This window comes from Neorhizobium sp. T25_27, from assembly GCF_002968565.1.
Lineage (GTDB): Bacteria > Pseudomonadota > Alphaproteobacteria > Rhizobiales > Rhizobiaceae > Neorhizobium > Neorhizobium tomejilense.
The window spans coordinates 57,672-107,994 of sequence record NZ_PVBJ01000016.1; the positions used below are offsets into that span (position 1 = coordinate 57,672).

44 protein-coding genes and 1 tRNA gene (1 of these 45 running past the window's edge) are annotated in these 50,323 nt (G+C 62.7%); 27 read left to right on the forward strand and 18 right to left on the reverse strand.

Annotation, left to right across the window (positions count from 1 at the left end; genetic code table 11):
* The 3 genes in view from C5J24_RS29360 to C5J24_RS29370 are tightly spaced (at most 1 nt apart) and all read left to right on the forward strand, a layout consistent with a single transcriptional unit that may run on beyond the window.
* Positions 1 to 118, forward strand: partial view of an ABC transporter permease gene (locus C5J24_RS29360; RefSeq protein ID WP_105403771.1) — the end only. It extends 758 nt beyond the left edge of the window; the window shows 118 of its 876 coding nt (coding positions 759–876); the start codon falls outside the window, past its left edge; the stop codon is at positions 116 to 118.
* Position 119: 1 nt separating this feature from the next.
* Positions 120 to 1,997, forward strand: coding sequence for an ABC transporter ATP-binding protein (locus tag C5J24_RS29365; RefSeq protein WP_105423104.1), 1,878 nt, complete (start codon positions 120 to 122; stop codon positions 1,995 to 1,997).
* Positions 1,997 to 3,172 (forward strand): alpha-hydroxy acid oxidase, encoded by a 1,176-nt coding sequence (locus tag C5J24_RS29370; protein ID WP_105423106.1) that lies wholly within the window; start codon positions 1,997 to 1,999, stop codon positions 3,170 to 3,172. The genes C5J24_RS29365 and C5J24_RS29370 overlap by 1 nt, the downstream gene beginning before the upstream one ends.
* A gap of 16 nt (positions 3,173 to 3,188) precedes the next feature.
* Here the strand turns inward: C5J24_RS29370 and C5J24_RS29375 are convergent, their stop codons facing one another.
* Positions 3,189 to 3,893, reverse strand: coding sequence for a hypothetical protein (locus tag C5J24_RS29375; protein WP_105423108.1), 705 nt, complete (start codon positions 3,891 to 3,893; stop codon positions 3,189 to 3,191).
* Between the two features lie 373 nt (positions 3,894 to 4,266).
* On the opposite strand from C5J24_RS29375, the gene C5J24_RS29380 reads away from it, so the two are divergent.
* Both C5J24_RS29380 and C5J24_RS29385 read left to right on the forward strand, forming a co-directional pair.
* Positions 4,267 to 5,064 carry an ABC transporter substrate-binding protein gene (locus C5J24_RS29380; RefSeq protein WP_105423175.1) on the forward strand — a complete coding sequence of 266 codons (798 nt, stop codon included), beginning with the start codon at positions 4,267 to 4,269 and terminating at the stop codon, positions 5,062 to 5,064.
* 77 nt (positions 5,065 to 5,141) lie between these two features.
* Positions 5,142 to 5,816, forward strand: a complete 675-nt coding sequence (locus tag C5J24_RS29385; RefSeq protein ID WP_046665284.1) for an amino acid ABC transporter permease — start codon at positions 5,142 to 5,144, stop codon at positions 5,814 to 5,816.
* Positions 5,817 to 5,834: 18 nt separating this feature from the next.
* Here C5J24_RS29385 and C5J24_RS29390 read toward each other — a convergent pair whose 3' ends face one another.
* Positions 5,835 to 6,350 (reverse strand): MarR family winged helix-turn-helix transcriptional regulator, encoded by a 516-nt coding sequence (locus C5J24_RS29390; protein WP_105423110.1) that lies wholly within the window; start codon positions 6,348 to 6,350, stop codon positions 5,835 to 5,837.
* A 459-nt stretch (positions 6,351 to 6,809) separates the two neighbouring features.
* On the opposite strand from C5J24_RS29390, the gene C5J24_RS29395 reads away from it, so the two are divergent.
* The 3 genes from C5J24_RS29395 (at position 6,810) to C5J24_RS29405 (ending at position 9,785) form a co-directional block, all read left to right on the forward strand.
* Positions 6,810 to 7,592, forward strand: a complete 783-nt coding sequence (locus C5J24_RS29395) for a cyclase family protein (RefSeq protein ID WP_105423112.1) — start codon at positions 6,810 to 6,812, stop codon at positions 7,590 to 7,592.
* 64 nt (positions 7,593 to 7,656) lie between these two features.
* Positions 7,657 to 9,246 (forward strand): NAD(P)/FAD-dependent oxidoreductase, encoded by a 1,590-nt coding sequence (locus tag C5J24_RS29400; RefSeq protein ID WP_105423114.1) that lies wholly within the window; start codon positions 7,657 to 7,659, stop codon positions 9,244 to 9,246.
* Between the two features lie 29 nt (positions 9,247 to 9,275).
* Positions 9,276 to 9,785, forward strand: coding sequence for a MarR family winged helix-turn-helix transcriptional regulator (locus C5J24_RS29405; protein ID WP_038549831.1), 510 nt, complete (start codon positions 9,276 to 9,278; stop codon positions 9,783 to 9,785).
* A gap of 5 nt (positions 9,786 to 9,790) precedes the next feature.
* Here C5J24_RS29405 and C5J24_RS29410 read toward each other — a convergent pair whose 3' ends face one another.
* The 4 genes from C5J24_RS29410 to C5J24_RS29425 form a co-directional block, all read right to left on the reverse strand.
* Positions 9,791 to 11,161: a virulence factor family protein gene (locus tag C5J24_RS29410; protein ID WP_105423116.1), complete on the reverse strand. Its 1,371-nt coding sequence runs from the start codon at positions 11,159 to 11,161 to the stop codon at positions 9,791 to 9,793.
* Positions 11,158 to 13,740 (reverse strand): bifunctional lysylphosphatidylglycerol flippase/synthetase MprF, encoded by a 2,583-nt coding sequence (gene mprF / locus C5J24_RS29415; protein ID WP_105423117.1) that lies wholly within the window; start codon positions 13,738 to 13,740, stop codon positions 11,158 to 11,160. The genes C5J24_RS29410 and mprF overlap by 4 nt, the downstream gene beginning before the upstream one ends.
* 100 nt (positions 13,741 to 13,840) lie before the next feature.
* Positions 13,841 to 15,388, reverse strand: coding sequence for an indolepyruvate oxidoreductase subunit beta family protein (locus C5J24_RS29420; RefSeq protein WP_105423119.1), 1,548 nt, complete (start codon positions 15,386 to 15,388; stop codon positions 13,841 to 13,843).
* A gap of 3 nt (positions 15,389 to 15,391) precedes the next feature.
* On the reverse strand, positions 15,392 to 17,548 hold the full coding sequence (locus tag C5J24_RS29425) for an indolepyruvate ferredoxin oxidoreductase subunit alpha (RefSeq protein ID WP_105423121.1): 2,157 nt from the start codon (positions 17,546 to 17,548) through the stop codon (positions 15,392 to 15,394).
* Positions 17,549 to 17,845: 297 nt separating this feature from the next.
* Here C5J24_RS29425 and C5J24_RS29430 point away from each other — a divergent pair, with 297 nt between their 5' ends.
* The 15 genes from C5J24_RS29430 (at position 17,846) to C5J24_RS29500 (ending at position 34,761) form a co-directional block, all read left to right on the forward strand.
* Positions 17,846 to 20,191, forward strand: a complete 2,346-nt coding sequence (locus tag C5J24_RS29430) for a bifunctional salicylyl-CoA 5-hydroxylase/oxidoreductase (protein WP_105423123.1) — start codon at positions 17,846 to 17,848, stop codon at positions 20,189 to 20,191.
* A gap of 10 nt (positions 20,192 to 20,201) precedes the next feature.
* A complete protein-coding gene (locus tag C5J24_RS29435; protein ID WP_105423125.1) occupies positions 20,202 to 21,014 on the forward strand; it encodes an SDR family NAD(P)-dependent oxidoreductase in 813 nt (270 codons plus the stop codon).
* Positions 21,015 to 21,057: 43 nt separating this feature from the next.
* On the forward strand, positions 21,058 to 21,504 hold the full coding sequence (locus C5J24_RS29440) for a cupin domain-containing protein (protein WP_105423127.1): 447 nt from the start codon (positions 21,058 to 21,060) through the stop codon (positions 21,502 to 21,504).
* A gap of 58 nt (positions 21,505 to 21,562) precedes the next feature.
* A complete protein-coding gene (locus tag C5J24_RS29445) occupies positions 21,563 to 22,405 on the forward strand; it encodes an enoyl-CoA hydratase family protein (protein WP_105423129.1) in 843 nt (280 codons plus the stop codon).
* Positions 22,405 to 23,580, forward strand: a complete 1,176-nt coding sequence (locus C5J24_RS29450) for an acyl-CoA dehydrogenase family protein (protein ID WP_105423131.1) — start codon at positions 22,405 to 22,407, stop codon at positions 23,578 to 23,580. The genes C5J24_RS29445 and C5J24_RS29450 overlap by 1 nt, the downstream gene beginning before the upstream one ends.
* A gap of 8 nt (positions 23,581 to 23,588) precedes the next feature.
* Entirely contained in the window at positions 23,589 to 24,020 is a 432-nt protein-coding gene (locus C5J24_RS29455) for a thioesterase family protein (protein ID WP_105423133.1), read from the forward strand.
* Positions 23,998 to 24,393: a RidA family protein gene (locus C5J24_RS29460; protein WP_046637978.1), complete on the forward strand. Its 396-nt coding sequence runs from the start codon at positions 23,998 to 24,000 to the stop codon at positions 24,391 to 24,393. Before C5J24_RS29455 ends, C5J24_RS29460 begins: the two co-directional genes overlap by 23 nt.
* A gap of 7 nt (positions 24,394 to 24,400) precedes the next feature.
* Complete coding sequence (locus C5J24_RS29465; RefSeq protein ID WP_105423135.1) at positions 24,401 to 26,362, forward strand: 3-hydroxyacyl-CoA dehydrogenase NAD-binding domain-containing protein; 1,962 nt, start codon at positions 24,401 to 24,403, stop codon at positions 26,360 to 26,362.
* A gap of 356 nt (positions 26,363 to 26,718) precedes the next feature.
* Positions 26,719 to 28,290, forward strand: a complete 1,572-nt coding sequence (locus tag C5J24_RS29470) for an ABC transporter substrate-binding protein (protein WP_172724182.1) — start codon at positions 26,719 to 26,721, stop codon at positions 28,288 to 28,290.
* On the forward strand, positions 28,290 to 29,444 hold the full coding sequence (argE, locus tag C5J24_RS29475; protein ID WP_105423139.1) for an acetylornithine deacetylase: 1,155 nt from the start codon (positions 28,290 to 28,292) through the stop codon (positions 29,442 to 29,444). The genes C5J24_RS29470 and argE overlap by 1 nt, the downstream gene beginning before the upstream one ends.
* 10 nt (positions 29,445 to 29,454) lie before the next feature.
* Positions 29,455 to 30,426, forward strand: a complete 972-nt coding sequence (locus C5J24_RS29480; RefSeq protein ID WP_046637975.1) for an ABC transporter permease — start codon at positions 29,455 to 29,457, stop codon at positions 30,424 to 30,426.
* Positions 30,423 to 31,367 (forward strand): ABC transporter permease, encoded by a 945-nt coding sequence (locus C5J24_RS29485; protein WP_105405347.1) that lies wholly within the window; start codon positions 30,423 to 30,425, stop codon positions 31,365 to 31,367. The genes C5J24_RS29480 and C5J24_RS29485 overlap by 4 nt, the downstream gene beginning before the upstream one ends.
* Positions 31,364 to 32,353 carry an ABC transporter ATP-binding protein gene (locus C5J24_RS29490; RefSeq protein ID WP_105405346.1) on the forward strand — a complete coding sequence of 330 codons (990 nt, stop codon included), beginning with the start codon at positions 31,364 to 31,366 and terminating at the stop codon, positions 32,351 to 32,353. The genes C5J24_RS29485 and C5J24_RS29490 overlap by 4 nt, the downstream gene beginning before the upstream one ends.
* The gene (locus C5J24_RS29495; RefSeq protein WP_105423141.1) at positions 32,350 to 33,357 is read left to right on the forward strand and encodes an ABC transporter ATP-binding protein; all 1,008 of its coding nucleotides are present in this window, start codon (positions 32,350 to 32,352) and stop codon (positions 33,355 to 33,357) included. Before C5J24_RS29490 ends, C5J24_RS29495 begins: the two co-directional genes overlap by 4 nt.
* Positions 33,358 to 33,372: 15 nt before the next feature.
* Entirely contained in the window at positions 33,373 to 34,761 is a 1,389-nt protein-coding gene (locus tag C5J24_RS29500; protein ID WP_105423143.1) for a M20 family metallopeptidase, read from the forward strand.
* 15 nt (positions 34,762 to 34,776) lie between these two features.
* Here the strand turns inward: C5J24_RS29500 and C5J24_RS29505 are convergent, their stop codons facing one another.
* The 4 genes from C5J24_RS29505 to C5J24_RS29520 form a co-directional block, all read right to left on the reverse strand.
* A complete protein-coding gene (locus C5J24_RS29505) occupies positions 34,777 to 35,493 on the reverse strand; it encodes an anti-sigma factor domain-containing protein (protein WP_105423145.1) in 717 nt (238 codons plus the stop codon).
* Positions 35,490 to 36,032 carry a sigma-70 family RNA polymerase sigma factor gene (locus C5J24_RS29510; protein ID WP_105405342.1) on the reverse strand — a complete coding sequence of 181 codons (543 nt, stop codon included), beginning with the start codon at positions 36,030 to 36,032 and terminating at the stop codon, positions 35,490 to 35,492. The genes C5J24_RS29505 and C5J24_RS29510 overlap by 4 nt, the downstream gene beginning before the upstream one ends.
* Before the next feature lie 155 nt (positions 36,033 to 36,187).
* A complete protein-coding gene (locus C5J24_RS29515) occupies positions 36,188 to 37,411 on the reverse strand; it encodes an MFS transporter (RefSeq protein WP_105423147.1) in 1,224 nt (407 codons plus the stop codon).
* 162 nt (positions 37,412 to 37,573) lie between these two features.
* On the reverse strand, positions 37,574 to 38,272 hold the full coding sequence (locus C5J24_RS29520) for a thioredoxin family protein (protein ID WP_105423149.1): 699 nt from the start codon (positions 38,270 to 38,272) through the stop codon (positions 37,574 to 37,576).
* Between the two features lie 96 nt (positions 38,273 to 38,368).
* Here C5J24_RS29520 and C5J24_RS29525 point away from each other — a divergent pair, with 96 nt between their 5' ends.
* Together C5J24_RS29525 and C5J24_RS29530 are read left to right on the forward strand one after the other, a co-directional pair.
* Entirely contained in the window at positions 38,369 to 39,589 is a 1,221-nt protein-coding gene (locus C5J24_RS29525; protein ID WP_105423151.1) for a helix-turn-helix domain-containing protein, read from the forward strand.
* A 9-nt stretch (positions 39,590 to 39,598) separates the two neighbouring features.
* On the forward strand, positions 39,599 to 40,231 hold the full coding sequence (locus C5J24_RS29530; protein ID WP_105423153.1) for a PQQ-binding-like beta-propeller repeat protein: 633 nt from the start codon (positions 39,599 to 39,601) through the stop codon (positions 40,229 to 40,231).
* A 59-nt stretch (positions 40,232 to 40,290) separates the two neighbouring features.
* Here the strand turns inward: C5J24_RS29530 and C5J24_RS29535 are convergent, their stop codons facing one another.
* From C5J24_RS29535 to C5J24_RS29565, 7 genes are all read right to left on the reverse strand, one after another.
* A complete protein-coding gene (locus C5J24_RS29535; RefSeq protein ID WP_105423155.1) occupies positions 40,291 to 41,259 on the reverse strand; it encodes an ABC transporter ATP-binding protein in 969 nt (322 codons plus the stop codon).
* Between the two features lie 3 nt (positions 41,260 to 41,262).
* Complete coding sequence (locus C5J24_RS29540; protein ID WP_105423157.1) at positions 41,263 to 42,273, reverse strand: ABC transporter ATP-binding protein; 1,011 nt, start codon at positions 42,271 to 42,273, stop codon at positions 41,263 to 41,265.
* Between the two features lie 2 nt (positions 42,274 to 42,275).
* Entirely contained in the window at positions 42,276 to 43,193 is a 918-nt protein-coding gene (locus C5J24_RS29545) for a dihydrodipicolinate synthase family protein (RefSeq protein ID WP_105423159.1), read from the reverse strand.
* 10 nt (positions 43,194 to 43,203) lie between these two features.
* Positions 43,204 to 44,115, reverse strand: coding sequence for an ABC transporter permease (locus tag C5J24_RS29550; protein ID WP_205836988.1), 912 nt, complete (start codon positions 44,113 to 44,115; stop codon positions 43,204 to 43,206).
* Positions 44,081 to 45,040: an ABC transporter permease gene (locus tag C5J24_RS29555; RefSeq protein WP_105405333.1), complete on the reverse strand. Its 960-nt coding sequence runs from the start codon at positions 45,038 to 45,040 to the stop codon at positions 44,081 to 44,083. Before C5J24_RS29555 ends, C5J24_RS29550 begins: the two co-directional genes overlap by 35 nt.
* A 73-nt stretch (positions 45,041 to 45,113) precedes the next feature.
* Positions 45,114 to 46,700, reverse strand: a complete 1,587-nt coding sequence (locus C5J24_RS29560; RefSeq protein WP_371674852.1) for an ABC transporter substrate-binding protein — start codon at positions 46,698 to 46,700, stop codon at positions 45,114 to 45,116.
* A 31-nt stretch (positions 46,701 to 46,731) separates the two neighbouring features.
* Positions 46,732 to 47,454 carry a FadR/GntR family transcriptional regulator gene (locus C5J24_RS29565; RefSeq protein WP_040125455.1) on the reverse strand — a complete coding sequence of 241 codons (723 nt, stop codon included), beginning with the start codon at positions 47,452 to 47,454 and terminating at the stop codon, positions 46,732 to 46,734.
* Positions 47,455 to 47,641: 187 nt separating this feature from the next.
* On the opposite strand from C5J24_RS29565, the gene C5J24_RS29570 reads away from it, so the two are divergent.
* Together C5J24_RS29570 and C5J24_RS29575 are read left to right on the forward strand one after the other, a co-directional pair.
* A complete protein-coding gene (locus tag C5J24_RS29570) occupies positions 47,642 to 48,550 on the forward strand; it encodes a dihydrodipicolinate synthase family protein (RefSeq protein WP_105423179.1) in 909 nt (302 codons plus the stop codon).
* Positions 48,551 to 48,567: 17 nt separating this feature from the next.
* Complete coding sequence (locus C5J24_RS29575; RefSeq protein ID WP_172724183.1) at positions 48,568 to 50,031, forward strand: sulfatase; 1,464 nt, start codon at positions 48,568 to 48,570, stop codon at positions 50,029 to 50,031.
* Positions 50,032 to 50,210: 179 nt separating this feature from the next.
* Here the strand turns inward: C5J24_RS29575 and C5J24_RS29580 are convergent.
* Positions 50,211 to 50,287: transfer RNA gene (locus C5J24_RS29580), tRNA-Met, on the reverse strand.
* Between the last annotated feature and the right edge of the window lie 36 nt (positions 50,288 to 50,323).

Sequence of the window (50,323 nt, forward strand, 5' to 3'; positions counted from 1 at the left end):
GTTCAACCTGATCGCGCCGATCTTCGCGATCTTCTTCGCGGTCTTCGGCTTCAATATCCTGGGCGACGGCCTGCGCCGCACCCTCGACACGCGCCTGACCCAGACGGAGCGCACCTGACATGGCCATTCCCTCGCCCAAAAATCCCATTCTTTCCGCGCAAAATCTCTGCGTTGAATCGGTAGGAGCCAAGGAAAATTTCCCGGTCCTGACTGATCTCAACTTCTCGCTGAAGCCCGGCAAGATCCTCGGCCTGGTCGGCGAATCCGGCGCCGGCAAGTCGATGATCGGCCGCACCATCTCGCAATATCTGCCGAAGGGCTTTGCGGTCACCAAGGGCACGCTCGCCTTCGATGGCGAGGACCTGGTGAGCATGTTGCCGGAACGCCGCCGCAGCCTGCTCGGCCGCGATATCGCCTTCATCCCGCAGGAGCCGCTTTCCGGCCTCAACCCGGTGCTGACGGTCGGTCAGCAGATCAAGGAACATCTTCTGCGGATCGGCCTTGGCCCCGGCGAAAACTGGCGCGAACGGGCGCTGAAGGAGTTCGAATCCGTACATCTGCCGCATGGCGCGGCGCTGCTCGAAAAATACCCGCACCAGCTTTCCGGCGGCATGTGCCAGCGCATCCTGATCGCCATGGCCTTTGCCAGCCGCCCGCGTCTCTTGATCGCCGACGAACCGACCACCGCGCTCGACGTGACGATCCAGGCCCGCATCGTCAAGCTGATCGCCGAAATGCAGAAGCGCGACGGCACCGCGGTGATCTTCATCACCCACGACCTGCGCCTCGCCTCGCAGATCAGCGACGAGATCATGGTACTCTATGCCGGCCGGCCGGCCGAGCGCGGTCCGGCAAAGCAGCTTTTTTCATCCCCGGCGCATCCCTATACGCGCTGCCTGCAGCTCGCCAACCCGACGATCACGGGCCCGCGCCGCGGCCTCTTCATCCTGCCCGAACGGATGCCGGGCCTGCGGGTGCTGAAGGAGTTGAAGGGTTGCCGTTTCGCCTCGCGCTGTCCGAACGCGATCGAGGCCTGCACCCGGGCCGAACCGCCGCTGGCCGATATCGGCCCGAATCATATCGCCGCCTGCATCCGCACGGAAAAGACGCCGGACATCGTGCCGCCGCCGCTGGCGCCCGGCCGCGAGATCGCATCGGCCAAGGTTCATCTGAACGGCGAGAAGCTTACCAAGGCCTACACCACCGCCTGGAGCCCGTTCGCCAAGCGCAGCAGCTTCAAGGCGGTCAACAGCGTCGATTTTTCGCTCGGCGAGGGTGAGTTCGTCGGCATCGTCGGCGAAAGCGGCAGCGGCAAGAGTTCGCTCGCCCGCCTCGTGGTCGGCCTCGATACGCCGACCGACGGCAAGATCACGCTCGCCGGCCGCGACGTCACTGCCAACGGCAATGCCGACAGGGCCTATCGCCGCGACTATATCCAGATGGTCTTCCAGGATCCGCAATCGGCGCTCAACCCGCGCCGGCGGATCGGCAGCATCGTCACCCAGGCGAACGAGGCGAGCGGATTGCACAACAGCACCCGCGAGCGCATGGACCGCGCCGCCGAACTGCTGAAAGAAATCGGCCTGCCGCCGGATGCGGCGATGCGCTTCCCCTCGCAGCTTTCTGGCGGTCAGAAACAGCGCGTCAACATTGCCCGCGCGCTCTGCACCCTGCCGAAAATCCTCGTCGCTGACGAAATCGTTTCCGGCCTCGACGTCTCGGTTCAGGCACAGCTTCTCGACCTTCTGCTGAAGCTGCGCGACGAGCACGGATTCTCGATGCTGTTCATCAGCCACGACCTTTCGGTCGTTCGATATCTCTGCGACCGGGTGATGGTCATGTATCGCGGCGAGGTGGTGGAAAGCGGCCGAACGGAAACGGTGTTTGCCGATCCGCAGCACGCCTATACCCGCAGCCTGCTCGCCGCCGTGCCCCCGGACGACGTCAATGCCGAATGGTCGCCGGTGCTGGCGGAAGCCGGCTATCAGGTCGAATAATGGCGATCGTCGGACGGAGATATTATAGCGGCCGGGACGTGAGCCGCGCCGTCACGATCGCCGACCTCCAGGCCATGGCACACAGCCGCCTGCCTGCCTTCGTGCTGGAATATCTCGAGGGCGGCGCCGAGGACGAATGGACGCTTCGCCGCAACCGCGAAGTCTTCTCGGAAATCGAGTTTCGCCCCTCGACACTGACCGGCGTCGGCATACCCGATCTTTCGACGACGATCTTCGGCCGTAAGATGCGGCTTCCTTTCGTCATCGCGCCGACCGGCTTCAATGGCCTGTTCCAATATCAGGGAGATCGGCTGCTCGCGGAAGCCGCCGCCAAGGCGGGCGTGACCTTCACCCAGAGCACCGTCTCCAACATGCGGATCGAGGAGCTTTCCGGCATCCCCAACCTCTCCCACTGTATGCAGCTCTATGTCTTCCGCTCGAAGGCCTTCATGGACGAGTTGGTCGGCCGCGCCGAAAGAGCTGGCTGCCAGGCGCTGATGGTGACGACCGACGCGGCCACATTCGGCAATCGCGAATGGGATCGCCGCAATTATCGCTCCGGCATGGACCCGACCTTCCGCCATAAGCTGGATATACTTTGCCATCCGCGCTGGGCGCTGTCGGTCATGGCGCGTGGTATCCCGCCCTTCGGAAACCTGCTCGATTTCCTGCCCACCGACCAGCAGACCTTCGCCCGCACGGCCATCTGGTCGCGCGAGCAGGTAGAGCCGGACCTTCACTGGAGTCACGTCCGCCACCTGCGGAAAATCTGGAAAAAGCCGTTGATCGTCAAAGGCGTCATGACTTTGCGCGACGCGGAACTAGCCGCGGATGCGGGAGCTGATGGCATCGTCATCAGCAATCACGGCGGTCGCCAGCTTGACGGTGCGCCATCGCCGATCACCATCCTGCCGAAGATCGCCAGCAAGCTGAAGGGCAGGATCACCATCCTCGCCGACAGCGGTTTCCGCCGCGGCACGGATATCGTCAAGGCTTTGGCGCTCAGAGCCGATGCGGTCATGATCGGACGTGCAACACTTTATGGTCTCGCAGCCGGCGGCGAGGCTGGCGCGGCCCGCGCCATCACCATCCTCGAAGAAGAGACCCGCCGTGCCATGGCGCTTCTCGGCTGCCGCTCGGTCACCGATCTCGACCGCGACCATATCAAGCTCTGAACGGCCTCATCGTCCTTCAAGGGACGATAATCTGCGTTTCCATCGGGAAGTGGGAATTGCCGCCTTCGAAGGGCGGGAAGGTCTTGAAGTCCTCGCGCATGACGATGCGCGCCGGCGATTGCAGCGCCGCCTGCAGGGCGGCCGGGCTGTCGAACATCACCCGGTTGCGCTGCATGTGGTTGACCCGCTCCCAGGGAAGGAACCCGCACCAGTCGACCCGCGACAGGACCTCGATCTTGCGGATCCCGGGGAAGGTGCGCATCACCTGCGGGTGATGGCTGACATAGTGGTGCATCCAGACGTTCAGGTCCTCGGCCGGACCGGTATAGTGCACCACGTAGGAACAGGGATTGCCGTTCTTTTCGATATCGAGCTTGGCGTCGTCGACCGGAAAATGCCGCGCATACATGGCCTGCTGCGTGCCCCTGGCGCCGCGAATGCTCGACAGCACGCCAGATGCCGCAAGCTGGTGCAGATGGCCGGCCGGCGCCATCGCATCCTCGAGCTCGGTCAGCTCGTTGAAATAGAGCTGCATGCCGAAGATCGGCGACTGCTCGTCCTTGTTGTACATGTCCCTGGTGACCTCAGGCGTGTAGAGATTGGCGGTGGTCAGTCCCGGCGTCAGCTTGATGATTTCAGCAACGGTCTCGACATCCGCCTTGCTCACGGCGAGCTGACTTCCATCGACATTCTCGAAAAAGGCGAAATAGGCAAAACGCATGGCTCGGCTTCCTGCTTCTATGGGACCGCAACGATTGCGGGCGGCCTCTGTTCCCCGTTGGTGGTCCACTATCGGACCGCCGGCAGCGAAAAACAAGTTTAAACCTAAACTATTTTTCGAGCCTGTTTACCTGCCCAAAACGAACCGTCCGGACATGATTTAAGCTTCAATCTTTCCGCTTGAATCTTGCTGGATTTTCGATCACGATCCGCTCTCACGCGCGTTGAAGAGGATAGAGACGCCGCCGGATAGCTCTTGGGAGAGGGCTCGCGTCACATCGCTCCACCTGCCGGCCATCAAGACAATTTCGCATCCGATCCGGCAGAAAAAAACGCCCGCCGGTCACCAAAACAGAGGGAACGCAATCATGACCATGAGCCTTTTCCGCCGCGCCGTTTTAGGCCTCGCGGGTGCTGCTGCCCTGTCCGTCGCAAGCGCCGGTCTGGCCTCTGCCGCAGCGCTTGCCGTTGGCTCCTATCCGAGCAATCCGCCCTTCGAATACAAGACGGCGACGGGTACTTTCGAGGGTTTCGAAGTCGATATCGTCAACGAAGTCGCCAAGCGCCTCGGCATGACGGTCGAGATTTCCGACCTTGGCTTCCAGGCTCTGTTCGCCGCCACCTCCTCCAAGCGTATCGATGTGGCGATCTCCTCGATCACCATCACCAAGGAGCGTCTCGGCAGCCAGTCCTTCACGCAGGCCTATTATGACGCCGACATGGGCATCGCCACCCGCAAGGAAGCGACCGTGTCCAAGGTCGAAGACTTGAAGGGCAAGGTGGTAGGGGTCCTGGCCGGCTCCACGGGCGACAAGTGGGCCAAGGACAACAAGGAAAAATACGGTATCACCGACATCAAGAGCTACAACGCCCAGCAGGATCTGCTGATGGATCTCTCCTCCGGCCGTGCCGACGTGGCCGTCAGTGACGTCCCGGGCATGGAATACGCCTTCCTCAAGATGAAGGATCTTGCCGTGAAGGTGCGCATCAAGACCGGCGAACAATACGGCCTGATGATGACCAAGGACCATCCGCTGCTGGCCAAGGCGAACGACGCGATCACCGCGATGAAGAAGGATGGCACGCTGGCCGCGATCCACAAGAAGTGGTTCGGCTCCGATCCCGCCGCCGGTTCCGCCTCCGCCGTCGAACAGCCGCTGCCGAAGCCCTGAGCCGGCTACCGATATTGCACCCCAATCATGCCGGCCGGCGACGGCCGGCTTTTTCATGAGCTTAGAGGCACCAGGAAATGACCCTCCTCGATACATTCTTCAACCTCGGAGTTCTCGGCGACGCGTTTCCGGCGCTGCTGCGCGGACTGATCAACACCTTCCTGCTCGGCGTGGCGGGCATCGGCATCGGCATTCCGATCGGCCTGGTGATCGCGCTCCTGCGCCTCTACGGACCGAAGCCGGTACGGTATCTGACGGTTTTCTACATCGACATCTTCCGCGCGGCGCCGATGCTGGTGGTGCTGATCCTGATCTATTACGCGCTGCCCTTCGTCGGCATCCGCCTGTCCTCCTGGACATCCGCGGGCCTTGCCTTCTCGATCGTCATGGCCGCCTATTCGGCTGAAATCTTCCGCTCCGGCATCGAGGGCATTCCTCGCGGTCAGTTCGAGGCGGCGGCGGCCCTTGGCCTGCCTTTCTTCGTCACGCTGCGCAAGGTCGTGCTGCCGCAGGCGATCCGCATCGTCATTCCGCCGATGACCAACAACTGCGTCTCGATGTTCAAGGATACGTCGCTCGCCTCCACAGTCGCGCTGCCGGAACTTCTCAAGGAGGCGACGGACGCGCAGGCGCTCTACGCCAACCCGACACCGCTGATCGGGGCTGCGCTGATCTACATCGCCTTCCTCTGGCCGATGGTGCGGCTGGTTAATCTCCTCGAACAGAGGTTCAACAAGGAAAAGAAGCGCTGACGCCAAAGGCGGTGAGGCCTATTCGAAGGCGGCGCCGGAGAGGTGATTGCTGGCGGAAGCCTTGACCGTGCCGATCTCCGACCAGAGCGCCGCAACAGCATGCGAGTCGATGTCCGCCATCATGTCCTGCAGCCAGCCTTCATGCGCCGCGGCCATCGCCGCAAACAGGGTCGCACCCGCCTCGGTGAGTTTTGCGACCGTCACGCGCCGGTCGCCCTGCGGCGTCACCCGCTGGACGTAGCCGTCCGCTTCCAGCCTTTCGACGAGGCCGGTGACATTGCCGTTGGTGACCATGGTGCGCTTGGAGAGCTCGCCGAGGCGAAGCCCATCCTTCTCCCGATAAAGCTGCGCCATCAGGTCGAATTGCGGCAGCGTCGCGCCGAATTCGGCACGCAGCCGCCGGCGGATTTCCTGGCTGATCAGCTTGGTCGTCGACAGCATCCGCAGCCACAGACGCAGCTCGGGCTTCGACCGCCCGTGGGCGCCCTGGACGATGATCTCCAGATCGACGTCGATCGCTTCCGCTTCTGCCATTCCGAATGTTGCCTCTGTAACCGATCCACCGTCTAGAAGCAGATATTTGAAATGTCAAAGGTTTGCAGGTTGCGATTGCCCCGCTGACGGTGCCGCTCGCAAGCCCTTTATCGCCGCCCCGAAATCACCGCCGCGTCAAAAGGTGTCCTTACCTGCTCCCATTATTCATCCATATGCATATATTTCCTGAAGACAACATCAAAGACGGGTCACTTGTCGGCGGGTGGATCGCCGCTCACACTTACCCTTGACTGTGTCCAAAACGCGCGGCTTCCCATGCAAATGCGCGGTTTTTCGCCAAAGACGCGCCACGGAAATTTGCTCGACGCAGCCGCTCCCGATTGCTTGCATCCTCATATTTTCTGCAATAGGCTCCCTTATCGGTTAGCGGCACCCGGAGAGGAAAACCGGCTGCAGCCCGGCTTAACGAAACCGGTCATTCAAGGGGAACCCGGCACCATGTCTTCCAGCACGCTCACTAGTCTCGCTTCCGCTCTTCTCTCCGGCTCGGTCAAGGTCGTGGACCTGACGGCGCCGCTCGGGCCGGATACCCCCGTTCTCTACCTGCCGCCGCAGTTCGGCAAGAACACGCCCAAGGTCGCCGTCCACACGATCTCCGAATATAACGAGGACGGTCCGTTCTGGGCCTGGAATTGGCTGGAGCTCGGCGAACACACCGGCACTCATTTCGATGCGCCCTGTCATTGGATCACCGGCAAGGACAAACCGAACAACACGACCGACACCATCCCGCCGCAGAATTTCGTGGCGCCGGTCAATGTCATCGACCGTTCCAGGGAAGCCGCCGAAAACCCGGATTATCTGCTCACCGTCGACAGCATCAAGGAATGGGAGGCCGAGCACGGCGCGATCGAGGCCGGCAGTTGGGTGCTGATGCGCTCCGACTGGTACAAGCGCAACGGATCCACCGAAACCTTCCTGAACGCGGACGAGAACGGCCCGCACTCTCCCGGCCCGACCGCCGAAGCGATCCAGTACCTGATTTCGAAGGACATTATCGGCTGGGGCCAGGAAACCATCGGTACCGATGCCGGTTCGGCCGGCGGCATGAACCCGCCTTTCCCGGCCCATAACCTCATGCATGGCGCCGGCAAATATGGCCTCGCATCGCTGTCGAACCTCGATCAGCTGCCGCCGAAGGGCGCCGTGCTGATTGCCGCTCCGCTGAAGCTCGTCAAGGGCACAGGTTCACCGGTCCGCGCCCTTGCGCTGATCTCCTGATCCGATCGAAGGGCCGGACCGGAAGGTTCCGGTCCTTTCCGTATCCAGCAGGAAGACGGGCGGCATGGCGGATTTCGACTACATCATCGTCGGCAGCGGCATCAACGCGCTCGTCGCCGCCGCCATGCTCGGCAAGAAGGGCAAAAAGGTCCTCGTTCTGGAGCGCAGCGACCGCATCGGCGGCTGCCTGCACACCGATGAAATCACCGAGCCCGGCTTCATCCACGACGTGATGGCCACCACCATGGTGCTGTTCCTGACCTCGCCCGCCTACGGCGCGCTCGGCAAGGATCTTGAAGCCCGCGGCCTCGAATTCGCCCATGCCGACCTGCCGACAGGCGTGCTGTGCCCGGACGGCTCCTCCGTCATCTTCTCAAAAGACCGCAAGCGCAATATCGCAACCCTCGAGGCCCTCGCAGCCGGCGACGGCAAGACGTTCGACAAGGAAATGAATGCGCTTGGCACCGATGCGGCCTTCCTGTTCTCTCTGCTCGGCGGCGCACTCTGGTCCGGCACGACGCTGAAAACGGTCGCAAGACAGGGATGGGGCAAGGGCCTGCGCCAACTCGCTGCCTGGTTCGGCGATGCACTGACACCAGCGCGCGGTTATCTCGAAACCACCTACAAGTCGGAAGGCGCTCACGCACTCTGGGCGCCCTGGGTCCTGCATTGCGGCCTGGCGCCGGAAAGCGCCTATTCGGCCGAAATGGTCAAGGTCATCGGTTTTGCTATCGAGCTCGCCGGCTGCCCGATCGTCAAGGGCGGCGCGGCTAACCTCGTCACCGCCTTCGAACGGCTGATCACGGATCAAGGCGGCGCGATCCGCACTGGCGCGGATGTCGAACGTATCCTTCCCGGTCCGGATAACAAGGCTGCCGGCGTGCGGATGGCAGGCGGCGAGACGATCGACGCCGCATCCGGCGTCGTCTGCTCCACGACGCCGAACCAGATCTATGACCGGCTGCTCAAGGACTGGCCACAGCCTGCACCCGCTGAAATCCGGGAAGGCGTCGCCCGCTATCGCTACGGCAAGGGCAACATGCAGATCCACTACGCCCTCTCCGCGCCGCCGCGCTGGAAGGGCGATCCGGACCTCGGCAAGGTGGCGCTGCTGCACCTGACATCCGGTCTCGACGGCGTCTCGCGCGCCACCAACGAATGCGAACGCGGGCTGCTGCCCGCCGAGCCGACCGTCTGCGTCGGCCAGCCCGCCAGCTTCGATCCGTCGCGCGCGCCGGACGGCAAGTCGATACTCTGGCTGCAGCTTCCCGAAGCGGCGCGCGTCATCAAGGGCGATGCGGCCGGTGAGATCGCCGCACCTGCCGACGGCCGCTGGACCGATGGGCTGCGCGAACTTTATGCCGACCGCGTCGAGGCTCTGCTTTCCCGCCACATCGAGAATTTTGCCGAAATCAAGCTCGCCCGACGCGCCTACTCGCCGGCCGACCTGGAGGCGATGAACATGAACCTCGTCGGCGGCGATCCCTATGGCGGCTTCTGCGGGCTCGACCAGTTTTTCCTCTGGCGGCCCTTCAAGTCGTCTGTTAACCACCGCACCCACGTGCCGGGCCTTTATCATATCGGCGCCTCGACCCATCCGGGACCGGGGCTTGCCGGGGGCTCCGGCTTTCTGCTCGCATCGTCGTTGCGTTGAAACGACGTGGTCTAGGAGACATGGATTTCATGGCAGAACGGTTTTCAGGCGTGGTGCTGCGCTGGCATCAGGAGGGCGATCAGGAAAATCGGCCGACCATGGGCGAGATCGGCCTCAACCACTTCGCGCCCTACCTGATGAACCGCATCATCTCCCGCTGGAACTCCAACATGGCGGAGGAACTGCGCGAATACGATCTGTCGACCGCCAAGATGCGCACACTCGCGGTCCTCAGCGTCTCTGCTTCGCTCACCATCAACGAGCTTTCCGTGTTCGCGGTCATCGAACAGTCGACCATGAGCCGCACCCTCGATTCCCTCGAAGACCAGGGTTACATCCGCCGCACGCCGCGCGCCGAGGACATGCGCATCCGCGATGTGACGATCACCGAGGAAGGCCGCGCCGCGTTTGGGCGCTTCTGGCCGACCATGTACGATTCACTGCTGCGGATGTTCGACGGCATCGACGAGGAGGAATACCGCGCTTTCACGGGCACGCTTCACAAGATCCTCCTCAACATCCGCAAGCACGAGATCTGATCGATCTATTTCGTCAGCCGTGTCTGAAGGCTGTCGCGGATGCGCTTGCCCAGCGCCTGGTAATTTTCGTCGAAATGGTGCCCGCCCTCGATCGGCACGACTTCGACGCCCTTGTCCTTCAAGGTCGGGCAGGGATCGTCGTCCTCATCGGTGCCGTAGACGCATTGGATGAGCTTCGGATCGATCTTGACGATATCGGTCATCGGATCGCCGCCCTTGCCGTCGCCCGAGACGCCAAGCCAGCCGGTCACGGAAATCTCGTAGTCCACTTCATGCGACAGGCCGAGCAGCGTGATCTGCTTGACGCGAGCCCGGTCCTCGGCCGGCAAGAGGTTGTAGGTGGCGGGCAGTACATCGGCGCCGAACGAATAACCGACCAGCAACACGTTCTGAACGCCCCATTGCCGGCGATAATGTTCGATGATCTTCGCCAGGTCGTCCGCCGTCGCCTGGGGGCTGCGCTCGGACCAGAAATACCGCAGCGAATCCAGCCCTATCGTCGGGATCCCCTGGGATTGCAGATAGCCCCCCACCTCGCTGTCGAGGTCTCGCCACCCGCCATCGCCGGAAAAGATCACCGCCATCGTGTTCATGGCCGGCTTGGCTTCGAGCACGTTCAGCGGCAGGTCGAGCGGCTGGTTGGTCCGGCCCGCGGCAGCGATGCGAGCGGCAAGCGCCTGGGAGAGCGCCACATCGGAAGTCTCGCTCGAATTGCTGAGTTCGACCTCGGGATGATCCTGTTTCAGGCGAAGGCCATGTGCCTTCCCGGCCGTATCGGCTGTCGCGGTGGAAATGATCGTCACGACGGAGGGCAGGGCGCCGTCGTCGAAACCATAGACCGTGCGATCGCCGACCCTCTGTTTGGAAGCCGGCGTGCAGAGTTGCTTGGCAAGCGGGATGCCGGCCAGCGGATCGACGGCAATCGCCTCCTCGATCGTCGCATTCGGGCTCTGGGAAATCATCGCCAGCGCCAGCGCGCCACCCTCTCCGATGCCGGCAACGATCGGGTGGCGGTATTGGCTATTGCCGATCCGTCGCTGCACCTGCTGGGAGACGTCCTCGATATCGGAAACCATATAGATGCAGTCGCCGTCGTCGGCGGCCAGCGACTTGATGTAGGAGGGGAAATCGATGCCAACCACGGCGGCACCGGCGGCGAGCAGCTTCTGCGCCTCCGTGTCCTCCCGAGCCCCCCAGCCCTGCCCGCCTGAAATCAGGAAGACGATGCCTTCGAGCTCGCTGCCATTGTTCGGCACAAGGATGCGCGGCTGCGGGATAAGGCCCGTATGGTAATCCTGCTGATCCTGGGCAGCCGCCATCGGCACACCGGACAGCAGCGCCGCAAACACGACAGCAAGAAAACGCAGATACATCATTTACCAACCACTCCCCTCAAGCCGCCGCCGATCAGGAGCGTCGCGTCCATCATCACGATGGCGGGGCTGACGCCCCCTGCCACAGCGAGATAACGGGGCTCCCAGGCGGGATGAAACTTCGACTTGAAAGCCTTCAACCCTTTGAAATTGTAGAACCGTTCACCGTGCTCGAAAACAACGCTGCCGATCCTGTCCCAGGCGAGTGCCGCCTCGCGTGTGGACATGCCGGAAAGCGGCGCCATGCCGAGATTGAAATGTCCATAACCTGCATCGCGCAGATATTCCATAATCTTCACGAACAGGAAATCCATGGACCCTTTCGGCGCGTCCGGCATGAAGCGCATCAGATCGACGGTGCCTTCGTGTTTCGTATCGGTGAGCGACAGCGTCGCGAAGGCGACGATGCGACCCTCCTTCTTGAGCACCGCGACCGGCTGGGCACTGACATAGTCATCCCGGAAAGCGCCGAGCGAGAAGGTCTTCTCGCGCGTGTTGTGATCTTCGAGCCAGGCATCCGAAACGCGCCGGAGGTCTTCGATATGCGCCATCACATCCGGCTGCTTGATGACCGAAAACTCCAGCCCCTCGCGCGCACCTTTGTTGACGGCCTGACGAAGCCCGGCCAGCCGGCCGCCCTTGAGGTCGAAGCTGGACAGGTCGACGATCGCCAATTCACCGAGCTTGAAGGCCCTGAGGCCTGCGTCGGCGCAGTGCGAAAGGAGACTGGGCGAAATCTGATAGAGCACGGCGCGGCCGCCTCGAGCCCGGGCTTCCTCGACGAAACGCCAGACCAGATCGGCTGTCTCCTCCGGCGGCCCGACCGGATCGAAAAGCGCGATCCAGGAGCGGCCCTGGATGCCGTACATGATGAAGGCATTGCCGCTCTCGGAGAACATCAGCCGCTTGTCGCCCATCCGGACGAGGTTGGCATCGGCATTGTCCTGGCCCATGACGAGCTGGATCGCCCGATCGAGATCGTCCGCCGTGGACAGAGCCGAACGTCGGGCCGCCGGCCGCAACAGGCTGAACACCGAGATCGTCGCCGCAAAAATCGCAAGGCCGAGGACCGCACGCAATCCGCGCGGCGCTTCCTCGGAAAATTCGAACTGCCACCAGAGCTCGCGGCTGTAGTCCACTTCGCGATAGACGAAGAGCAGCACCGTGATCGCCGCGGCGACGACGATGAACATGGCGGCGATCCAGCTCGGCGTCAGCACCTGACCGAACAGCGACGCCCGGCGTTTGAACTGCTTGGCACTGAGGAACAGGCTGACCAGCAGGATGATCAGGAACATCGCCTCGAAAAGCGCGATCGCCCGCATGAAGGCGAAAACCAGCGCCAGAGAGGTGCAGATCATGGCGGTCCACCACGCCCCGTCCAGCCGCTGGCCGATGCCGCGCGCCGCGACGAACAGCAGGAGGCCGAGGATGCTGGAAAGGAAATGCGCACCTTCGAACACCGGCAGCGGCAGGTAGTTGCCAAGAAAATTGATGTCGGAATCCGGCGTCGGCGTCACGCTCGAGAAGATCAGCATTGCGCCGGCGATCATGGAAAAGGTCGCCAGAAGCGGCGGCGCCAGTCGGAATTCAAGCTTCCGAAGCGTCGATGCAATGGGGTGATGGGCAAGTTGGCGAATTTCGACGCCGATCACCACCAGCGTTGCGATGAGCAGCGGCAGGACATGATAGATGACGCGATACAGGACGAGGCTGCCGAGCACTTCATCGAGGCTGACCGTATTGCCGAGCGCCGCGACGATCACCGTCTCGAAGACTCCGAGACCGGCCGGCACATGGCTGAGGACACCGAGGCCGACGGCGGTCGCATAGATCGCCAGGAAGGACGGCCAGCCGATTTCCGTCTGCGGCAGAAGCACGTAGAGGACCGAGGCGGAGGCGGCGACATCAAGCGCCGTGATCAGGAATTGCTGCGAGGACGTGCGGCTGTCCGGCAGGCGGATGCTCAAGCGTCCGACGGATACCGTCCGTCCGCCTCGCCCGAGGATCAAAAGAGCGATGAGCACGAGGATGATCACGATCGCGCCGGCGCGAACCCAGATGCCGTCGATATCGAGGATTGCTCCTATCCTCGGCGCCGTGACCAGCGACGCGAGCGCGGTGACTGCCAGAAGCCCGATGCCGAAGGCGAGCGTTACGAACGCAATGACACGGCCGATATCGTCGGGCGAAAGCCCAAGGCGCGAATAGGCGCGGAACCGGATCGCTCCGCCGCTGAGGGCTCCGAAACCGGCCGTATTGCCGACCGCATAGGCGCTGAAGGCGGTTATCGCCACAGGCACGAAAGGCAGCGTCCGGCCAATATAGGTGATCGCGTTGATGTCGTATCCGACCAGCGCCGCGAAACTCAATGCCGTGAAGAAAACCGCAAGGCCGATCGAAGACCAGCGCGTATTGCCGAGCGCCTCGATGACGTCATCATAGTTGACCTCGTTGGTGAGGTTGTAGATGGCAAACGTCGTGAACGCGAAAACCGCCAGCGCCGCCAGGGCGATGAGGTAAGGACGGTACGTCTCAAGGATGTCTCGAAAGCGACTTGGCTGACGAACCGTTGATTCCATGTGGGCTGCCGGTGCTGGAAAAATTACGCATCTAGAGTTTGGTCAGATGCGCAGCAAAAGCAACGGGATCGCGGCTATAATGTGTCTTTATGCTTAAAACCTAAAGCGTCGAGACCGTCTTCAACGCACCGTCGAGAGCAATGCCGCTTTCGTCCAGAAGGGCCGCCTGACGCAGGCGTTTCATCCAGGCCGCGCCGTCTTCCCGATCTCTAAGCGTCGTCAACGCCGACATCACCCGGTCGAATTTCGAGAGCCCGCGTGCATGGGTATCGGAATAACCCTTCACCAGCCGGCGATTGTTGATCACTTCCACCGCGAGATCATAGTTCCGCGGGAGCAGCGAGGTCGCCGCGTCGAGCCAGGCTTCGCGATGCTCGGTTTCGCGTGCGTGACGCAGCGTGCCGCGACGCGTGCGGCGCAAGGCTGCCAACGTGTAGAGCGTCAGGAACCAGAACAGCGTGCCGGTCTGCACCCGGCGGCCCTTGTTGATGCGGCGGTCGAGCCAGGCGAAGACCTTCGGGCGGTTTTCGACCCAGAGACCGAGCCGCTTCGGCATGGTCCCGACGACCTCTTCCATGCGCGGATGCATGTATTCGGTCATGTAGAGGATCTGGTCCTGCTTCACGCCGACTTCCTTGGCGACGCGGTCGAACCGGGTGCCACGGGTTTTCAGGTCGGCGACGCGGATCACGTCATCATAAGCCATGGCGACGGCGACGTATTTCGCGGACTGGACAGTGAAGGCAAAGTCGCGATCCTCGCCGCCATTGGCACGGTCGAGGGCATGAAGTTTGCCAACCCGATCAAGATATTCGCTGGCATAGGCCGGATCCTGGAAATCCGTGAGCTTCTTGACGCCTGCAAACAGCAGCGGCCATGCGATCTCCGGAAATTCTGCGCGCAGGCGGTGCACCAGCCGGTCGAGATCCGGATGGCCGGCGGTTTCAGGCATCACGTCGAAACGCTTCGGCGCCATCGCGACCACTTCGTCGCGCGGCTTGGTTTTCGCCCGCTCATAGGCGGCATTGAAGGCCCTGAGGCTGGGCTCAACGCCCTTGCCGCCGCCGCGAATGGTCGCCTCGAAGGCTTCCTTCGGGAAAGGCAGCACATCGGCCGCTGCAAGCGCGCCGAACATCGAGGCGGAAATCACGCTGCCGTTTTTCGTGGCAAGCGTATCCATGTCGAAGGCAATGGTGCGCCTGGCGGCGAAATCGGTCGCGCCGACCACCACGGTCGGATCGCCGATGCCGTCGCCCGGCTTCTCCTTCTCGCCGACCGCGAAGGAACGATGCGTCGAGGCGATCAGCGTGGTCTTGTCCGGCGTCACCAGACCGCGCAGTACGGAGCGTCCGGCTTCCATCAGTTCGGCGGCCAGCACGACATCCACATCGCCCGGCGTCGGCATCAGAGAGAAGATCGGCGATACGCCATCGCGGGCGGGCAGCATCTCGATATAATAGATCGTCGCGCCGGTCCGCTGGGCAACGCCCGGCACCGAGGTCGACTGCGCCATCCAGCCCTGCTCCTCGGCAAGGCCGACGATCCAGTCGGCCAGCACGCCGCCGCCCTGGCCGCCCATGGCCATGATCGCCAGTGTCAGCGGCTTGTCGGAAGCGTGGAGCGCCTTGAGGTTCACGGTCTCATTCATCGGTCAAACCTCCGCGAAAACGACGCGGCCGGCGGCACGGCGGGCCTGCAGCCAGCCGATTGCCGAAGCGCGGAATTTGGACAGGAACTTGTCCCAGCCGGTCGGATTGTGAATGATATCGGCGCGATAGAACGAAGGACAGAGAACGGCGGCTTCCGAAACCTCGCCGCAATTGCCGCAGCCGACGCAGCTGTTGTCGATCGCCGCGACCGGATCGTCCTTCAGCGGATCGTCCGTGTGCTTGACGGAAAGCGACGGGCACCCGGAAAGCCGGATGCAGGCGTGATCGCCGGTGCAGACGTCCTCGTCCACCCCGAAACGCTCCTTCACCATCCGCTTGCCGTCCTTGACCGCCTGGTTGAAGAGCGGCTTTACGCGGCGCTGCTTGTTCAGCATGCATTCGGAGGAAGCGACGATGATCTTCGGGCCTTTCTCCTTGGCGGTCAGCGCTTCCTTCAGGGTGTCGCGCATCTTGGCGACGTCATAGGTGCGATCGATCTGGCGCACCCAGGTGGCGCCGATGCCCTTTACCGCGTTGACGATCGAGTTGTTAGTCTTGCGGTTCGGATTGACGGCCCGCGACGACAGGATGTCTTGGCCGCCGGTCGCCGCCGAATAGAAATTGTCGACGACGAGGATGACGCCGTCCTGCTTGTTGAACACCGCATTACCAACCGAGGTCGCAAGGCCGTTGTGCCAGAAGCCACCGTCGCCCATGACCGCGATCGAGCGCTTGTCCGCCTCGACGTTGAAGGCAGAAGCGGAAGCCGGGCCGAGACCGTAGCCCATCGTCGTGCCGCCGATATTGAAGGGCGGCAGGATCGAGAACAGGTGACAGCCGATATCAGCCGAGACGTGGTGTTCGCCGAGCTCCTTTTCGACCAGTTTCATGGCCGCAAAGATCGGCCGCTCCGGACAGCCGGTGCAGAAGCCGGCGGGACGCTGCGGCACGACTTCGGCCAGCGCCTTTACCTTCGGATCGTTGAGGACATCGCTCGGATCCGGCACCGGCGGCTGGTTGCCGAGAAGCAGCCGATCGTACATCTCGATGAAGGTCTTCAACCCCTTCATCATCACGGGCGCGGTATATTCGCCGCCGAGCGGGAGAATGTCCTTGCCGTGCAGGCGAGTCTGGATGTCGCGGCGGCGCATCAGCGTGTGGAGCGACTGCTCGACATATTCCGGCGCGCCCTCTTCCACCATGATCACGGCCTTCTTGCCGAGACAGAATTCGACCACCTCGTCATCGATCGTCGGGTAGGCGACGTTCATCACATAGATCGGCACCGACGAATTGCCGTAGACATCCGCTAGGCCAAGCTGCTGCAGGCCGCGCATGACGCCGTTATAGAGACCGCCAAGCGTGATGATGCCGATCTCGCCTTCTTCGGGGCCGAAATGCTCGTTGAGCTTCTTCTCCTTGATGAAGTTGACGGCAGCCGGCCAGCGGCGCTCCAGCTTGTCTTTCTCTTGCCCGAAATTCGCCGGCGGCAGGACGATGCGGTTGACGTCACGGACCGGGTTTTCCAGCGCCTCGCGGAGCGTGAACTTAGGCCGCTGGTTATCCTTGGCGACGAATTGACCATGCACGTGACAGGCGCGGATGCGCACCTCCAGCATGACCGGCGTATTCGACGCCTCCGATAGCTGGAAGCCATCCTCGACCGCCTGGACCATCGACGGCAGATTGGGGCGCGGGTCGAGAAGCCACATCTGCGACTTCATCGCGAACGCATGGCTGCGTTCCTGCATGATCGAAGAACCTTCGCCGAAATCCTCGCCGAGGATGATCAACGCGCCGCCATTGACGCCGCCGGATGAAAGATTGGAGAGCGCATCCGAGGCGACATTGGTGCCGGCCGTCGATTTCCATGTCACGGCACCGCGCACCGGATACATCACCGAGGCAGACAACATCGCCGCCGCTGCCGCTTCCGAGGCCGAGGTCTCGAAATGGACCCCCAGATCCTCCATGATGTCCTTGGCGTCGGCGAGCACATCCATCAGATGCGAGATCGGAGAGCCCTGGTAACCGCCGACATAGGAAACGCCGGATTGCAGCAGCGCCTTGGTGATGGCCAGAATGCCTTCCCCACGAAAAATCTCGCCTTCTCCAAGCTTGAGATCCTCGACTTCGCGCGCAAAAGATCGCTCGGCCATGGCACTTCCCCTTCGCCTTATCGGCTTCAATCCATAATCATTTGCAAAAGCATATTTTCGGCAGCCGCCATTTGTCAATTCACAAATGCCGGCAGAACAGCAAGTACTGCCGTGACCGAACATCGTGCAAGACAGAGAGGCGAGCGACAGCCATCAATATATATGCTGATGCATATTATTTGGTTGATCCCGGACGAAAACTGCCGGAACCGCCGCAAATCCGCTTGACGGGTCGATCAAACGCCATATAGTTTAAACTTAAAATAATGAGCGACTGAACGTCAGGAGGACTTGGATATGCGCATCGTCTGTATCGGTGGCGGCCCGGCCGGTCTCTATTTCGCGCTCCTGATGAAGAAGCTGCATCCCGAGCATTCCATTTCCGTCGTCGAACGCAACAAGCCTTACGACACGTTCGGCTGGGGCGTGGTCTTCTCCGACGCCACCATGGTGTCGATGAAGGCCTGGGACCCGGAAAGTGCGGCCGAAATCGAGGACGCCTTCAACCACTGGGACGATATCGAGCTGCTGTTCAAGGGCACGCGCCAGCGCACCTCCGGCCACGGCTTCGTCGGCATCGGCCGCAAGAAGCTCTTGAACATCCTGCAGCGCCGCTGCGAGGCGCTCGGCGTCGAGCTTGTTTTTGAAACCGATTCCAATGGCGATGTCGATTATCCTGATGCGGACCTGATCATTGCGTCGGACGGCTTCAACTCGAAGATCCGCAACCGTTATCCGGAGGTCTTCGAACCGGATCTCGTCGTGCGCCCGAACCGCTATATCTGGCTCGGCACCAACAAGCTCTTCGACGCCTTCACCTTCGACTTCCGCAAGACGGACCACGGCTGGTTCCAGGCGCATATCTACAAGTTCGACGACAAGACCTCGACCTTCATCGTCGAAACCACGGAAGAGGCTTACGAAAAGCACGGCCTCGGCCAGATGGACCAGCAGAACTCGATCGATTTCTGCCAGGACCTCTTCTCGGAAGTCCTCGAAGGCTCCGAACTGATGACCAATGCCCGGCATCTGCGCGGCAGCGCTTGGCTCAACTTCAACCGCCTGATCTGCGGCAAGTGGAGCCATTTCAACGGCAACTCGCATGTCGTGCTGATGGGCGACGCCGCCCATACCGCCCATTTCGCCATCGGCTCCGGCACCAAGCTCGCCATCGACGATGCGATCGAGCTCAGCAACCAGTTCAACAAGCTCGGCCATTCCAAGGACAAGATCCCGGAAGTCCTCGAAACCTACGAGGAAATCCGCCGCGTCGATGTCGCACGCATCCAGAATGCCGCCCGCAACGCCATGGAATGGTTCGAAGTGGTCGGCCAGCGTTATGCCGATACGCTGGAGCCCGAACAGTTCATGTATTCGATGCTGACCCGCTCGCAGCGCATCAGCCACGAGAATCTCCGGCTGCGCGACCCCAAATGGCTGGAAGGTTACGAGCGCTGGTTCGCCGGGAAAAACGGCATCGAGGTGACCGGCAACGGCCGCACCCTGCCGCCGATGTTCACGCCCTATTCGCTGCGCGAAACCCATCTGCCGAACCGTATCGTCATGTCGCCGATGGCCATGTACTCCGCCAAGGACGGGCTGCTGGACGATTTCCATCTGGTCCACCTCGGCTCCCGTGCGCTCGGCGGCGCCGGCCTCGTGTTTGGGGAAATGACCTGCGTCTCGCCCGACGCCCGGATCACTCCCGGCTGCCTCGGCCTCTGGAACGAGCAGCAGGCGGCAGCCTGGAAACGCTTCGTCACCTTCGTGCATGACAATTCCGCCGCCAAGGTCGGCATCCAGCTGGGACACGCCGGCCGCAAGGGTTCGACCAAGATCGCCTGGGAAGGCATCGATCAGCCGGTCGAGGAGGGCGGCTGGCCGCTGATCTCGGCTTCGGCACTCCCCTACCTCAAGACCAGCCAGGTTCCGAAGGAAATGGACCGCGCCGACATGGATCGGGTGACGGCCGACCACGTCCGGGCGGCCCGATATGCGGCAGAAGCCGGTGCCGACTGGCTGGAGCTGCACTGCGCCCACGGTTATCTTCTGTCGAGTTTCCTTTCGCCGCTCACCAACATCCGCACAGACGAATACGGCGGCAGCCACGAAAACCGCGCGCGTTATCCGCTGGAAGTCTTCAAGGCGGTCCGCGAGGTCTGGCCGGCAAACAGGCCGATTTCCGTGCGTCTCTCCTGCCATGACTGGTTCGAAGGCGGAAACACGCCGGAAGACGCGGCGATCTACGCGCAGATGTTCAAGGATGCCGGTGCTGACCTGATCGACTGCTCGTCCGGGCAGGTGTGGAAGGAAGAAAAGCCGGTCTATGGCCGCCTCTTCCAGACGCCCTTCTCCGACAAGATTCGCAACGAGATCGGTATCCCGACCATTGCCGTCGGCGCGATTTCGGAGGCCGATCATGCGAACTCGATCATTGCCGCCGGCCGCGCCGATCTCTGCGCCGTCGCCCGCCCGCATCTCGCGGATCCGGCCTGGGTTCTTCACGAGGCGGCCAAGATCGGCTTGACGGACATTCCCTGGCCGAAACAGTATTATTCCGGCAAGGCGCAGTACGAAACGAACCTCGCGCGTGCTGCGGCCGCCGTTGCCCCTCCGGCCGTCGGCCCGGCGGCGGCGAAATAAGGATCGCGTCATGAACGAAGCGCCCTTTGCCAGTCTTGCCAGTGCCAGCCTTGCCAACCGTCACGCCCTCGTCACCGGTGCGGGCTCGGGCATCGGCGAGGCGATCGCGACGGCGCTGGTGGAAGCCGGCGCGCGGGTGACCCTCGCCGGCCGGCGTGCCGAGCCTCTGGAGGCGCTCGCCGCCGCGCTTGGCAGGGACAAGGCCTGCGTCGCGGACGGTTTCGACGTCACCGACGAGATGGCCATCGACAATGGCCTGAAGACGGCGCGAGCCTCGTTCGGTCCTGTCGATATCCTCGTCAACAATGCCGGCGAAGGCCCAAGCGCGCCCTTCGAAAAGACCTCGCTGGAGATGTGGAATCGGGTCATGTCGGTCGATCTGACCGGCGTGTTCCTGGTGACCCAGGCCGTGCTGCCGGATCTCAAGGCCTTTGGCGCGGGCGCCCGCATCATCAACATCGCCTCGACTGCGGGGCTCATCGGTTATGCCTACGTTTCGGCCTATGTGGCCGCCAAACATGGCGTCGTCGGCCTCACCCGTTCGCTGGCGCTGGAGCTTGCGAGGACCGGCATCACCGTCAACGCCGTCTGCCCCGGCTTTACCGACACGCCTCTGATCGCCCGTTCGATCGAGACGATCGTCGCAAAGACCGGACGGACGGAAGAACAGGCGCGACAGGAATTTACCAGGAGCAATCCGCAGGGGCGGCTGGTGAAGCCGGAGGAAGTTGCGGACACGGTTCTGTGGCTGGCATCGCCCGGAGCAGCGTCGATCAACGGACAGGCAATCGCAGTTGCCGGGGGAGAAGTCATGGCAGGCTAGTCGGCCTCGGCATGAACCAGAAAACGAAAACCGGGAGATCAGGATGGAACTGGAAAAGGGCATAACCGAGAGCGGTAGCGGATATAACGGCACCAGCTGGAATATCCTCGGCCAGGTCTATTTCCCAAAGGCGGTCTGCGACGACACCTTCGCCTTTGAAACCAACAGTCTGCCGGGACAGTTCGTGCCTGTGCACATCCACCAGACGCAGGACGAATTCATCCTCGTGCAGGAGGGTGAACTCGATCTCAAGCTCGACGGCCAGTGGGTCAAGGCGAAGGCTGGAGATCTGGTCCGCATGCCGCGCGGCATACCTCACGGTTACTTCAACAAGTCCGACAAGCCGTGCCGGGCGCTCTTCTGGGTCTCCCCGGCCCGCAAGCTCCAACAGCTTTTCGAAGAGCTGCACGAAATGACCGACGTGGAGGAGATCGTGAAGGTTTCCGCCGCGCACGAGGTGGATTTCCTGCCGCCCTCCGCCAACGACTGACCCGGGAGAGGTCCTGCCGCCCGGAAAAGACGTTCGATGAAAAGGAGAGGAGACGAACATGAGTGACGCGATGAAGGACATGAAGCGCAGTTTTCGCGACTACCAGCCGAAACATTTCCTCTGGGAAGTGAGCGAAAACGGTCGCGTCGGGACGATTCGCCTCAATCGTCCGGAGCGCAAGAACCCGCTGACCTTCGAAAGTTATGCGGAGTTGCGCGATCTTTTTCGCGATCTCGTCTACACCTCCGACATCCGCTCGATCGTCCTGACCGGCGCCGGCGGCAATTTCTCCTCCGGCGGCGACGTATTCGAAATCATCGAACCGCTGACCCATATGGCGATGCCGGACCTGCTCGCTTTCACCCGCATGACCGGCGATCTCGTCAAGGCGATGAAGAAATGCCCGCAGCCGATCGTGGCTGCGGTCGACGGCATCTGCATGGGCGCGGGCGCGATCCTCGCCATGGCCTCCGACATGCGGCTGGCGACGCCCGAAACCAAGACCGCCTTCCTCTTCACCCGCGTCGGCCTTGCGGGAGCCGACATGGGCGCCTGCGGAATCCTGCCGCGCATCATCGGCCAGGGCCGCGCCGCCGAACTTTTGTTCACCGGCCGCACGATGAACGCCCGCGAAGGCGAAGCCTGGGGCTTCTTCAATACCATCCATCCTGGTGACGTTCTCGAAGCCGAGGCCGTCAAGCTCGCCCATTCGTTGGCGGACGGTCCGTGGTTCGCGCACACGATGACCAAGACCATGCTGAACCAGGAATGGGCGATGGGCATCGAAGAGATGATCGAATCCGAAGCCCAGGCCCAGGCGATCTGCATGGCGACCAAGGATTTCCGCCGTGCCTTCGAGGCTTTTGCCGAAAAGCGCAAGCCGGTCTTCGAGGGCGACTGATGGCCAACCCCACGACACTCAAGGGACCGGCACGCGATTTCCTCGACTGGCCTTTCTTCGACGACAGCCACAAGGCGCTCGCCGAAAAACTGGACGCCTTCGCCGCCTCCGGTGCGCTGAGCCATATCGACCATTCGGACACGGACGGCGCCTGCCGCACGCTCGTCAAGGCGCTCGGAAACGCCGGCCTTCTCGACGCGGCGACCGGCGCCGGCGGCAGCCGGCCGATCGACAGCCGCGCCGCCTGCCTGACCCGCGAAACGCTTGCCTGGCATGACGGCCTTGCCGACTTCGCTTTCGCCATGCAGGGCCTCGGCACCGGCGCGATCGGCCTTTCCGGTTCTGAAGAGCTTCGCCAAACCGTCCTGCCGAAAGCGCAGTCGGGCGAATGGATCTCCGCCTTCGCGCTATCGGAAAAGGAAGCCGGCTCGGATGTCGCCGCCATGGCCTGCGCTGCCCGAAAGGACGGTGACCACTATATCCTCGACGGCGAAAAGACCTGGATCTCCAACGGCGGCATCGCCGACGTCTACACCGTTTTCGTCCGCACCGGCGAGGCGCCCGGCACGCGCGGCATCTCCGCTTTCGTGGTGTTCGCCGACGATCCGGGCTTCTCGATCGCCGAGCGCATCGATGTGATCGCCCCGCATCCGCTGGCGACGATCCGCTTCGAGAACTGCCGCATCCCGGCTTCGCGGCTGCTGGGCGCGCCGGGTGAAGGCTTCAAGATCGCCATGCGGACCCTGGACATTTTCCGAGCCTCCGTCGCCGCCGCCGCTCTCGGCTTTGCCAAGCGCGCGCTGGACGAGGCGCTCGCCTATGCCAAGGCGCGGCCGATGTTCGGCAATCACCTGTCCGACCTGCAACTCACCCAGGCCGCTTTTGGCGACATGGCAGCCCAGATCGATGCGGGCGCGCTCCTCACCTACCGGGCCGCCTGGCGCCGCGACGTGCAGGGCCTGTCGACCACCAAGGAGGCCGCGATGGCCAAGATGGTCGCGACGGAGAACGCCCAAAACGTCATCGACCGGGCGGTGCAGATCTTTGGCGGCCGCGGCGTGAAGAGCGGCGAGATCACCGAGAGCCTCTACCGCGAAATCCGGGCGCTGCGCATCTATGAGGGCGCGACCGAAGTCCAGAAGCTCATCATCGCCCGCGAACTGCTGAAGGCCTGAGGACGATCATGGCTTACACGACCTCTCGCCGATTGAATTTTGGAGATTGCGATCCTTCCGGCATCGCCTATTTCCCCTCCTATCTGAACATCATGGTCGGCGTTTGCGAGGAATTTTTCGGCGCGATCGGCTCGCCCTGGCCGGACATGATCAGCCGCCGCAAGATCGGCGTGCCGACCGTGACGCTGGACGTCGCGTTCAAGAGCCCTGGCTACCATGGCGATGTGATGGCTTTCACGGTGAAAGTAATGCGGATCGGCAACAGTTCCACCGATCTCGAATACGAGGTGCGGGCCGGCGACCGGCTGCTCTGGACCGCCCGGCAGCGGCTGGTTGCCACCTCGCACAAAACCCACAAGGCCCTACCCTGGCCCGACGATATGCGCTCAGCGCTGACACAGCATTTGGAGAAGAATAATGCACACCATCCTGCAGCCTGAAGGCTGGGCAAAACCGATCGGTTACGCCAACGGCGTCGCCGCCACCGGCCGCCAGGTCTTCGTCGGCGGGCAGATCGGCTGGAACGGCCAATGCCAGTTCGAAACCGACGATTTCGTCGGCCAGGTCAAGCAGACGCTGCAGAATGTCGTCGCCGTGCTGGCCGAGGCAGGCGCCGGACCAGAGCACATCACCACCATGACCTGGTATTTCACCGACAAGGCCGAGTATCTCGGCAACCTCAAGGGCATCGGCCAGGTCTACCGGGAAATCATCGGCAAGCACTTTCCGGCCATGGCCGCCATGCAGGTGGTGGCACTGGTGGAAGACCGCGCCAAGATCGAAATCCAGGCGACCGCCGTCATTCCGGCCTGAGGCAATCATGAGCAAGACGATCGAATTTTCCGCCACGGTATCAACCATGACCCGCAACGGAGTTCTGGTCGTCACGATCGATAACGCGCCGGTCAACGCCACCTCCGTCGATGTCCGCGGCGGGCTTGAGAAAGCGCTCGCCCACGCCGAAACGGCCGGCGATGTGACCAGAGTCGTCATCACCGGCGCCGGAAAGACGTTCATCGGCGGCGCCGATATCAAGGAATTCGGCAAGCCGGCCATGGAGCCGACCTTGCCTGATGTCATCGAGAAGATCGAAGGCCTGTCGAAGCCGGTCGTCGCGGCGCTCAATGGCGCAGCGCTCGGCGGCGGTCTCGAAGTGGCGCTTGCCTGCCACCATCGAGTGGCTTCGCCGGCTGCACAGGTCGGCCTGCCGGAAGTCAAACTCGGCATCGTGCCTGGCGCCGGCGGAACGCAACGCCTGCCGCGCCTGATCGGCATTCCGGCAGCACTCGATCTCATCACCTCCGGACGTTCGGTGAGGGCCGAGGAAGCCGCGAAGCTCGGGATTATCGACGAGGTAGCTGCGGGCGATCTCGTCGAGGCCGCTATATCCGCGGCATCGGCGCTGGCTGGCAAACCTCTCCGCCGCACGGGCGAGCTGAATGTCGCGGCCGCCGATCCGGCCGAAATCGAAAAAGCCTCGACCAAGATCCTTGCCAAGGCGCGCGGCCAGAAGGCGCCCGCGGAAGCTGTCCGGCTTGTCACCGCGTCCGGTCGCCCGCTTGCCGAAGGTCTGGCGGACGAACGCGCCACCTTCCTCGCGTTGCGCGACAGCCGAGAGGCTGCGGCGCTGCGCCATGTCTTCTTCGCCGAGCGGGAATCCTCGAAGGTCGAGGGCCTGGAAGGCGTCAAACCTCGCCCCGTCGAGAGGATCGGCATCTGCGGCCTTGGCCTGATGGGCAGCGGCATCGCCGTCGCCGCTCTTGGCGCCGGTTATTCAGTGATCGGCCTCGATCAAACGTCGGAAGCCGCTGAAAAGGGCCGCCAGCGCATCATCGGCCTGCTGGAACGCAATGTTGCCTCGGGCCGCCTCGACCAGGCCGGCTTCGAAGCCCAGAAGGCGCGGCTTGCCGTGACCGCGGAAGATGTCGATCTCGTCCCTTGCGATCTCGTCGTCGAAGCCGTGTTCGACGATCTCGCGGTCAAGACCGATCTCTTCCAGCGTCTCGACAAGGTGATCCGTTCGGATGCCGTGCTGGCAACCAATACCAGCTACCTGAACCCGGACGAGATCGCCGCCGCGACCGCCCACCCGGAACGGGTGCTTGGCCTGCATTTCTTTTCGCCCGCCCATGTGATGCGCCTCCTGGAAGTCGTGCGTTGCGCCAAGACCGCGCCGGACGTGCTGGCGACAGGGCTGGCGGTCGCCAGGAAATTGCGCAAGCTGCCGGTCGTCACCGGCGTTACCGAAGGTTTCATCGGCAACCGCATCTTTTCCGCCTATCGCCGCGAAGCCGAATTCCTGCTGGAAGACGGCGCCTTGCCGCACGAGGTCGACGCTGCGCTGGAAGACTACGGTTTTCCCATGGGCCTGTTCGCCGTCTATGACATGGCCGGCCTCGAAATCGCCTGGGCGCGCCGCAAACGGCAGGCGGCGACCCGCGATCCCTCGGCACGCTACGTCGAGATTGCCGATACGCTGTGCGAGGCGGGTCGCCTGGGCCAGAAAACCGGCCGCGGCTGGTACGCTTATCCGGAGGGCAAGCGGACCATCGACCCGGAGGTCACCGCAATCATAGAAGCAGCTCGGGCCAAAAAGGGCATCACCCCACGCGCATTCTCCATGAGGGAGATTGTCGAAAGGATGCTTGCCGCGATGGCTCTCGAAGGCGAGGCATTGCTGACGGAAGGGATTGCCGCGCGCGCCAGCGATATCGACCTGGTGATGATCAATGGCTACGGCTTCCCGGCTTATAAGGGCGGCCCAATGTTTGCCAGGACTTGAGCGCCCCAAGGTGGCGCTCAAGTACTAAGATGCTGAAATATATGAAATATTTCGATCCGCTAAAGGCTGCGGAAACGCTTCCACGTGCCCGTGTTTTACCCATCCAAAAGAGTTACGCTCATTTGATCAAACATGCTTGCATGTTTCCTTAATTCGCCTATTGTTTGCCCAAGCCTCGCAAGTAGGCATCTCCAAACAACGACAGGGAACGCTGCATGCTCGCATTTCCAGAGCTCATTCCGTCGAGATATTTTAACCATAAAATATCTTCCGCATCGTTGTCCCGTATTCCGACTGTCTCGTGGCGCGCTTAGGAGATCATGATGCCTTTCCCGTTTTCTGCATTCAGACGTAAGATGCTGCTGGGCACCATCGCCGCAGCCGCGATTGCCGCTCCGCTTGGAAGCATGGCCCAGGCCGCGGATTTCAAGTTCGCCGGTCCGCTCGATGCCTATACGCTCGATCCTCATGCGGTTTCGAACACGCTGATCTTCGCAGTTCTTGCCAATGTCTACGAGCCGCTTGTGCGCCGTAACGCCGAGCAGAAGATCGAACCGGCACTGGCAACCGAATGGAAGCAGACGGAAGGTACGACCTGGGAATTCAATCTCCGCAAGGACGTGAAATTTTCGAACGGCAACCCCTTTACCGCCGATGACGTCATCTTCTCGCTGACCCGCGGCCAGGCCGGCGGCATCAAGGCAAACCTGAATTCGATCGCCTCGATCGAGAAGGTCGACGACTACAAGATCCGCATCAAGACGCGCGCCATCAATCCGATCCTGCCGAACCAGATTACCAACTGGTACATCATGGACAAGGAATGGGCCGAGGCGAACAACACCGTTCAGCCGGGCGCCGCCAACAACGCCACCGAGACCTTTGCCAACCGCAATGCCATGGGCACCGGCCCCTACGTCATCAAGGAGCGGGATCCGGGCGTGAAGACGGTCTTTGCGCCGAACCCGGGCTGGTGGGACAAGAAGACCGGCAATGTCGACAACGCGACGTTCTTCGTGATCCCCAACCCGTCGACCCGCGTATCCGCCCTCATCTCCGGCGAAGTCGACATGATCGACGGCGTGCCGCCGCAGGATGCCGAGCGCATCGAGAACGACGCGAAGCTGCACATGCAGGCGGGGCCCGACCTTCGCACCATCTACATCCAGCCCGATGTCGCCCGCGACAGCCTGATCTTCGGCAGCGAAAAGACCAAGAATCCCTTCAAGGACCTGAAGGTCCGCCAGGCCATGGAACTGGCGATCGATACCGGCGCGATCCAGAAGCGCATCATGCGCAACTTCTCTGTCCCGGTCGGCCTGCCGATCGGCAAGGAGGTCAACGGTTTCGACGCAGCCCTCGGCGCGCCGGTAAAGCCCGACGTCGACAAGGCCAAGGCGCTGATGAAGGAAGCCGGCTACGAAAACGGCTTCTCCGTCACGCTCGATTGCACCAGCGACCGTTTCATGAACGACGAAGCGACCTGCCTTGCTGTCGCCGCCTCGCTTGCCCGCATCAACATCAAGGTCGATCCGCGCGCCCAGCCGACCGCCAAGTGGGCGACCCAGGTCAACCCGCCGGAATACAATACCAGCATGGCGATGCTCGGTTATTCGCCGGCCACCTATGACGCGCACATCTTCCTGACCTCGATCGCCGCCACCCGCGATCCCAAGAGCGGCCTCGGCGCCTTCAATATCGGCGGCTATTCCAATCCAAAAGTCGACAAGCTGATCGACCTGATCGGCAAGGAGACCGACCAGGCCAAGCGCACCGGCTATATCACCCAGGCCTTCAAGCTCATGAAGGCAGATGCCGCCTTCATTCCGCTCCACCAGTTGAACATTCTCTGGGGCGTCAAGGACAACGTCACCGTCGTCCAGCCGGCCGACCTTGCCTATCCGCTGCGTTATTTCACGGTGAAGTAATGACCATTGCATCCGATATAACGAGGCAGCTTGCCAGCCTCGTGTCTTATCCCACGGTCAGCGCCGTTTCGAACCTCGACCTGCTCGAATACGTCGAAGCCCAGACCGCCCCTTTCGGCGGGCGTGTCCGGCGCTTTGCCAATCCCGAGGGCGACAAGGCAAACGCGCTGATCACGATCGGCCCGGAAGCGCCCGGCGGCATCATTTTCAGCGGCCATACGGATGTGGTGCCGACCGAAGGCCAGGCATGGACCGGCGATCCGTGGACGCTCAGGGAAGCGAACGGCCGCCTGATCGGTCGCGGCGCCACCGACATGAAGGGCTTTCTTGCCTGCTGCCTTGCAGCCGTGCCGGGCATTGCCGCCAAGAACCTCAAGAAGCCTGTCCACCTCGCCTTTTCCTACGACGAGGAGGTCGGCTGCACCGGCGTCGGCTCGATGGCCGAATGGGTGGGCCAGAGCGACCTGAAGCCGCGGCTTGCCGTCATCGGTGAAGCAACCAGCATGGACATGATCGCGGCCCACAAGGGCGGCCTGATCGGCTGGTGCCGCATCAAGGGCAAGCCCGGCCATTCCTCCCAGCCGGACCGCTATGTCAACGCCGTCATGGTCGCCGGCGACATGATCGCCGAAATCAACCGCATCCGCGAGGACATGCGGAACGGCCCTCAGTTCGAAGGGCTCGACCCGCCCTATTCGACCACCCAGGTCACCGTCATCAGGGGCGGCCTGCATGGCAATATCGTCTCGGAAAACTGCGAGTTCTTCTGGGAAATGCGCCTCATCCCGGGTCAGAACACCTATGAGGTTCTGGACCACATGAAGCGTTTTGCGGCCGAAAGGCTCGAACCGGCCATGAAGGCGATCGATCCGTCCTGCGGCATCGTCTTCGACGTCCAGGCCAGCATCCCGGGCCTCAAGCCCAATAACGACCCGACGCTCGATGCGGAACTGTTGGCGCTTCTCGGCCGCACCGAACCCCGCTATGTTTCCTATGGCACGGAAGCGGGCATCTTCCAGATCGCCGGCGTCCCCTCGGTCGTCATCGGTCCGGGAGATATCGCCGACGCCCATCAGCCGGACGAATCGGTTGCGATTTCCGAGCTCGAGAAATGCGCCATCTTCCTCGACCGGCTCGGGGATAGCTGCTGCTAAGGAATTTGTCGTGCTGAATTATGCCGCGTCACGGATCGTGCAGACGATCATCGTCCTGCTGGTGATCAGCTTCATCGCCTTCCTGCTGGTCGCCAATATCGGCGACCCGCTGGCGGCCCTCCTCTCCGCCGACGCGACCGTCAACGAGCGGCTGGAACTGATCGCCAAGCTCGGCCTCGACCAGCCCCTCTGGACGCGCTTCCTGCATTTCATCGGCAACATGCTGCAGGGCGATTTCGGCTTCTCCTATCGCACCCAGGACCCGGTCGCCAACCTGATCGCCGAACGCCTGCCGGCGACCGTCGAGCTCGCCTTCGTCAGCCTGCTGATCACCATCGTGGTCGGCGTACCGGCCGGCATCTATTGCGGCGTCAACCCGAATTCGCTGTTCGGCCGCTTCATCATGCTGATCTCGACCGCCGGCATCACGCTTCCGAACTTCGTCGTGGGCATCCTGCTGATCGCGGTATTTTCCGTCCAGCTCGGCCTGCTCCCGTCGTTCGGGCGCGGCACGGTGGTCGATCTCGGCTTCTGGAAGACCGGGCTCCTCACCGTCTCCGGCTGGCGGGCGATCCTCCTGCCGGCAGCGACGCTTTCCACCTTCCAGGTCGCCTTCATCATCCGCATGCTGCGCACCCAGCTGATGGAAGTTGGCCAGAGCGAGCACATCCGTTTTGCCCGCGCCCGCGGCCTGTCGGAAGCGCGCATCTGGTATGTCTATGCGATCAAGAACACGCTGCTGCCGGTCATCACCATGCTCGGCCTGCAGCTCGGCAACATCATCGCCTTCTCCGTGGTGACCGAAAACGTCTTCGCCTGGCCGGGCCTTGGCTCGCTGTTCCTGCAATCGATCCAGGGCGCAGACATTCCGGTCATCGCCATCTATCTCATCTTCGTCGGGCTGGTCTTCATGGTCATCAATCTGATCGTCGAACTGCTTTATCCGCTGATCGACGCCCGTGTGTTGAGGAGGCAATCATGACGCCAGTCGTCAACATCCCGGCAGCCGGCCCAGCTCGCCGCAGCAGAGGCGCCAAGCTTTTGCGTGCCATGGGCAAGGCGCCCGGCGCCACGTTGTGTGCCATGGTGATCTTCGCGCTGCTGGTCTACGCCTTCGTCGTGCCGCTGTTCTCGCTGAACCCGTTCGAATTTTCCGGCATGTCGGTGCTGGACAGTTTCATTCCGCCGGCATGGATGGCGGACGGTTCTCCGGATTTCCCGCTCGGCACCGATGACCAGGGCCGCAACCTGATCACCGCCATGGCTTATGGCATGCGCACCTCGATCATCGTCGGCTTCCTGTCGGTCACCATCGGCCTCGTCCTCGGCGGCAGCCTCGGCCTGATCGCCGGTTTCGTCGGCGGCAAGGTGGATGCCTTCATCATGCGCGTCGCGGACGTGCAGCTTGCCTATCCGGCCCTGCTGCTCGCGATGATCATCGACGGTGCGGCCCGTGCGGCACTCGGCACCGAACGCAGCGTCGGCACCGCAATCGCGATCGTCGTGATGTCCATCGGCATCGCCTTCTGGGTCCAGTATGCCCGCACCATCCGCTCCTCCGTGATGATCGAGCGCGACCAGGACTATGTCTCCGCCGCCCGCATCACCGGTCGCAGCAATGTCGCGATCATCGTCCTGCATATCCTGCCGAACGTCATGGCCCCGGTTCTGGTCATCGCCACCATCAATCTCGGCATCGCCATCATCACCGAGGCGACCTTGAGCTTCCTCGGCATCGGCATTCCGGTCACCTCGCCGTCGCTCGGCACGCTGATCCGCAACGGCAACAATTTCCTGCAGTCGGGCGAATGGTGGATCTCGGTCTGGCCCTGCCTGATCCTCGTCCTCTTCGTCGTTTCGGTGAACATCCTCGGCGACCATCTGCGCGATGTTTACAATCCGCGCCTGCGGGGCCGCTCATGATCAACGCAACCGCTCCCCTCCTCGACGTCCGCGACCTCACCGTCACCATCAATCGCGAAGGGCGGCTGGTCACCGCGCTCGACAAGGTCTCCTTTTTCGTCAATCCGGGCGAAGTGCTCGGCATCGTCGGCGAATCCGGCGCCGGCAAGTCGATCACCGGCGCTGCGATCATCGACCTTCTCGTGCCGCCGCTGAAACGCACCGGCGGCACCATCACCCTTGCCGGGGAACGGCTCGACCAATTGTCCCCAAAGGCGATGCGCGGCGTGCGCGGCGGGCGGATCGGTTTCGTTTTCCAGGACCCGATGACCAGCCTCAACCCGGTGATCACGATCGGCCAGCAGCTCTGCGACACCATCCAGGCGCATCTGAAGCTTGGTGGCAACCAGACGAAAAAGAGGGCGCACGACTGGCTCGACCGCGTCGGCCTGCCCAATCCGGACGTCCAGTTCAAACGTTATCCGCACCAGCTTTCCGGCGGCATGCGCCAGCGCGTGGTGATCGCTCTGGCGCTCTGCGCCGACCCGGTTCTGGTCATCGCCGACGAGCCGACCACGGCCCTCGACGTCTCCGTCCAGGCCCATATCCTCGAACTGCTGCGCGACCTGCACCGCGAAAGCAATGTCAGCATGATGCTGATCACCCACGACCTTGGCGTCATCGCCAAGATGGCCGATCGCGTCGCCGTGCTTTATGCCGGACGCGTCGCCGAGATCGGCCCGGTCGGCGAGTTGTTCAATGCCCCTAGACATCCTTATACGCGCGGCCTGATCCGGGCGACGCCGATGCCGTCGGCCACGGGCGAGATGCGGCTCGACCAGATCCCCGGTGCCATGCCGGGACTTGGTGCGGTTCCACCCGGCTGCGCCTTCAACCCGCGCTGCTTCAGGGCGGAGGGTGACTGTCGCGCGACGATACCGCCGCTCTATCGCCAGGAAAGCTCCGCCTTTTCCTGTTTCCATCCGCTGGAAAGGGTGCCCGCATGAGCGCTTCCGATTTCCTCGTCCTCAATCACGTCAGCAAGGTCTACCGCCGCAACCAGAGCCTTATCGAACGGCTGAAGAAGAGCGAGAGTGGCGGCACCAAGGCCGTCAGCGACGTCAGCCTCACCGTCCGCCATGGCGAGACCATGGGCCTGGTCGGCGAAAGCGGCTGCGGCAAGTCCACGCTGGCGCGCCTCGTCTCCGGCCTGATGGCGCCCACATCCGGCGAGATCAGCTTTCCGCCGAATGCATCCGGCAACAAGCCGCGCCTGCAGATGATCTTCCAGGATCCCTATTCCTCTCTCAATGGTCGCTGGACGATCGAGGACATCATCGCCGAGCCGATCCGGGTCCATAAGCTCCGCCAGGGCCGCGCCGCGATCCGCGCCCGCGTCGACGAACTGCTGGTCCAGGTCGGTCTTTCCGCAGCGGACGCGGAAAAATACCCGCAGGAATTTTCAGGCGGCCAGCGGCAGCGTATCTGCATCGCCCGGGCGCTTGCCGGAGAACCGGACTTCCTGGTTCTCGACGAGCCGACTTCGGCGCTCGACGTCTCGGTGCAGGCGCAGATCCTCAATCTGCTGCGCGACCTGCAGAAAAACCTCCATCTCACCAGCCTGTTCATCACCCACAATCTCTCGGTCGTGCGCATCATGGCCGACCGGATCGGCGTCATGTATCTCGGCGAACTGGTCGAGGAGGCGACGTCGGAAGAGCTGTTCCGCAAGCCGCGCCATCCCTATACCCGCCTGCTGATCGATGCCGCACCGGACATGGATACCAGCGACCGCTCGCTGCACCCGATTGCCGGCGAGCTGCCGAACCCGGCCTTCCCGCCCTCCGGCTGCCGTTTCCACACCCGCTGTCCGTTCGCGCAGGAGATTTGCCGCAACACCTCGCCGCCGCAGAAAGCGACCGAGAGCGGCGGCATGTTCCGCTGTCATTTCGATCTTGATCTGTCGAACGCGACGGTCTTTCCGCCAGCTGCACAGGTCAAGATGGCCTAATTTCAAGGATGCTCCATGACGACCGTCTCCCGCCAAGCAACGATAGACAACGCCCTCGGCTATCTCGATGACGGTTCCTTCGAAGAAACCTTGCGCCGGCGCGTGGCGATCCCGTCCGCGAGCCGCGTCGCGGCCAACAAGCCGGACCTCTGGCGCTACGTCACCGAGGACATGCGGCCCTTTTTCGAACGGCTCGGCTTCACCACCAAAATCTACGAGAACGACACGGCACCTGGCCCGTTTCTGCTCGCCGAACGCATCGAGGACCCGCGCTTCACCACCGTCCTGCAATACGGCCACGGCGATGTCGTCGCCGGCCTTGACGGCCAATGGGAGACAGGCCTCTCGCCCTTCGAGATGACCGAGAGGAACGGCGCCTGGTATGGCCGCGGCACCGCCGACAACAAGGGCCAGCACGCGGTGAACCTCGCCGCGGTCGAGGCGCTGCTCGCGACAAGGGGTTCGCTCGGCTTCAACCTCAAATATCTGATCGAGATGGGCGAAGAGTCCGGATCGCTGGGACTCGAGGAAATGTGCGCGGCGCATCGGGACGAGCTGAAGGCGGACGTCTTCATCGCCTCCGACGGCCCGCGCCTCGCGCTCGACCGCCCGACCATCTTCCTCGGCGCCCGCGGCGGCATGTCCTTCCATCTGGAGATCGACGCCCGCGAAAGTTTTCAGCATTCCGGCAACTGGGGCGGCATCCTCTCCAATCCCGGCATCGAACTCTGCCATGCGATCACCGCACTCGTAGGCCGTACCGGCCAGATCAAGGTGCCCGAGATGACGCCGGGCTCGATTCCGGAAAACGTCCGTGCAGCACTGAAGCACTGCCACATCACGCCCGCCGCCGGCGATCCGCCGATCGAGCCCTGGTGGGGCGAGCCGGGCCTGACGCCGGAGGAGAAGGTGTTTGCCTGGAGTTCTTTCGAGGTCATGGAAATGGAATGCGGCAACCTCGCCCAGCCGCTCTATGCCATCCCGCCAAAGGCCCGCGCCCGCATGCAGCTTCGTTTCCCGGTCGGCGTCGATCCGGATGCGGTCGTCCCGGCCGTCCACAAGGCGCTGAAGGATGCAGGTTACGACCGCGTCGTGGTCAAGGATCCGACGGACGCGAGTTTCCCCGCCAGCCGTCTCGATCCAGATCATCCATGGGTCAGACGCGTTGCCGCTTCGATTGAAAAAACCGTCGGCGCGCCGCCGGCGATCCTGCCCAATCTCGGCGGCTCGCTGCCGAACAACATTTTCTCGGATCTGCTCGGCCTCCCGACCATCTGGATCCCGCATTCCTATCCGGGCTGCCTGCAGCACGCGCCGAACGAACACCTGCCGATCTCGATCGTCCGCGAGGGGCTGGCGATGATGGCCGGGCTCTATTGGGATATCGGCGAGACTGCGGCGTGATCTTCAGCTTCGGCGTCAGGGTCTACGCACGGCGCCGCTTGCAATGACAGGACCGGTCGCTACGCCGGTCGGCGAGCCGCCGAGCGGTTCGAGGCTGACGGCAAGCGTCGCGCCCTCGGTCAGGTTGCGACGCAGATCGGCAGGTATCACGAGCTCTCCTGCCTGATCCGGCTCGAAGACGCCGAGAGACAGCGTTTTGCCGCTTCCGGGCACCAGCCAGAGCTCCAGCGACTTCTCTTCGCGTCCGCCGGCCGCGACCGGTACGATCCGCAAACGCCCGTTTCCAGCATCGTAGGAGGCAAGCAGGTTGATCTGGCTATCGGTCGAGGACAATTCCGCCACCAGCGGCGCATATCCCTGCGGACGTGGGATCACGCCCGATGCATAGACGACGGCAGCCACCGCAACCGCCGTCGTGGCAAATGAGAGCCGTCGCCAGAACAGCGCGGAATTCCACAGACCCCATGAGGACGGAGCAACCCGGGCGGGGCCGAAGAGCCGCGTTTCGATCCGGCCGAAAATCGCCTGGCTCGGCGCCACGTCCTCGTAGTCTTCGTTGAATGAGGCGAGGTCTGCCTGCCACCGTTCGACGATCCGGGCAAAAGCGCGGTCATTGGCGATCCGCTGCTCCACGGCGCGGCGGGCCTCGAGCGACAGGACGCCGAGCACATACTCGCCGGCCAGGATCTCGTCCTGCGGCCGCCTGCCCTGACTTTGTTCGCCCGACGTCATCGCTCCATGCACTCTCTCAATTTGAGAAGGCTCCGGCGCAGCCACGTGCGCACCGTATTCAACGGTACCTTCAATTCTTCCGCCAGTTCAAGATAACTCAAACCTTCCACATAGGCACGTCGAACCGCACGCGCATGCACCGAGTCGAGCTCCTCCATGCACCTGTCGATGCGACGGCCTTCATCCGCATTGGCCACCTGCTGTTCGGGATCGAGCGTGCCGTCGTCGGCAAGGTCGTAGGCGTCGTCAAGGTCCTCTGTGACAGGCTTCCGGGCTCGGAGGATGTCGATCGCGTGGTTGCGCGCGATCGCCGCCAACCAGGCAAGGGGCGAACCGGTATCCACGGCAAAAGTCCTGGAGCGCTGCCAGACCCTGACATAGATTTCCTGGAGCGCTTCTTCCGCGTCGGCCCTGTCTTTCAAGATACGCAGGCAGATCGAAAATAGTTTCGAGCTCGTCGCATTATACAACGACGCGAACGCTTTGCGATCACCCATCGCCACGCGATTGACCAGAGCCGCGATCTCATTGCTTTGCATTCGGAAAAAACCTCGCCGTCCCCATCTATAGAGAACGCAGATCTCAAAAAACAAGGCGCCTTCGTCGCAAAACCCGCGGCTGGGTCTTCCATCTCCTCGCAGCCGATATCCCGCGCTGCCTTTGCCTCGTCGGGATCACTGCTGCTCGCCGGGTATCAGGCGGCGTCGAGGGCCGGCACCGCCCGCCGACCCTTCGGAAAAGGCTTGAAGGTCAAGGCGATCAGGAAGGCGCCAATCCCGATCCCCCAGGAACCGACATAGAGCCATGTGTAGCTGGCCAGTGTGTCGTAGATCAGTCCTCCGGCCAAGGGGCCGGTCGCCATGCCCAGACCGCCGGCCATTGCCGTTCCGCCGATCACGGTGCCCATCATCCGCATCGGGAAATTCTCACGGGCGATCACCGCATAGAGCGGCATGACGCCGGCATAGATGAAGCCGAACAGGGCGGCGACCGTATAAAACGATCCGAGCCCCTGCGCGAAAACATAGGCCAGCGCCCCGAAAGCCTGGACCAGCAGGCCGAGAACGAGAACCTGCTTGGCGCCGAACCGGTCTCCAAGAATGCCGAAGACGACACGCCCGCCCATGCCCGCCAGTCCTTCGATACTATAGATCGAAACGGCCGCTATCATCGGGATGCCGCAGGTCACCGCATAGCTCACGGTGTGGAAGATCGGGCCCGAATGGGTGGCGCAGCAGAAGAAATTGGTAAGCAGCAGGATGATGAACTGGGGCGATCTCAACACCTGCGCCGTCGACATGGACGACTGAAGTTCGCCGTCGGCGGGGGCAGCGGCATCGCTTTTTCCCGGAGCCGGGGCACGCCGGACCAGGAAAGAAACCGGGATCATCACGACTGCAACGAGTATGGCGATGATCTGCAGGGATGTTCTCCAGTCGTAGATCGACACGAGCCACGCCGCGAAGGGCGACATGGTCATCGGCGCCATTCCCATGCCGGCTGAAACCAGCGAGACCGCGAGGCTTCGATGCGTGTCGAACCAGCCGGTGACGCAGGCCATCATAGGCGCGAAGATTGCCGCGATCGCCGTGCCAACGGCGAGCCCGAAGATGAGCTGGAAGGCCACCAGCGATGTCGTCAGGCTTGCCGATGCGAGACTGGCGGCAAGCAGGACCGAGCCGGCAAAAACGATGGGACGCGGCCCCCACCGATCGAACAGGCTGCCCCAGGCGATGCTGGCGAATGCCATCGCGACAAAACCTATGGTCATCGCGCTCGAGACGCCGGTGACCGACCATCCGGTGTCGCGCGCGATGGGCAGGAGGAAAACGGGCAGGGAAAACATCGCTCCGATGGCGAGGCAGCCAAGCAGGCCGCCAGCCGCCACGATTACCCATCGATATTGAATATTGGTCATCTTCGTCTCCGTTTGCAGCACCCGGCAGCCAGCCATCGCGTCAACGATGTTGACCGCGCTGCCCGGAAATTCCGGTGTGTCAGAAAGTTCTATTGTCCGGACAGGTCCTCGATGGCCGGCTCCGGTTCCGATCGAAGCCTGCCTGTTCTTCCGAGGCCTGCCTCAGTACTGATCGTGCCGGCGCACCCACGCCATCGGGTAATCGAGGTCGTCCTCATCACGGCCCTTCGGCACGAGATCCAGAAAATGGTAGGCGCCGTTGAGCATGTCGACGCCGCGCGAGTAACAGGAATAGGTGTGGAACACCTCGCCGCTCTCATCCCGGTAGAAGACGCTGATGCCCACTTCTTCGGATGCGTTGCTCGGCTGGACCTTGTAATTGTAATAGGCCATGCCCTTGGGGAGATCTTCCGGCCTCACCGACACCTGATAGTCGAAATTGAAATCGCTGCCATGTGAAGAGAACCACGGGAAGTTCCAACCCATGCGTTTCTTGTAGGCGTCGAGCTTGGCAAGCGGAGCCCGCGAAATGGCGACGAAGGTCACGTCGCGATGGTTGAGATGAACCGGGATGCCGTTGAAATTGTCGGCCCAGAACGAACATGACTTGCATGCCTCCTGCCAATCGGGGCCGAACATGAAGTGATAGACGATCAGTTGCGAGCGGCCGTCGAAAAGATCCGCCAGCGAAAGCTCGCCATCCGGTCCCTCGAACCGATAGGGTTTTTCGACCCTTTCCCAGGGCATCGCCATCCGGCGGCGGGTCAGCGCATCCCGTTGACGCGTGAATTCCTTCTCCGCGGCGAGCAGATCAACGCGAGCCTTCAACCATTCTTCCGGCGAAACGACTTGATTTTGCATATCAACCTCCTGTTTGTTGGAATGCAGCTTGATGGTCGAGGGATAGACTAGGGCCGGATATCGAATGGTGAGAGTGACAAGTGTGACGGGATTCCGATGGACTCGCTGATCACCGCCGCGGCGCGTGCGCTCGCCTCGGGCGATCCCCTTGGTGCGTTGAAACGGGTGGCCCTGCGCGACGATGCGGCTGCGCTCGCCCTCAGAGGCATCGCCATGGCGCAACTCGGCGATCTCGTCCGGGCAAAGGCCCTGCTCAAGCGCGCCACTCGTGCGTTCGGCCCCAAGGAGACGATGGCGCGCGCAAGATGTGTCGTCGCCGAGGCGGAGATCGCGCTCGTCTCCCGCGATCTTGCCTGGCCGGTAAAGGCCCTCGACGCCGCACGGGCAACACTCGAAGCGCATGGCGACAGGGTAAACGCCGCTCATGCGTTCACTCTGGAGGTGCGGCGCCTGCTGCTGATCGGCCGTCTCGACGAGGCCGAGCGGAGGCTCGCCGCCTTCGACCCGCCTCCGCTTCCGCCCGCATCGAGAGCTGCGTATGAACTGGTCGTTGCAGGCGTCGCGCTCCGGCGCTTGCGGATAAAGGCGGCCCGCGCCGCGCTCGCTCGCGCAGGACAGGCGGCACGAGAAGTCGACATTCCCCCGCTGACCGCAGAGGTCGAAAGCGCGGCGCTTGTCTTGGAAACACCTGCGGCGCGGCTGGTGGCGCGGGGAATCGAACGTCCGATCCTGCTGGAGGAGGTCGAAACGGTCCTCGCCTCGGGCGCGCTCGTGGTGGATGCATGCCGCAACGTCGTGCGGATCGGCGACACGCAGGTAGCGCTCTCGTCGCGGCCGATATTGTTCGCGCTTGCCCGCGCCCTGGGTGAGGCCTGGCCGGGCGACGTGCCGAGAACCACGCTGCTCTACCGCGCCTTTCGAGCCAGGCACGCGGATGAATCGCATCGCGCCCGGCTGCGGGTGGAAATTGGCCGGCTGCGCCTTGAGCTTCAGACGCTGGCGAATGTCACGGCGACGAAGAGAGGTTTTGCGCTGTCGTCGCTTGGAGATGGAGCAGTCGTCGTACTGGCGCCGCCTGTGGACGAGCAGCATGCGGCGGTGCTGGCCTTTCTTGCGGACGGCGAGGCCTGGTCGAGTTCGGCGCTGGCGATCGCGCTTGGCGCCAGTTCCCGCACCGTGCAACGGGCACTGGACCAGCTTTTGGCAGCCGGCAAGGTGCAATGGTTCGGCCAGGGGCGGGCGCGCCGGTGGATGGCTCCCTCCGTGCCGGGGTTCCCGACAATCTTGTTACTCCCAAGTCCGCTCCCCAACGACTAGGATGAGCGCATGAAAAAATCTCAAGCCGAAATAATCCGAGAATACGGGCCCTTCCCTGGGATAAATGACGTGCATGGCGTCACCTTCGATGGCCGGCACGTCTGGTTTGCCTCAGGAGACAAGCTGAACGCCCTCGACCCGGCGAGCGGTGAGACGGTGCGCTCGATCGATGTCGCCGCGCATGCGGGGACTGCCTTCGATGGCGAGCACCTGTTTCAGATCGCCGAGGATCGTATCCAGAAGATCGACCCGAAAACGGGCCGCGTGCTCGCGACGATCCCGGCACCCGGGAATGGCGGCGATTCCGGGCTCGCCTGGGCCGAAGGAACGCTCTGGGTCGGTGAATATCGTGGTCGAAAGATCCATCAGGTCGATCCCGATACGGGCAAAATCCTTCGCACCATCGAGTCCAATCGCGTCGTCACCGGCGTCACCTGGGTCGACGGCGAGCTCTGGCATGGCGTCTGGGAAGGCGACGAGGGCGAAGTGAGGCGCATCGATCCGCAAACGGGAAACATGCTGGAAACGCTCGAAATGCCGCTGGGGCTGGGGGTATCGGGTCTGGAATCCGATGGCGCCGGTCAATTTTTCTGCGGTGGCGGCAGCAGCGGCAAGGTGCGCGCGGTACGGCGGCCCGGATAGGGCTTACGGCCAGTTCGAAAGCATGCTTTTCATCGCACGCAGCAACGCCGTTCTGCCGATCAACCCAAATCGTCCCTGATGCAGGCCTTGAAGTGTCCTTTCGTCCCTTCCCTGAGTGGCGGCACGACACCCGCGCAGGCTTCGATCGCAACCGGGCAACGGGTACGAAAGACGCAGCCGCTCGGGGGATTGGCGGGGCTTGGAATGTCACCTTTGAGGATCTGCCGGTTCGCATGACGCGAGGGGTCAGGCGACGGAACGGCCGAAAGCAGGGCACGCGTATACGGATGCTGCGGGCTGGCATAAAGCTCGCGGCTCGGCGCCATCTCCATGATCCGCCCGAGATAGAGCACGATTACCGTATCGGCGACATATTCGACCACCGCGAGATCGTGCGCGATGAACAGCATGGTCAGGCCGAGCCGCATCTGCAGATCGCGCAGCAGATTGACGATCTGCGCCTGGATCGACACGTCGAGCGCCGACACCGGTTCATCGGCGACGATCAGCTCAGGCGCAAGCGTCAGCGCCCGGGCGATGCCGATGCGCTGGCGCTGGCCGCCGGAAAACTCGTGCGGGTAGCGGGAAATCGCATCCGGCGGCAGATCTACCGAGGCGAGGGCCTGGGCAGCTTTTGCGGCCCGCTCCGATCTGCTGCCGACCCGCTGGATATCCAGCCCTTCCGCGAGGATCTCGCCGATCGTCATCCGCGGCGAGAGGCTGGCGAAGGGGTCCTGGAAAATATACTGGACCCGCGCATGCAGGCTGCGGAGTTCGCGACGCGTCAGGCTCGTCGTTTCCGAGCCTTCGAAACGGATACTGCCGGAAGTGGGTTCGATCAGTTGCGCGACCATGCGGCCGATGGTGGTCTTGCCGCTGCCTGATTCGCCAACCAGCCCGACGACTTCGCCACGTTTGATGTTGAAGGAGACATCCTGGACGGCGCGGACGACCGGCCCGCGGGCAAATGCCACTGGGGCAAAATCCTTGCCCAGCCGGCTCACTTCGAGGAGAAATTCCTGTGACATCGGTCAGATCTCCTGCCATCGAATGCAGCGGCTGAACTGTCCCTCGCCGGCGTCTGCCAACGCCGGGTAGGCTTCTGAACAGGCCTCTATGCGGTAGGGACAGCGGGGAGCGAAAGGACAGCCTGACGGCAGGTCCATGAGGCTCGGAACCGACCCTGCGATGGTCGGCAGCGGGGTGCCCGCCTCCCTGAGAAGCGTCGCGGTTCCAAGCTGCGGCACCGAACGCATCAGCCCCTTGGTATAGGGATGACGCGGATGGGAGAAAACCCGCGCCACGCTGCCGGTCTCGACGAGCGAACCGGCATACATGACAGCCACGCGGTCGGCGATCTCGGCAACGACCCCGAGATTGTGGGTGACGAACAACATGCCCATGCCGCGTTCCTTCTGCAGCCGGCCGAGCAGGTCGAGGATCTGCGCCTGGATGGTCACATCAAGGGCTGTCGTGGGTTCGTCGGCAATCAGCAGCGTCGGATTGCAAGCAAGCGCCATCGCAATGGTCGCTCGTTGCCGCATGCCGCCGGAGAGTTCGTGCGGATACTGCCGGGCGCGTCGGTGCGGATCGGGAATGCCGACATCCTCCAGCCGCTGGATGGCGTCCGACAAGGCCTCCCGATGGGATTTGCCCATATGGATGCGGATCGGTTCGGCAATCTGTTCGCCGATCGTGAAAACCGGATTGAGACTGGTCAGCGGCTCCTGAAAGACGATGCCGATATCATTGCCGCGCACCCGGCGCAGGGTGTCGCCGCCAATAGTCTGCAGTTCGACGACTTCGCCCGTCTTGCGCTTCAACCTGAGCGTACCCGCAGCGATACGGCCAACACCGCGCGGCAGAAGACCCATGATCGACAAACTCGTCACCGACTTTCCCGAGCCGGATTCGCCAACCAGCGCCACAGTTTCTCCCGTCGCCACGGCAAGGCTGAGGTCCCGCACGGCGACGATCTCCCGATCGCCGATGCGGAACACCGTCTTGAGCCCGGAAATTTCGAGGATCGGCTGTGCACTCATCGTCAATCCAGAAGGCCGGTTTGCCGCAGGATGCCGTCGATGACGGCCGCCTCTTCGTCGTTCAGGGATCGTTGCGGGCGGGCCATGACATTGGTGTCGATGACCCCAAGCCTGCGCATGGCAGTCTTGAAGGCCCCCACTCCGGCCGAGCCCGCACTGGTCCGGCCCAGGCTGACCCAGACCATCTCGAAAAGCCGGCACAACCGTTCCTGCTCCAGTCGCGCACCGGCAAAATCACCCGCCTGGCAGAGGTTCCACAAGCGGACATAACCATGCGGATCGACATTCCCGAGACCCGGAACGATGCCGTGCGCGCCCATGTTCACGACGCTGTCGGCGACGATCTCGGATCCCGTCATGACGAAGAAATCCGGCAGATCGGCCGTGTCTGCCATGACATAACGAAGATTGCCGTCATCGCCGCTCGAGTCCTTGACGCCAACGATCGTGCCTTCGCGGGCAAGCGTCACGGTGGTCCGGCGTTCGAGCTTGGTATGGACGCAGACAGGGATGTCGTAGGCGATAACCGGCATGTCGACCGCCTCCCGGATATAGCGGAAGTGATCGATGGTCTCGGCCTGGTTTGTCCGGGCATAGAATGGCGCCGTGACGACAACAGCGTCGGCGCCCGCCGACTGCGCCACCTTTGCATGAGCGATCACGCGCTCGGTTGTGGGGTCGATCACGCCGACCAGGACGGGCACGCGGCCGCGCACCTGTTCGACCGCATGTTCGATGATGCTGCGGCGCGTGGCTTCGTCATGGAACACGACTTCGCTGGTGGAGCCGAGAACGAACAGGCCATGCACGCCACCATCGAGCAGATGGTCTATGACACGCGTGAAGGAAGGATAATCCACCCCGAAAGTCGTGGTGAGCGGGGTGACGACGGGCGGAATGACGCCGGTGAAGAGAGGCATGTTCAACCTTTCACTTGAGTTCGGAGCGTGGATCGAAGGCATCGCGAAGCCCATCGCCCACGAAGTTGATGGCGAGAACGGTCAAGACGAGCGCTCCGCCCGGAAACATCCATTGCCAGGGGTAATTTTCGAGCACATGCGTGGCGCGGGCAGCATTGAGCATATTGCCCCAGCTCGCTTCCGGGGGCGTGACCCCGAGACCGAGGAATGAGAGACCGGCCTCCAGCAGGATCCCGCTTGCCACCTGCAGGGTGGCGTAGACCACGAGAATATCGATCGTATTGGGCAGACCATGCCGGATCAGCAGGTGCCAGAGGCCGGCGCCCATGCCCCGGGACGCCACGACGAAGTCGCGTTCGCGCAGTTCCAGCAGCCGGGCCCGTACCATGCGGGCGAGAACCGGCCACGACAGCAGCGAAATCACGAAGATGGTCGGCATTATGCCGCTGCCGACGATCGAGGCGAGAACCAGGAGGAAAATGACCGGCGGCAAGGTCATCGCTAGATCGACGAACCGCATCGTGGCGCCATCCACGAAACGTCCGGCAAAGCCGGCGATGGCCCCGAGGAAGAAGCCGAGGAACGTGGAGATCGCCATCGACACGGTCGCCACCAGAAGCGAAATCCGCCCGCCCTGCAGCAGCCGCGCCATGATATCGCGCCCTACGCCGTCGCTGCCGAGCCAATGGGCCGCCGACGGCCCCTGGTTCATCGCCAGCAGGTCGATGTCGTTGGGCTTGTAGAGCCACCAGAGATCGTAAGTGAGCGTCAGGACCAGGATCGGGATCAGGATAGCCAAACCGACCACGGCCGCGCCGTTCTCGAAAAAGCGGGAAAGTGCGCGTCGGATGGGACCGGCGGAGCCGGCATGTGTCACGCTCGCCATCTCATGCCACCTTGATGCGCGGATCGACAGCGGCATAGGCGATGTCGGTGAGCAGGTTGACCAGGATGACGCAAGCACCGGTCAGCAGCGTAGCGCACATGATGACCGGGTAGTCCCGCCTGACGACGGCGTTGACCATCAGCAGGCCCATGCCCGGCCAGTCGAACACGCTCTCGATGAAGATCGCCCCCCCGATGGCCATGCCGATCGTGGAGCCGATCAGGGTGATCACCGGCAGCAAGGCGTTGCGAACCGCATGTTTGACGATGACCCAGAACTCCCGGACGCCCTTGGCGCGCGCCGTGCGCACATAGTCCTGCGACAGAACTTCGAGCAGGGAGGAGCGCATGTAGCGCATGATCAATGCGCCATGGCCGATCGAAAGCAGGGCGGCGGGCAGGATGAGGTGCGCCAGCAAATCGCCGACGGAGAAAGGCGCACCCGGCGTCGACATGCCGCCAGCCGGCACCCAGCGCAGATTGACCGCGAATACGTAGAGCCCGAGAAGGGCGGTCAGGAAAGCCGGACTTGAAATTCCGACGAAAGCCACCGTCGAAAGTGAAAGATCGGCCAGCTTGTTGCGGCGGACGGCCGCAAAGATCCCGGTTGTGATGCCGACGACCACTGAGATGACAAGCCCACTGAACATCAGCAGGATCGTCGGGCCGATGCGGCTCAAGACAAGCGGCAGCACCGCTTCGCCGTTATACTGGATGGAATAGCCGAAATCCCCCGTCAGGGCCGCGCCGAGCCAGGCGAAATATTGCACAGGCAGCGGCCGCTCGAGACCGAGCCGGGTGCGCAGCATCTCGAGATCGGACGCGGAAATCGGGACAGACGGATTGATGTAGGCATCGATCGGATCGCCGGGCGTCAGCCGCAGCAACGTGAAGATGAGAACCGTCAGGGCCAGCAGCATCAGCAGGCCGACAGCCGTACGGCGAAGGATGTATTGCAGCATGTTTTCACCAACAGGGTCCGCAGGAGATGCGGTCGGGCTTGCCCGCCAGACCGCATCTCGGCTTACGGGCACATCACGGAGCGAGATCCCATTTTTCCGGGTGGGAGACGAACGGGCCGCCGCCTGGAGCAGGCGTCCAGAAGAAGTCCTTGAGCTTGCTGGACACGACCCCATAGCGGCTCGCAACCCACATCGGCCCCCAGGGAAGCGCAGCATTCATTTCCTTGCAGACCTTCTGCCACCTGCCGTCGGCCTTGGCCGGATCGGTTTCCCCCATCGCCGCATTCAACGCATCGGTCAGCGGAGGCATTTCGACGCGCATGATGTTGTTGCCGGACGGAGGTGTCTGTGCGGCATTCAGCCCGACATTGAGCGATCCCGGATTGGGGCCGTTCTGCAGCCCCGCGTAGATCAATGGGAAGTCCTGCCACTTTTCGCTTCGCACGATGCCGTTGTAGCTCGGAACGTCGAGCGCGCGCGGAACCACGTTGACGCCGACCTGCGCCAGCATGGCCTGCATAGCCGCCATGACGTTGGCGACCTGCGGCGTATTGTAGTAGGTCAGCCACGGAATCGGCTTGCTGCCGTTGATCTTCTCCCAGCCCGCCTCCGCCAGCAGGTCCTTTGCCTTTTGCGGATTGTAGGCATAATCGGCCATATCCTTCGCAAGAAGCTGCGGCGCGACATAGCCGCAGTTGGCGAGTTTGGCTGCACCCCCGAAGAGGCTCGAGACGATGGCGTTCCGGTCGATGGCGTGCATGACCGCCTGGCGAACGCGAAGGTCGCTCCAGATTCCGGCGCGGTGGTTGAAGCCGATATAGTTCACCACATAGGAATCACCCTCGATGACCCGGAAACCGCCATTGCCCTTGAACGTCTTGGCGTCGTCGGGTTCGGCGAAGGTGAACTGGATCTCTCCCGCCCTGAGGGCCGCGACGGCCGCCGCCGGATTGGCGAAATAGCGGTTGATCAGGCGATCCGCCTTCGGCTTTCCGCCGCGATAGCCATCATAGGCAGCCAGTTCGACATACTGATCGCTGACATGCTTCACGAACTTGAAAGGACCGGTTCCGACCGGTTTGGTGGACCACCACGCGCTCTTGGCGACCTCCTTGACGTTCACGGACGACAGCGCATGCTGCGGCAGCATCATCAGCTGCGACAGAACGGAAAGGAATGCAGAGTTCGGCTTGCTGAGCTTGACGACTGCCGTGCGCGCATCCGGTGTCTCGACCGATGCGATATCGGCAAGCCGCGCGGCAAAAATGGCGCCGCTCTCGGCGTTCTTTGCAAGCTCGAGGGTGAACTTGACGTCGGCCGAGGTGAAAGGCGTGCCATCATGCCAGTTCGTCTGGGCGAGCTTGAACGTGTATGTCAGGTTGTCCTGGCCGAGGGCGAATTCGGAAGCCAGCGCGCCGGTAAGCTTCGATAGATCGGATGTGTAGATGACCAGCGGCTCGAAATAGGTATTGAGCCAGGTGAAGCCGGCTGTTGCAGTCAGCGGGTTGAAATTGCCCTGGAAACCGCCTGGACCCACGTCGAACCCGCCGACAATGGTCTTGCCCGTCTGCGCCTGGGCCGTCGCGGGCACCATTGCGGCAGTCGTGGCAAAAAGCAAAGCTCCCGCCGCCAGAAGGCGACCGAAATTCCGTCGATGCATGCTCTCCTCCTCTTTTATATTTCGACTATCGCTAAACCGGATCGACCTCCTCGGGCCGGTTGATCGCGATGACTTTCCGGATGCCGGAATAGTGTGCGCTCAGGCGCTTGCGGCCCGCTTCGACATCTCTCGCCGCCACGGCTTCCGCAATCTCGTGGTGATCCTGCCAGGTCGCCAAGGGCGTGGGACTTGCGAGATTTGCGAAGCCCGAAGCCTTGTAGAAGGCAGACCAGAAGATATCGATCAGTGCGCTCAGCATCTTGTTGTTCTGGCAACGGAACAGAAGCTGATGAAATTGCTGGTCCTCCTCGGCGAAGCTTTCGCCGCGCTCAGCGCGCTGGCGCATGCGATCTGTAAGGCGTCGAAGCTCGGCCACGTCATCGTCGCTGATCATCTCGATGGTCTTGTCGATAAGGCCCGTCTCCAGTACGCGACGGATCTCCAGCAATTCCTCCACATCACGCAGCGACGCCTGCAGCCCATAGGCGAGATTGTCCAGAAGCGGCGCGAACGAGAATTCCTTGACGAAAACGCCAATGCCGCGCCGCGTTTCGAGGATGCCGACGGATTCCAGCGCCTTGATCGCTTCGCGAACCGAATTGCGCCCCACGCCCAATTGGTGCGCCAGGAAAGTCTCCGGCGGCAGAGCCGCGCCGGCCGTCAGGTCATTGTCCTCGATATAGCTGCGCAGGCTTTCCTGCACGCTGACATGCAGAAGCGGCGGGCGCTCAAGAGGTTTTATGGGCTTGGCCAACACTGCTCCATGCACATTTCGACAATCAACACGATTGAGGTATATCGACTTGTAGGATATCTAGCAAGTCGATAAATTCCAGATAGCGATTGAACGGGTCCGGCTGGGATGGATTCGGTTTCAGCAAAAGGGGAGGCGGAGTGTGGGAACCACGAAGTTTGAGCGGCGGAATGACCGCTGGGGCCGCATTCGCGGAAATTGGGCGACACTCTTGCTACCGATCAATGAAGACGATTCGATCGATTTCCCGCGTCTGGCCAGTGCGATCGACCGGCTGATTGCCGCCAGGGTGGACGGCATCTACTCGAACGGTACCGCCGGCGAATTCCACAACCAGACGGAAGCGGAGTTCGACCGGATTCAACAAGTGTTGGCGGACCGCTGCAGTCCTGCAGCGATGCCATTCGTCATCGGTGCATGTCAGCCCGATCCCCGCATATCTCTGGACCGGGTACGCCGGGCGGCGGCGCTCAAGCCGGAGGCAATCCAGGTGATCCTTCCCGACTGGTGGCCCGTGACGGCCGCGGAGGCGGTCGACTTCCTGCAGATGGCCGCTGGCGCTGCCGGCCCGGTGCCGCTGGTGCTTTACCAGCCGCCGCATGCCAAGCGCGTCTTTGCCCCGGAGGAACTGGCGGCAATCCTTTCAGGCGTACCGCAAGTCGTGGGTATCAAGCTTGGGGATGGCGATGCATCCTGGTACGATCAGGCCCGCAAGCATCTCGATGCGTGGGGAATTTATGTCCCGGGGCATCATCTTGCGACAGGCGTCAAGCAGGACGTTGCGGTCGGGGCCTTCTCCAACGTTGCCTGCCTCAGCCCGTCCGGAGCACAACGATGGACCGCGTCGATGGCCGACGATATCGACCGGTCGCTTGATATCGAGCAGCGGCTGCGCACCTTCCTGGATGACCACATAGCGCCCTTTGCCAGGGTGCACGGATATTCCAACGCGGCGTTGGACAAGCTCCTGGCTGCGATCGGAGGATGGGCGGAGATCGGCACCCGGCTGCGTCGGCCTTATCGCTGGATCGATCCGTCGGTCGTTTCCGCACTGCGTGAGAAGGCCAGGATCGCCCTTCCCGAGATCATGCTCTGAAACGTCGAGGTGGCATCGTGACACGACCCAACATCCTGATGATCATGACGGACCAGCAGCGTCGCGACACGCTCGGCATCTATGGCTGCGACTGGATTCCGACACCGCACCTCGACCGGCTGGGCCAAGCCGGAGCGGTATTCGAGCACTGCACGGTCGACAATCCGATCTGCACCCCTTCCCGGGCCAGCATCTTCACCGGCAAACCCGTGCCGGATCATGCGGTCCAGCGGGTGCATGACAACCTGCCGCTGGACGAAGTGCTGTTCACCGAACGGCTGCGGCGGGAGGCCGGCTATCGGACCGCGCTTTTCGGCAAGCTGCATGTCAGCAGCCGTATTCAGGAAGAACGGCAACGGCATCCGCATGACGGCTTCGACATCTACGAATGGTGTCTTGAGCCATCGGTTTCGATCGGCAGCCCCTTCAACGGCTATGCGGCCTGGCTTCGCGACACGGCGCCGGATTTCCTCGCTGCCCTCCAGCGCAATGGCCGAAAGGAACTTCATCACCCCGAAGCGCAGCACATGAGCAAGTGGGCGGCTGACCGGACCATTGCCTTCATCCAGTCGATGAAAGCAGAGAGGCAGCCCTTCTTTTGCCTGATGAGCCTGTTCGACCCTCACGACCCCTATGCGGATTACCCCCTCACCTTCAAAGATTGCATAGATGCAGCGAGGATTCCGGAACCGGTGGTCTCGCGCACGATACAGCCCGGATGTGTCCGCCAGGAGCAGCAAGGTTCCTATCTCGGACGTTTCTCAGACTTCTCTTCGGAGGAGATCCGCAGGATCCGTCTCGGTTATGCCGCTTCCATAACCTTTCTCGATAAGCAGGTCGGCCGCGTTCTCGCGGCGCTGGACGAAGCGGGGATGACCGACGACACGCTGGTCTTATTCCTATCCGACCATGGCGACCAGCTTGGCGATCACGGGCTTTTCGTCAAGGGAGTTGCGCTCTACGAACCTACCGTCGGAGTGCCGCTGCTGCTGCGTTGGCCGGGCCACGTCAACGCCAGCACCCGTTGCACCGCGCTTGCGCAAGGTCGCGACGTGGCGGCCACGTGCCTCGCAGCAGCGGGCCTCGACACGCAATCCTGCCCGGAAAGCGAGGATCTGGTGGTCATGGCATCACGGAATGTGGCGCGGCGCAGCAGCGCGATCTGCGCCTACCGCAACTCCGGTGTCAACGACAGCGGTAGTTTCTGGGATCCGCCGATGCGCGCGACCATGGCCCGGGACCAGCACTTCAAGCTGACGCTCTATACGAGCGGAGGATCGAGCGAGCGGGAGTTGTTCGACCTTCAGACCGACCCGCAGGAGACCGTCAATCTTTCGGGGGATCCAGCCCACGCCGCGACCGAACTCATGCTGCTTGCCGAAATCGCCGCATTCCTGCAGGCGGAAGCCGCGGCAGCCCCACCCCGCGCAACATCGTCCACGCCGAACGCGGCCCAGCGGCTGCAGAACAGGATCAAGTAGGCATCAGCATACAATCCCGCGCCGGTTCTCCTCCGGTTGCCGTATCGCAGTTGGTCGCGGGTTCGGGAACGCGATCGGTAGTTGGGCGGGCATTTGCCGTGCGAACTGGGGCGTCGGGCTTAGAACGCAAAAAGCCCCACGAGGGGGCTTTGTTATCTATGGGCTGAGTTTTTGGAATTTGGTTGCGGGGGCAGGATTTGAACCTGCGGCCTTCAGGTTATGAGCCTGACGAGCTACCGGGCTGCTCCACCCCGCGTTAAGCGTAAATCCCTGCGGGATTTATCGCGGTGCG

What these genes read in the sequence shown, in the direction of transcription:
- C5J24_RS29365 (WP_105423104.1), top strand. Translation starts at nt 120, where the DNA reads ATGGCCATTCCCTCGCCCAAAAATCCCATTCTTTCCGCGCAAAATCTC.
- C5J24_RS29370 (WP_105423106.1), top strand. Translation starts at nt 1,997, where the DNA reads ATGGCGATCGTCGGACGGAGATATTATAGCGGCCGGGACGTGAGCCGC.
- C5J24_RS29375 (WP_105423108.1), bottom strand. Translation starts at nt 3,893, where the DNA reads ATGCGTTTTGCCTATTTCGCCTTTTTCGAGAATGTCGATGGAAGTCAG.
- C5J24_RS29380 (WP_105423175.1), top strand. Translation starts at nt 4,267, where the DNA reads ATGAGCCTTTTCCGCCGCGCCGTTTTAGGCCTCGCGGGTGCTGCTGCC.
- C5J24_RS29385 (WP_046665284.1), top strand. Translation starts at nt 5,142, where the DNA reads ATGACCCTCCTCGATACATTCTTCAACCTCGGAGTTCTCGGCGACGCG.
- C5J24_RS29390 (WP_105423110.1), bottom strand. Translation starts at nt 6,350, where the DNA reads ATGGCAGAAGCGGAAGCGATCGACGTCGATCTGGAGATCATCGTCCAG.
- C5J24_RS29395 (WP_105423112.1), top strand. Translation starts at nt 6,810, where the DNA reads ATGTCTTCCAGCACGCTCACTAGTCTCGCTTCCGCTCTTCTCTCCGGC.
- C5J24_RS29400 (WP_105423114.1), top strand. Translation starts at nt 7,657, where the DNA reads ATGGCGGATTTCGACTACATCATCGTCGGCAGCGGCATCAACGCGCTC.
- C5J24_RS29405 (WP_038549831.1), top strand. Translation starts at nt 9,276, where the DNA reads ATGGCAGAACGGTTTTCAGGCGTGGTGCTGCGCTGGCATCAGGAGGGC.
- C5J24_RS29410 (WP_105423116.1), bottom strand. Translation starts at nt 11,161, where the DNA reads ATGATGTATCTGCGTTTTCTTGCTGTCGTGTTTGCGGCGCTGCTGTCC.
- mprF (WP_105423117.1), bottom strand. Translation starts at nt 13,740, where the DNA reads ATGGAATCAACGGTTCGTCAGCCAAGTCGCTTTCGAGACATCCTTGAG.
- C5J24_RS29420 (WP_105423119.1), bottom strand. Translation starts at nt 15,388, where the DNA reads ATGAATGAGACCGTGAACCTCAAGGCGCTCCACGCTTCCGACAAGCCG.
- C5J24_RS29425 (WP_105423121.1), bottom strand. Translation starts at nt 17,548, where the DNA reads ATGGCCGAGCGATCTTTTGCGCGCGAAGTCGAGGATCTCAAGCTTGGA.
- C5J24_RS29430 (WP_105423123.1), top strand. Translation starts at nt 17,846, where the DNA reads ATGCGCATCGTCTGTATCGGTGGCGGCCCGGCCGGTCTCTATTTCGCG.
- C5J24_RS29435 (WP_105423125.1), top strand. Translation starts at nt 20,202, where the DNA reads ATGAACGAAGCGCCCTTTGCCAGTCTTGCCAGTGCCAGCCTTGCCAAC.
- C5J24_RS29440 (WP_105423127.1), top strand. Translation starts at nt 21,058, where the DNA reads ATGGAACTGGAAAAGGGCATAACCGAGAGCGGTAGCGGATATAACGGC.
- C5J24_RS29445 (WP_105423129.1), top strand. Translation starts at nt 21,563, where the DNA reads ATGAGTGACGCGATGAAGGACATGAAGCGCAGTTTTCGCGACTACCAG.
- C5J24_RS29450 (WP_105423131.1), top strand. Translation starts at nt 22,405, where the DNA reads ATGGCCAACCCCACGACACTCAAGGGACCGGCACGCGATTTCCTCGAC.
- C5J24_RS29455 (WP_105423133.1), top strand. Translation starts at nt 23,589, where the DNA reads ATGGCTTACACGACCTCTCGCCGATTGAATTTTGGAGATTGCGATCCT.
- C5J24_RS29460 (WP_046637978.1), top strand. Translation starts at nt 23,998, where the DNA reads ATGCACACCATCCTGCAGCCTGAAGGCTGGGCAAAACCGATCGGTTAC.
- C5J24_RS29465 (WP_105423135.1), top strand. Translation starts at nt 24,401, where the DNA reads ATGAGCAAGACGATCGAATTTTCCGCCACGGTATCAACCATGACCCGC.
- C5J24_RS29470 (WP_172724182.1), top strand. Translation starts at nt 26,719, where the DNA reads ATGCTGCTGGGCACCATCGCCGCAGCCGCGATTGCCGCTCCGCTTGGA.
- argE (WP_105423139.1), top strand. Translation starts at nt 28,290, where the DNA reads ATGACCATTGCATCCGATATAACGAGGCAGCTTGCCAGCCTCGTGTCT.
- C5J24_RS29485 (WP_105405347.1), top strand. Translation starts at nt 30,423, where the DNA reads ATGACGCCAGTCGTCAACATCCCGGCAGCCGGCCCAGCTCGCCGCAGC.
- C5J24_RS29490 (WP_105405346.1), top strand. Translation starts at nt 31,364, where the DNA reads ATGATCAACGCAACCGCTCCCCTCCTCGACGTCCGCGACCTCACCGTC.
- C5J24_RS29495 (WP_105423141.1), top strand. Translation starts at nt 32,350, where the DNA reads ATGAGCGCTTCCGATTTCCTCGTCCTCAATCACGTCAGCAAGGTCTAC.
- C5J24_RS29500 (WP_105423143.1), top strand. Translation starts at nt 33,373, where the DNA reads ATGACGACCGTCTCCCGCCAAGCAACGATAGACAACGCCCTCGGCTAT.
- C5J24_RS29505 (WP_105423145.1), bottom strand. Translation starts at nt 35,493, where the DNA reads ATGACGTCGGGCGAACAAAGTCAGGGCAGGCGGCCGCAGGACGAGATC.
- C5J24_RS29510 (WP_105405342.1), bottom strand. Translation starts at nt 36,032, where the DNA reads ATGCAAAGCAATGAGATCGCGGCTCTGGTCAATCGCGTGGCGATGGGT.
- C5J24_RS29515 (WP_105423147.1), bottom strand. Translation starts at nt 37,411, where the DNA reads ATGACCAATATTCAATATCGATGGGTAATCGTGGCGGCTGGCGGCCTG.
- C5J24_RS29520 (WP_105423149.1), bottom strand. Translation starts at nt 38,272, where the DNA reads ATGCAAAATCAAGTCGTTTCGCCGGAAGAATGGTTGAAGGCTCGCGTT.
- C5J24_RS29525 (WP_105423151.1), top strand. Translation starts at nt 38,369, where the DNA reads ATGGACTCGCTGATCACCGCCGCGGCGCGTGCGCTCGCCTCGGGCGAT.
- C5J24_RS29530 (WP_105423153.1), top strand. Translation starts at nt 39,599, where the DNA reads ATGAAAAAATCTCAAGCCGAAATAATCCGAGAATACGGGCCCTTCCCT.
- C5J24_RS29535 (WP_105423155.1), bottom strand. Translation starts at nt 41,259, where the DNA reads ATGTCACAGGAATTTCTCCTCGAAGTGAGCCGGCTGGGCAAGGATTTT.
- C5J24_RS29540 (WP_105423157.1), bottom strand. Translation starts at nt 42,273, where the DNA reads ATGAGTGCACAGCCGATCCTCGAAATTTCCGGGCTCAAGACGGTGTTC.
- C5J24_RS29545 (WP_105423159.1), bottom strand. Translation starts at nt 43,193, where the DNA reads ATGCCTCTCTTCACCGGCGTCATTCCGCCCGTCGTCACCCCGCTCACC.
- C5J24_RS29550 (WP_205836988.1), bottom strand. Translation starts at nt 44,115, where the DNA reads ATGCCGCTGTCGATCCGCGCATCAAGGTGGCATGAGATGGCGAGCGTG.
- C5J24_RS29555 (WP_105405333.1), bottom strand. Translation starts at nt 45,040, where the DNA reads ATGCTGCAATACATCCTTCGCCGTACGGCTGTCGGCCTGCTGATGCTG.
- C5J24_RS29560 (WP_371674852.1), bottom strand. Translation starts at nt 46,700, where the DNA reads ATGCATCGACGGAATTTCGGTCGCCTTCTGGCGGCGGGAGCTTTGCTT.